This is a genomic window from Nostoc sp. (assembly GCF_036917615.1).
Classification (GTDB): domain Bacteria; phylum Cyanobacteriota; class Cyanobacteriia; order Cyanobacteriales; family Nostocaceae; genus Nostoc.
Genome location: NZ_JBALCZ010000092.1, coordinates 1 through 57,671 on the forward strand (window position 1 = coordinate 1; position 57,671 = coordinate 57,671).

Consider the following 57,671-nt stretch of genomic DNA (forward strand, 5'->3'; position numbering starts at 1 on the left):
TCGACAATAACATAACTGCTCTCGGTTTAGCCTATAACCTGAGTAAAGCGAGACTTAATTCTCTTTAGATTTTCTTTACGAATCAGCTCTTAAAGAGTCAAACATAAATCTTGGATGAAACAAATCGATTTTCCGCATCTAATATGAAGTCATAGGTATTTAGAAAATTAGACTGCCACTTTTCAGGCTTTTGGCAAATTGCAAGCGGAAATCCTGCTAAATCAAACCATTGAATATCGTCCCCAATTTCTACTGGTACTACTCTCCAATTTTTACTTGGAGCCTTACTGAAATCTCTCAGCAGATTGACATTAATTTGATTAGGAGGTTTAGGAGTTGGTAAATGTCGTTCAACACTAGAAAATGATTGCTCTACCCAATTTTTGATATTGATTGCATTAAGATGTTCATTGGCTTCTGTTTGTCTTTCGCTAATATACTGATAGTAAGTTTGCGCTAATTCTTCAGCTTGTTTACGAGTTGTTATATCTTCTACTTTAGCAAGCAAATATGCAGCTACAGGATCTAAAGTTCCCCATACAATAAGTTCTTTCATCCAGAAAACAATCCAAGGTAGCCCAGTTTGTGACCAGTTTTCCAATGATGATTCAACTAACTCGCCACCAAAAGCTTCATCTATTGCTAGTGCAATAACACTTCCTAAGCCCCAGTTGAATCTATATCCAAAATTTTGACTAATATATGAATGCCAATTTGAAGTTTGAGTCGGTTTCGGTTTTTTAATTGCTTTAGTAGGGTCAAGCCACCAGCGTAATATTTCATTCCAAGTAACCTTTCCTGATGGATCTATCAGCTTGAACTTCGATAAACTGGTTAAAATACTAATTATATTTTGAATATAATTAAAGCGTTCTTCTACTGTCCAAATAGCATAATCTCCACCTACTGCTAATTGTTCTTTAAGTCTAGGATAAAGAGTTAAAAGCTGATTTCCATCACGTGGTGGTAAACTAGTGCGATACAAGCGCTGACGCTGTGATAAATCTTTATAAATTTCTGTTTTCAGTGCCACACCTCGGCTGATAAATAAATTTTCTAATCTTTCTTGTTCACGGCTGGCGTAATGAGCAAAGCTTCGTTGCCAAATTTTTTGCAATTGCTCTTCCAATTCATTAGGGCTTAAATCTTTAGCTGCTAGCTGTTCAATTTCAACAATTGCAGAGAGTAAAATACTATCCAGCGAATCTAAAGTTTCAATAGCTGATAATTGTGCATCAGAAAGATTATTGCCACAGTCAATAGGTGCAGTTTTTTCCAGCCATGTTAAAAAATTATCCTGTCTATTAGAACTAGAAATTAGCTGCCATTGTTCTTCCAAACGTAGCAGTAATTCTGCTAAAGGACTTAGAGGATTTGCACTTGGATTAATTGCCTGTGTTTGATTCTCTAATTCTTTTATCAAAGATAAGTATCTTTTCCGTGCTTCTTTGTCGCTCCAATCTGTTGATGAATTACTAAGTAATACTAAACTACGCCCTTCTGTGCCAAATCCAGGTCTTCCAGAACGGCCAACTAAATTACCAAATTCACGAATATTTAGTTCTCCCGTACCACGTCTTAAACTTGGAATTAATACTGTTTCAAAAGGAAGATTAACCCCTTCCGAAAGAGTTGATGTTGCTAAAACTAAATGTACAATTCTTTCATCTATGACATCGATAAGTAATCGAGCCATCAAACCTGGCATTTTTCCGTGATGTACTATAATTCCTTTCTTTAGCAGCTTATACTCACGGGATTCAGTACCGAAATAATCTTCACACGAACGTAAACACTTTTGCCAAATATTATGATTTTTTGATCTTAAAAATAAAATCCCAGCTAGACAATCTGTATCAAGCAGAATATTCCAAAACCTGATTGGTACATTATTAAACTGCACGACACTAGGGTCTTTAAAAAATGAAGGCTTTTCTACTTTTGACCATGTTGAATTCAATAATTTGAGGAAGTCTTCAGCATAACCACCAATCTGTTGTGTGACTGAAATAAGAACAGCACGTCTTTGTCCTTTTTCATCTGGTGCAGCTAAATGTATAGCTGCCCAAAAAAGATAGGGGCGTAGCCGTTTTTCTGGGCCTTCTTTTTCCCATTTTGATGCAGGGTGATATGCCTCAAAAGGACGTGGAATAAAAGGTGTATCAGCTTCACCACCTTCCTCAAATTCCAATCTTCTGCCATCAAGTAAGTCATAGCGTATTTCAAATCTTCTTCCTGGTAAGCATTCAAGCCGCCCTATTAATTGGCGTGTACTTCTGTAATACGTCTTTGCTGGGCTAGCGTTGGTTTGATTCTCTATCCAGTTTGCTAATGCTACTTCTGTTTCTGAAGCAACAGCGGATAGTGCGATGATTCGGCTGTGATTTTGTTCTATATAGGTAAAAAGTCTTGCACCTAAAGATTCCAAGCGTAACGATCTATTCTCAGCTTTTTGCAAAGAATTTTTATTACCATCAAATTGAACTGCATGGGCTTCATCAAGTACAATAAGCGATACTCTACGAATAAATAAAGATCCTAAAAATTTGATTAAAGCTTCTGCTTTTTCATAAGTGCAAATTAAAATTGTTGGCTGTTCTGATGTCAACCATACATCTGTTTGGTTGAGTCATCTCATTTTGCAGAACTTCCCCCTCTACTATGACATCAGAGTTTGCTTTTGCAACCTCTGAGTCATCTGGTTGTTGAACTGTCTGGGTAGAAATATTTACTGAAGGTGTTGTACTTGCTGGCTGACTATAGACAGTTGTAACAAGATTTTCAACTTCATGAAGATGAATTTCAACCGCTTCAAGTCTTCTTGCTGCTGTATATTGTTCGTGTGGTTTGTCGGGAGATATCCACGTCGGATTTATGACAGGATGTTTACCACAAATATAACTAATTAAATCACAGCGCTCATAATTTTTATCAACTGGTCCTAGCCACAAAACTCTTAGAGATTTAACCCATTCAGATGAAAAAGGATCATCGTAATCCTGCAAAATATCAATTATTTGTGGGGTATCAACAGGTCTTATATGCGATTCACTTGCCTTTTTATGCGCTTCAGCTATCATTTCTGTGTAATGATTAGTTGTGCATTTAGCTTCACAAACTAGAGAAGCAATAATTACTCCTTCGCTGTTACGTAGAAAAGCAAGACAATCATCACCTGTACGTCCAGGTCGCTTTTTTGCAATCTTTTCAGTTTGATTTAGAAATTCTAAATGCTGAAACTCAACTAGATGAAATCGAAAAAGAAAAGCAGGAACTTCCCAATCATCCTGCCCAAAAGGAGCAAAATTTTCAGCAATGATTCCTGAAAATATCTCTCCAAAATAACCTTGACGGGATATAATATTAAGACGCTCAGGATAGCCATTGCTTGGATCGTTGTCTGAAAAATCCCCAAATGGAGTGAGAGAATTTCCTGCTAATTTACGAAGGCGATATCGAGCATCTTCATGGGCTTTTTGAACGATTAATATTAATTTATCGATAATTATATCTCGTTGGCTTTTATCTTCTGTTAGTAGACGATGTGTGTACCGCTTATCTTCAGATTCACTAACTGAGTTAGATAACCACTTTGATATTCCGTCAAACCTAGTGATTTTTTGTCTTTCTTTCATTTAATATACTCTCTAATATTAATCAGATTTACAATATAAGCCTTTAACTAAGATAATTCCCAACTATATGTAAAATTTAATACTAAATATCAATAGTATAGCAAAATGATGCCATAAGCATTCAAGGAGAGCTTTAACGCTTTCTCTGTTTACTTTTGGGCGAGGACAGGTTCTGAAATTTAGACTAAATGTGCTAATTCAACAGAACAATAAAAGGGTGTGATTGAATACAGCGTGCTGCTATAGGACTCATATTTGATTTCTGAAAAAATTTAAGTATCTATAGCTCACCAAAATCCTTATGTGGTAGGCATTGCCAGTTATAAGTATATTTCAATATTCAAGTATGAATCCTATAGTAGAAGCTGAGAGAGAAAACCTCAACTCTCATCTGCCGTTATCGGACAGATAACAGTGAAACAAATTTCTACATGGATTGAAATAGCTCTCTAGTAAGCATGGTAATTATTAGCTGGTTAACCCAGCATGTCAACCAGGTGCTACGCTACAGTTAGCAAGATTGAGAGGCAAACTATGACTGCCCTAATTCTGAACCTCAGCCCCACCATTGAATTAACAGATGAGCAGTTCTTCCAGCTGTGTCAAAATAATCGAGATTTGCGACTTGAGCGCACGGTAGAGGGAGAATTAATTATCATGCCACCAACTGGATGGGAAAGCGGAAATCGCAATAGTAGACTGACACAGCGCTTAGGTAATTGGGCTGACGCTGATGGCACAGGTTTGGCTTTTGACTCCTCAACGGGTTTCAAACTCCCTAATGGTGCAAATCGCTCTCCTGATGCATCCTGGGTGAGTCGGAAGCGATTAGAAGCCCTGAATCCAGACCCTGCCAGATTCCTACCGATCGCTCCCGATTTTGCGGTAGAATTACGCTCTGCTTCAGACAGCTTAAAGACTGTGCAACAAAAAATGCAGGAGTACATTGACAACGGTGTGCGTTTAGGCTGGCTAATTGACCCCCAGAACCAACAGGTGGAAATTTACCGCCCAGGACAGGATGTCGAGGTTTTGCGATCGCCTACTAGCTTATCAGGAGAGGATGTATTAGCTGGATTTGTGCTGGATTTAGCACATATTTTGAGTTAAGCGATCGCTGTTTCAAAATTCCAATTTTCGCGTTATTAAAGATGGTTTTTTAGTGACTACGACCCAATTTGAACTTTTGGAGTGGTAGGATTTTTTGATGTTTGATAACATCTGCAAATTCCTCGCCGAAAACTTTTCCACCGACTTTGCCACTTGGCTGTTAGGAGAACCTATTTCCCTCACAGAGTTAAGTCCTTCTGAACTTTCGTTGGAACCCATTCGAGCCGATGCACTAATTTTATTGGAATCGGCAAAAATAGTGCTTCACCTAGAGTTTCAGACTCACGCCGATGCTAATATTCCATTTCGGATGATTGACTATCGCTTGCGAGTGTATCGCCGCTTTCCCCAAAAGCAGATGCGTCAAGTGGTGATCTATCTTAAAGAAACAAGCTCAGAACTCGTGCAACAAAATACTTTTAACATAGCTGGTACTCGCCACGAGTTCGAGGTAGTTCGACTATGGGAACAGCCGACAGAAGTATTTTTGCGTTATCCGGGTTTATTTCCATTGGCGGTGTTGGGTGGGACAGATGACCGTGCAAGTAGATTACAGCAAGTAGCACAGGAAATTATAGCGATTCCTGACCAACGGTTGCAGAGTAATGTCGCAGCTGCCACAGCAATTCTAGCTGGTCTAGTATTAGAGAAAGGGTTAATTCAAAGAGTATTACGGAGAGACTATATGCGCGAATCTGTTATTTATCAAGAGATTGAGGCTGAAGCTAAAGCCGAAGGTAGAGCAGAAGGTAAGGCAGAAGGTAAGGCAGAAGGCATTCGTCTGGTAGCTGTGAATCTGCTCAAAAGCCAAATGCCTTTGGCAGAAGTGATAAGAGTTACTGGATTATCATTGGAGGAGGCAAAGTTGTTACGAAAAGAGATAGAAGGTGAATCACATAATTCGTAATTCGTAATTCTTGCCTCGCACATGAATCCGCTTGCTCTGAATAAAAATGAGAGCGATGTCACTCGCTTCCGAATCTGGCTAACTTGCAACTATAATTTGATAAAAATTTACACGCAAAAACAAAAAATTAATATTGACTTAATATTAAAAACACTGTCTGCAATAACCCTATAACAAAACCCAAAACACCACCTAAAGTCACAATTGATTGCAATTCATTTTTTACAATTCCCTCAATTGCAGCTTCTAAATCAGCCGGTGAAGTTGATTTCACACGGTCAACTATCACTTCATCTATCGACAAAATCGGAATCGCCTGCGCCACAATTACTTCTAAATCTTTTTCCAAATACTTATCTAAAAGTAGAGCCAACTCTTGACTCATGACTTCTAAAGAAGTACTGACAACAGGTGAAGTACTAAGACGATTCAGCAGGACTCCAGCAATATTTTCCCAATCAACAGAATCAGTTAATCCTTGTAAAAAATCGCTACCACTATTTTGCAGATAATGGCGGACACTTTCGCGGGTGGTCTTTCGGAGTTGTCGCACCGTACCCATTGGCAAGTTTTGTAATGATAAATTTTGCAGTAATTTCCTAATGCGATCGCGCATTTGCAAATCTTGAGTCAATTCCTGCAAGCGAGTATTGGTAGCCTCTTTCTCATCCAAGCAAAAAGTCCGTAAGCGTGTAAGAGTATTACGTAAGCCAAACAAATTTGCTACTACCCAATAAGTACCACTAGTTTTTTCTCGAAAGCCTTCATCAATAATTTGAATTGTGCGATCGGTCAAAAAATCAATTATCGCTTGGCGCAGCATATCTGGCGGTAAAACTGCTTGCAGCAACCAATCAGCAAGCCGCGTAGCTTGTTCTTCACTCAGTTGAAATTCCAGCAATATCTGGTCAAAAATTTGATTTATCTGTACTTCCAAAAAATCTTCACGTCGTGCTAAAACCTTAAGCAATCGTGGCAAGGATTCCCCTAGTAAATCCCGCAAAATTCCCGCCACAATTTTGGCAGTTTTTTGGTTTTCATCTGTTTTGATTTGTTCAATCGCCAGCCGCAACAACCAGAGAATTGCTGCTTGCACACGTTCTATTTGCAACAAACGCCGCGCCAGATTTTGCAATTCTTGTGGCGTCAGCAGTGATCCCATGATTGTCTTGGAAATGTTTTGAGCCAGACGTTCCTGGTTGCGGGGAATCAATCCAGGGGTGAAGGGTACTCTTCGTCCAGCAATGTAAATTGCTCGGTAAGGACGGAACAACATTTTGATGGCTATATCATTTGTGAAATAGCCAATAATTCCACCCAGTACCGGGGGAGACACATAAAGCCAAAGATGAGACCAGTCCACAGGATTTTGGATTTTGGATTTTGGATTTTGGATTCTAGATTAGAAATTAGGGATTGGGGATTGGTAATTGGCGGTTATTAGTTATGAGTTATTTTTCCACTAACTACTAACGATTTTCCATTAGCCATTACCTATTCCGCAGTCCCCAATCCAAAATCCCAAATCTAAAATCTAAAATTTGCTGACTACCAGCACTCCCATCATACCGTTCACAATGGGGTAGTGGGTGGCAACAGCAAAACCAACTTGACACGCTAACTCTATTTGCTGTTTTCCAATGGGAAAACGGTCTAAGCTGGGACTGATGTAAGCATATTCTTCTTTTAAACCTAAATAATTGGCAACTGGTACCACGAAACCGTCCAAATACCACTGCTGAAAGGTACGTAGCTGAAGATTACTCGGTCGATGAAAGTCTAAAATTGCGGCTTTAGCACCCGGCTTCAAAACACGGTATAACTCTTGGAGACTGCTCTTAATATCTTTAACATTTCTTAAACCATAGCCCATTGTTGCGGCATCAAATTGGTTGTCATCAAAGGGTAAATTTAGCACATCGGCTTCTACCCAGGTAATAGCAGGTTGGGGGTACTGCCTTTGGGAACGTAATGAAGCAGTTTTTAGCAGGTTTTGGGAAAAATCTACTCCGTACACCTGTCCTGTTGCTCCTACACGCCGTGCCAAACGTAAGGCTAAATCACCACTACCGCAACACAAATCTAATGTAGTATCACCTAATTTAGCTGCACTCCATTTCACTGCCATTTCCTTCCAGATTCGATGCTGTCCAAGACTCAACCAGTCGTTCAACTGGTCATAAACTGGAGCAATACGGTTAAAAATGGACTGAATTTCGTTAGTCATTGGGCATTGGGTATGGGGCATGGGGCACTTGTACTGAGCGTAGTCGTAAAGCCTGCGGCATAGCTACGCTTAGGGCGCAGCCCAAGGTAGAGAAGTATTGGGCATTAGGCATTGGGCATTAGTCATTGGTTTTTGACAAAGGATAAATGACTAATGACTAATGACAACTACACAATGGTTTGATGGCAGCCACTACTAGTAAGAGCGATCGCCACCAGTTGCGCTAATAAATTAATTAGCATTAATTCATCTTCCCGCAAAGTGCATGGTTGTTTCCACTGTAGCGACAATACGCCCAAAAGTTGATTACGGTAGCTAATTGGGATAACTAAATGTGCTTGTACACCCGTATTTTGGTAGTGAATAGCATCAACTAACTTAGTGTCTTTAAGTACATTTAAGGAAAGTTGCATTTGCCCAGTGGCGATCGCTTCCCTTGTTAGTGGGTCTTGAGATAGCCAATTCTCTATTGTACCTGTATCGCTATAAGTTCCTTGAGTCGCAACCAGAGTATTTCCATCTGTAAGTTGTAGGATACAGCCTTCTGCCCCAAAAGTCTCACTCACAGCCCTAGCAATTGGAGCGAGAGTTTCCTCTAAGCTAGAAGCTGCTTGAGTTACCTGTACCAAAACACTCAGCAGCGCTATTTGAGCATGAGCACGGCGTAATTCTTCTGTACGTTGCTTGAGCAAGTCGTAGGTTTCTGCTGCTCTTTGCACCACTGCCTTGAGTTCCCCTGGGTCCCAAGGCTTGGTGATATATTTGTAGACTTGCCCCGCATTAATTGCCTCTACCAAGTCTTCAATATCAGTAAATCCGGTGAGAATTATTCTTACCGTATCGGGAAACTGAGGTACAGTCTTACTGAGAAACTCAGTTCCTTTCATTTCTGGCATTCGTTGATCGGAGATAATCACCGCTACCTCCCCTTCTGCTGCCAAAACTTGTAGGGCGTTCACCCCACTATCAGCTTTTAGAACATTAAAGTCGCGTCGAAATGTGCGATAAAGCAGATCGAGATTATCTGGCTCATCGTCAACTACCAGGATTTTTAGCTTTTTTGGTCGTTCGAGAGTCATCACTTGATAGTGGACTTGATCAATCTCGATACTGGGCTTATCCATAAGAAATTTCCTTTAAATATTCACTATCTTGTTATATTCCATACCAAGTTTAGTTGATAATAGCTCAAGTTTTTTAAGTGTTTTTACGGAGTTAATTTGCATTTCTAAATATGGTAACTGTGAGTGCTACAGAGGATATTTGCCTGCCCAAATATCTGAAGAGTGAAAAAATTGCACAAAAAGAATCAAGTGAATCAGCCTAAATATGCCGGTTTTGATGATGGATGAGGTACGTTAACAAACCTCCTTTGGATGCAGGGGCGCACAGCTAGCTGTGCGCCCCTAATATCTGTATTCCAGAAAATTAAAGTCGAGATAAGTTTCCATAGATGAACTCAAAGCAGTATGTCTGGGTAGTTCATAGATTAGAATAAGACTTGCTCATGAGGTGTTAATCAACCTCTCAAGTTGAAGCTCGCACTCCGATTATGACTGATTTACCACCCAACGCTCAGAATCCCGAAGAAAATGATACCAACGATGTAGCACAAGAGTTACTGCGAAGGCTGAGGCAAAAACAAGGCAACTGGGTGGAATGGGGAACGGCGATCGCCTCGTTGCTAAAAGCCGGTTACAATCCCCAAGACATTTTTGAGGCGACTGGATTTGAGCCGATTCAACAAAATCAGGTGACTGTTGGTTCTCAAGTTTACAATTCTTTGGAAAACTCTGGAGTATCGGAAGCAACGCGATCGCACTATGCCACACGTGGTAGTGATGTTTTATACGAACTGCGTTTGCTCACTCAAGAAGAACGCGCCGCCGCCGCCGAACTGATCTTTGTCCACAAAATCGACGCCGATGAGGTGAAGGAAGTAGCAAAAGCAATTAAAGAGTTCTCCTATTACCGCACTTTGCCAGAAGGGTTTTCTGCCCATCCTGGGGATGCTGTTGCTCACCAAGTTTGGAAACTGGCACGCCAGAATACAGATTTACAGCAGCGATCGCGCCTGATCGCCAAGGGTTTACGCTTTGCTCACACGCCAGCAGCAAGAAAACAAATCGAACAGCTACTGACTGATTTTACTAGCGTTCCCCAGCGTCCGGCTCCAATTTTACCCTTTTACCGCCTGGAATTTGAAGAACAATTACCTCGAATCTTGCCCGTGGTAGGCGAGTTGCCATTGTCACGGCAAGACTTGCAAGCTGTGCCTATACTCACAGAAATTGAACCATTTCGCTTGGTTAAATTTTCTGGAGAGCAAGCTTGGGTGCCGTTACCAGGTTGGCAAGTGCTGTTGGCGGCAGAAGATCCAGTAGTGATTTTAGCGAATAGCGATCGCTTCCCCATCCAAACCCAAACCCAAACAGGGCCAGTCGTAGTAGTGATAGATCGTGCCCAACGACAATGGGATGCCTCCAGCTACTTTGTCGTTGAAAATGGTGGTGAATTAGATTTTCAATGGTTTGAAACTGAGCCAGAAATTCCTCTACTAGGACAAATTATTATCATTGTGCGTCCTAAGAAAATTCTGGATGAAGAATTAACTAAGGATTCCTGGCAAATTGACGAATAAATTCAATTTTATATTTTGCGGAAAGTCCGAGTTAAGGCTTCTTTAACTCGGACTTATCTTTGCGTATTTTATGTCTTTGTGTCAGCTTTAAGAGTAAGGGTACGCAGACTCGCAGCAGCTGCGCTATCGCCGAAAATCTCCGCTCACAGTCAAGGGAAGCCTTAGCTCGGACTTCTCTGTGCGGTAGGCTGTGGCAAGCCCTCCGGGTGACGCTCGTACCGACGCTTGTTCCTCGACAAAGAGTTTTAGCCTTAACCCAAGCAGATTGTATTATAAGTATTCAACCGGACATGATATTACATCCCTTGAACGGTTATGAAGTAATTGAACGTAACAGAAAAAACCCAGATTTTTTTCAGTTTAAAGTGTATCAAATTATTGCAAAATTCAAATAAATTTGAATATTTTTTCCAGAAAACGCACTAAGTTAATAATTTCAATAAATGTATCATTTAAGCAAAATTATTAAGAAATTAAATGAATTTTTGGTAATTTTAGTTTTTCTGGTATCTTTATATTTTATCACCACAATTTATTTTTTAGATTTAGTTTCATAACAAAACAACCTGAATCGGTTTTCTGATAACAGCAATGACTCAAAACTTCTGTCATTTAACTATCAGTTTATAACATTCAGTTTTTTGTTTGTAGCTGAATAAGGAGTTTTCCAAAAATGTCTCTCATCAAACGTTGTTTTGCCGAATTTATCGGCACATTCTGGCTTGTTTTAGGTGGCTGTGGTAGTGCTGTTCTAGCCGCAGCCTACACAGCAGATGCTGCAAAAATCAGCGAGAATACTTCTTTTCCATTGGGGATTGGATTAGTCGGTGTATCTTTGGCATTCGGGCTTACCGTTCTCACAGGGGCTTATGCTCTTGGTCATATTTCTGGTGGTCATTTCAATCCAGCTGTTTCGTTTGGACTGTGGGCAGGTAAGCGCTTTCCGGGGTCTGACTTACTACCTTACATCGCCTCTCAAGTAATTGGTGCAGTTGTGAGTGCGGGCATTATCTACCTGATTGCTAGCGGCAAAACTGGATTTTCCCTGACTGGCTCCAATCCATTGGCTACTAACGGCTATGGGACTCACTCTCCAGGTGGTTACACGCTGTTTGCTTGCCTGATTACTGAAGTTGTAATGACTTTCATGTTTCTGCTGATTATTCTGGGTGTGACTGATAGCCGTGCTCCTAAAGGATTTGCACCATTGGCAATTGGTTTTGGACTCACGTTGATTCACCTGATAAGCATTCCTGTAACCAATACCTCGGTTAATCCTGCCCGTAGTACTGGAGTTGCTCTATTTGCAGGTGTAGAACTCTTTTCGCAAGTCTGGCTGTTCTGGATAGCTCCTATCTTGGGAGCCATTTTAGCAGGATGGTTGTACGTAGCCGTCTTTAGTGAATCAACTGTCGAAGAACGGCAAAATGTCAAAGAGCTAGTCTAAAAGTCATTTTCAATTATACGAGTTGGCCCGATATTACTGGTTTTTATAGCAGTTCATCAAAACGGGCAATAGTTGGATCTGCTTTGTGCCTATAATCAATCTTCAGGTGAAGCTGCGTAGGCGCAGCCTGCCGTAAGCATCGCTTGAAATTTCGTTTTTAGATTTCTTAACAATCCCCTGACTAAACAAATTAGCTAAACGTGATTTATTCAGTCAGGAGATTGACAGAAGATAGTAAGTATATATACACATATTTGATACAAGACTAAACTACTCAATTAGCTCTACTCAAAAAAGTTGCAGCTACCTGTATATAATTCAACCCATCTACTTATTACTCATGATCAATATTCATGGTAATTTGTTGGAGCTAAATGTTGAACAGCCCATTCATGCATAGCATAGAGAATTGGTTGCAAAGTTTCCCCTAAAGGCGTTAGAGAATATTCTACCTTTGGCGGAATTTGGGGATAAACTTGTCGATGAATAATGCCGTCTTCCTCCATTTCTCTAAGTTGTTGGGTTAGCATCTTTTGCGTAACTCCAGGTAAAGCCCGTTGCAACTGGCCAAACCGTTTGACGCCAATCATTAATTCTCTAATAATCAAAACTTTCCAGCGTCCGCCAATCACCTTTAGGGTAGTTTCTACTTCACAAGTCAGCCTGCTATTGTTTTCTGCTTCAGCTTTCATAGTTAGTTTTTAGGAAGTACCTTACTCAGGCTTGCTGGGTAGTACCGTTAGTTCAAAGTATAGGTACATCCATAACACTCCACAAGATTTAACTGCTCTATTTGATGGACTAAATTTTTTTGGCAGCTGTGCTGCGTACCAGATTCGCGTCATAAATCTATCAAGTATCTGCTCCACATCCTCAAAGTTTTCGATAAAGAATTCCACCTCATAGATAATTGCAGTCTCATCATAGGATGTGGTTTTGCTCTCTGGTTCGGGTTCGGCTAATATTCCTTGTGTAGCCAGAGCGCTACTTTGTAGTACCTGCTTGACGAGGTTAGGGGGGCTATCGTATGAGAAACCAATATTGATGCGTTGGTTATAAATGCGTTCTGGTTGGCTGTAATTATTGATTATTTGTTTTCCACTGAACTGATGGGAACGACAATCACCTGGCGCTGGAGAGTTAGCAGGCGAACAAATCGCCAATTAATATCAATTACCTGCCCTTCGATCACCTGGTCTTCGCTATTGCCAACGCGCAACCAATCACCGACCCTGAAGGGGCGTTGCAGAAGCAGCGCTTCTTCAAACAAAATCACATAATTAATTCTTTTTCCAGGAAGATTTTTTGAGCAAGTGTTGGGCACGATCAATCTCTCGTGCTGTTCCTTCAATGACTATCAAAAAGCTTCCTCTAGAAATTTGTCGACTATACTCTTTAGCTTGTTCTGAAGTGAGTCCTAAACCAATCAATCCCCCCGTTAATCCCCCAGCAGCCGTGCAAACCCCGCCACTCAAAAGTACAAATGCGATCGCACTAGATAGCATCAATTGGCCCACCCCAGGCAGAGCAATAAGTCCGGCTCCCAATACCAGCCCGGTTGCACCACCTACCAAGTTACCAAGAACCATTCCTTTCTTCAGTCCAGTTGCAGTGCCTGTAACGGTTCCAAATGAATCAGAGGGAAGTTCTGCTGAGGTAGAAGAATTCTGGCACAGATCGCTTGAATTTTCACCCAATAGAAACACCTGTGCAATTGGAAAACCTGAAACAACCAGTTGATCTAAGGCTTGTCCTGCTGCCTCACGGCTAGAAAACGTTCCAATTACTTGTCTGCGCCTGGTTAAGATGGTCTTGAACATTACCTGTACCTTAAAAGCTATATTCATTCTGTATCATATACTACTTTTCTAGCATATTCTGTAAAAATAAATCGAATAAGCTAATTGGTAAATTTTAATATAAAATTTGACAAAAAAATGATCGCCAACTGTATTTTGGCGATCGTAGTAAGATATGAGATTATACCTAGCAAATTACTTAGGCGAGTGCAACGAAGTTGGAACGTTCAAACGAAGCAATCTCCAAATCCTTACGATTGCTTGATTTGGTTGGCAATTCACTTGTGTTCAACTTGACATGATATCAAGTTTGATTTCTAGTGTCGAGGCGCGTACAAAATGACTAAAACGCCTAGAAGCGCTATCCATCCTCCCAACCAATCGTATTTATCAGGAGCAACCCGATCGATTATCCAACCCCATAGAATCGACAGTACAATGAAAACGCCACCATAGGCAGCATAGGCACGTCCAAAATTAAGAGGTTGTAGCGTTGGCAGGACACCATAAATCGCCAGAATAATCACCCCAAAAATGCCTAACCAAGGGCTTTTTCCTTCGCGCAGCCACAACCAGAATAAATAGCCTCCACCAATTTCACATAGTCCAGCCAGTACAAAAAGCAACAAAGATTGAATCATTACTCTTTAAGCGGATGACTTAGCGTTGCAGGTTCTTCAATGGTCAAAGCTGCTTCATTTTCTTCGCCTGTGCGAATTCTAACCGCTCTGCTAACTGGAATAACAAACAATTTGCCATCGCCGATAGTCCCAGTTTTAGCCGTTGCCACAATAGTATCGACAACCATATCCACCATATTATCGTTAACTACAAGTTCAATTCTAACTTTGGGTACAAAGTCGATCGTGAAAGGTTTGTTTTCCATATTTAACAGCCCCAGAAAGGCAAGCGGCTGCCCCTTTTGCCGTCCAAAGCCCTTCGCACCTGTAACGGTCATTCCCTGAATACCAAGTTTGACCAAAGCTTCCTTTACAGGATCTAATTTAGAGGGCTGAATCATGGCAAGAATTAAGTTCATAAGATTGCAATTGCCTAATGATTGAAGTTTGTTTGACAGCTAGGATTGACGCATGATTAACTTGGGAAAGCATTCTTATTAATTGTTTGAATGAATAAGAATGATCAAAAAGCGCTGTGGTTCAAGAACTTTACCGCCTGGAGTTGGCTTGATCGCGTAATGGATGACTGAAATTGGACGGCAAGAACAGCGGTTTGCCTTTGAGTAAGCTATCTCCAATCAGGTAAGCAAATCCAGCGACGAAGAAGGCGATCGCAATCCCGATTGCCGTTAGAGAATTCGTTTTTGCGTTACCAGTTCCGGTCAAACCATAATAGAAAATTCCGCAAACCATCAGCAGATTCATCACCAAGCCTAACAAGGGAATTACAATTGTCTTAATTCGATTGCGTTCGCCATCTAACAAGTGTTCTAAGGTTGCAATCAACGTGACTCCGCAAGTAAGTCCATAAAGCATAAACGTACCAATGTTAGAAACTAACGTGACGATCGTGACGTTATCTACATTCTGTACTGCGTAAGCACCAATCAAAGCCGATAGTCCAGTCAAAAAGTAAATCCCGATATAGGGTGTGTTGTAGCGACCGTGTAAGAAGCCAAAAACTATTGGCAACTCGCGATCTATTCCCATTGCATAACTGATTCGTACTCCCGTTGAAAGCGCTGAAAGCGCAGTTCCAAAGAGTGCCATCACTACCGTACTGGCGATAATAATCTGTAAAATAAATCCATTGCCAAACAGCAGCGTATTCCCCAAAATTTTTGTTATGTCTCCGATCGGCGCACCCGATGAGAATGCTGCTGTAAATCCTGTCACTGTTTTACCATCAACGGTTGCAGTATATTGAGAGCCAATAAAAAAGTTCGCCGCAAAATACTCAAAAAAGTAGCATAAACAAGCTTGGATAAATAACGATAAAATAACACCTTTAGGAATATCTCGTCGAGGATTAACCGCTTCTCCTGCCATTGCGGTTGCAGATTCAAATCCAACTACTAAAAGAATCGCGATAGTAGCTTGATAAATCAATCCAGACAAATCGTGAGGAACAACGACACTAAGCGCATTCGCATGTTCATAATTCACGTTGGAATGCCCTAATCGGTAAAGAATCATCAACAGCCCAAGAAACGTCAGAGAGCTAATCTGAACTATATTGATGATGATATTGATCATGGTAGAACCAGTAACGCCCATCAAAGCAATACCGCCAACAACCCCAGCAAAGATAATACAAATTAAGGCTTTACTGAACCAACCCGAAGCAAAATCAGGATTAAAGAGTTGCCCAATGTAAACGACGAGCGTTCCCATAAAGCTAATCATAATGCCAGGGTACACCCAGTAGTATAAGTGCGCTGCCCAGCCAGTCACAAACTTTGCCAAACGCGCTAAACGAAAGTGCTTATGCTCCTCTTTTGCTAAAATTGCCGCTTCTGCATAGTAGTAGGAACTGCCTGCACCTGCTTCAGGATAAGCCCTAGAGAGTACTGCATAACAACTTGCTGTCATCAGGGCAATACAAGTCGCAAGAGCGATCGCTGCCCACATATTCTTAGCAGAATCGGGAGGTGCTTGAAGTTGGTACGTTGTCCACAGAAAGGCACCCGGTGCAATCAGCGCCATTGCATTAATTGTAATTGCTACCAGTCCGAGGGTAGGTTTGAGTTCTTGATTTGAATTAGTCATGTTTTTCTATTAAATTTTTTAGCACAAGTATGAAGTACACTTGAGTCGTAAATGACCAAAATTATTCCGAATTCAGAATTCACCAATTCAAACTACAACAACAATTTATTGATGGATGACAATATACTATTTTTCCTGAGTTTTGAGTCTTCGCATCCATCCGTCGTGCGATATAGGGTAATTTATACTGCACTCTTCTACGTATGCATTTTTTCAAATTGATGTTACGCTTGTACCGCCTTTATTGGCTTACTCCTGGTTTATCCCGATCAGTGTACTATATATAACAATATAAACTCTTCAGAATAATCCGTAATTTCACTGAAATTTCAATAATTATTCAAAGTGTAAAGATTTAGATTGCGGAAAAAGGAATAAGGAAATGATACGCCATTAAAAACGATTTTGAACAGCGGTATCGGTGTGTTGACGATAGAGATGTCTACACTAAAAATGAGTTTCCAAAAATCAGAACCAGCAAGAGCTTCTGTAGATGATATTGCAAAAGTTTTCATATAGTTACCTAATTTGATACTTATACAGCGTTATCTTTCTTCTTAATAATTGGTAATTGTTTCGTCGTTATTCAAAAACGCAACACGCTGGTAGAGTTATTAGTTTTTATCACAATTGTTAATAGTTTTAAATTCGACTATGTTAACCCTCTCCATCACTTTCGCCAACTAAAAATCGAAGCTAACTTTTAAACCTCATATTAGGAAGAAAGTTGAAGCCTTGATTTTCTTACACAATGCTATTAATTATGATTTTTTGGTCAAAAGTCTTAATTTAATAAGACTTTTGACTTTATTTTTTGTTGGTAGGATAAAGAGGATAAAAGTACAATAAGGCTAAGTTACAATTTTTTAAATGGCTTTTGCACTGAATTTTTTACCAGTTTAGTAAAAGTTTCACGATTTTGAAAAATTAGGTAAACACTTACTAGTACAGGTTGGCGTAAATAAACAGATTATATTGGTGAAAAAATAAATCCTCAGGTTAAAAACTATTTGGGAATAGCGCGTCAAAGAAGTGGGGAATTAATTTAAAAAAGGCAAGAGGTAGACCTCCTGCCTTGAAAGCTAGATGTTAAATGTTCTCAATTTTTTAACATTAGATACTCAAGGATATCTATAATTACGTAGCTATCAATTCAGAATCGATTTCCGATGGCGCACTATCTTGGACTAGCGATCGCGTTTCACCATTGCGTTGGAGAATACCGCCAACCATTGCCAACACGGCATTTACCTTGCGGGTTCGCCACATATCTACGAGTTTTTGCACTTCAGTTGCAGACATCCGTCGCATCATCGCTTCGTAGAGATAAGCCGCGTGTCCAGTTTCATCTTCGGCAATATTTAGCATTCCTAACTTCAAGTTCCGAGCAGTTGGCTCGTTATCAGGTAATACTTTCGCCATTCGCGCAAAGTCTTTGCTAGCATCTAACTCCAGAATGTATGTGCTAGCCATAAACACATTCCAATCAATCACAGCAGGTTTGAGCTGTTCTTGAGGGTAGCCCTCAAAGAATGCTGCGAAAAAGGGACTACGCTGCTGTGATTTTTTTGTGGATGGAGTTTGGGGTTGACGCTTGAAATCTATAACTTGTTTATCCAACTGCTGTAAGGCGTGGGCAAAAATTTTACCATGCCTAGTTTCATCTGATGCATGTTTTGCTAGTTTTTCCGCTAGCCATGTATCGCCTTCAGCAGCTGCGCGATCGCTAAGTGCAGATAAAAACGGCACAGAGCCAGATTCGGCCAACTGAAACCCCGCAAGGATGTTGGGGCGGGTTTTCAAATCACGAATTTGAGCAGCAGAGTAATAGGCAAAAGCACCTGAACCAGCTAAATGCAGAATGTGAGTCAAGAAGTTCATCAGGAATTCCCGCTAACAATTGGAAGGTTACAATTCTTATACTAATCTGCATTTTCTATTCGGTTGCCGCCAAAGGGTCTTAGCTTTTGGGATTTTGAATTGCCTACAGTTAACAAATATATCTTTGCATTTTGCTAATATCATCCCACAGAGGTAATGCAGGTAAGTTTGAATGGATAAATTAACTAAACCAGTGGGATTTTGGCTTTGTGCAACTATCATGATTTTGGGTTTGATCGGCTGCGATCGCTTTGTCAGTACTTCTGGAGACGCGGTTGAGCGAGTGAGTGATGGCGATACTTTAGTAGTGAAAGATACCAATGGCAAAAATCTTACCGTGCGCTTTGCCTGTCTAGATGCGCCAGAAATAGCTCATACTAACAAAGAAAAGCAGAGTAAACGCACTAGCGATCGCAATCAATTTACTTGGGGTGTAAAAGCCCAACAACGAGTGCAACAACTGGTGCAACAAGGAGGCGATCGCGTGACATTGAATATCACTGATCGCGATCGTTATGGACGCCAAATTGCCGAAGTCCGGTTAAAAAATGGCACTTTTGTACAACAGGTATTGTTGCAAGAAGGGTTAGCAAAAGTGTATCGTCCCTATTTAAACAAGTGTCCTAGTAAAAACTTAGTTCAACAAGCCGAAGCTGAGGCGAAAGAACAACGGCTTGGCGTTTGGAGTGATACTAAATTTGTGAATCCTTGGGAATATCGCAGCTTATATAAGTATAAGAAGTAAAAACTTTAGCTATTTCTAATTGAATGCACTGCATTTTTTCGCATTGCAGAGAAAGCGAGATAATTTAGCAACTTCCAAAATCCCCCCTGCTTCCCCTACTCCCCCTACTCCTCTCCCCAAGTTTGCAGTTGCAAATACACTAGTACCAGCGTCACTGCTAGTAACACCGTCGCTGCTGCTGCTGCATAACCAAAATCAAACTGACCAAAAGCCTCTTGGTAAATATAGTAAACTAGCAAATTAGTCGAATTCAGTGGCCCCCCGCCCGTCATCACATAAACTTGCTCAAAACTCCGCAATGTAAAAATCGCGGTAGTGATGATTGCAAATATCACAGTCGGGCGCAATCCGGGCAGAGTAATATACCAAAATTGTTGCCAAGCATTTGCTCCATCCAAATCTGCTGCTTCATAACGACTGAGAGGAATTGCTTGCAACCCTGCTAAAAAAACTACCATATTGAAACCCAGTTGTTTCCAAATACTCATTGAAATAAGTACCGGCATTGCCCAAAATGTGTCTCCTAGCCAGGGTATGGCTGGAATGCCAAAAAAATTTAAAAGTCCGTTAACTGGCCCTGATGTTTGAAACAGCCAGCGAAATCCCAAACCTGCTGCCACAAGTGAGATAATTGAAGGTAGAAAATAGGCACTTCGCAGGATTCCCCGCAAGGGAATGGAGCGGTTTAATAGCACAGCCAACCCCAAAGAGATAACTAAACTGGGAATGATCGTGGCAACAGTAAAATAAAAGGTGTTACCCAGAACTTGCCAGAAGTCGGGGTTGAGTAGCAAGCGCCAATAGTTTTTTAAGCCTATCCAATAAGTACCTTTTAAAGTGAAACTACCAGCGGTGAAACTGAGATAAAACAAATAGGCGATCGGCCAAATGATAAAAACGCCCAGCAAAATTAGTGCTGGTGTGAGAAAAATCCAGGCAGCTACTGTATCATTATCCAACCACGACTTAGTATATATTTTTGGCATCTATAATTTTTCCTCTTAGCTTAATAATTATGTAAACCGCAGTATCAGTACTGCCGGATGATACAGCAGAAATACTCCACGCCAGAATTCAAATTCAAGAACATCGGATTTTACCATAGGCGATCGCTTGGGTAAGTTCTTAGGCTAGAAACGGTTCCTGCTACCGCTCCAATCGCCTGAGTCGCAGTTTCCCCGGAACTTTTCAATCCCATCTATGGCGATCCTGCCGCTGCGCCGGTCAATATTGACACGCGGTTTATTTAGCCCGTTCATCCGGTATTTTCCCGTAATTCGATCGGGTTCGACCTGAAGGTCGTCGAGTTTCCACCATCCATTGTCACCGCGCGAATTGATCGGGGCGATAAGCTTTCCGGTCAGATGGATTTTTCCTTCTGTGCCACGGATTTCAACTTGAACATCGGAATCGAAGTCGTCAGTCGTTGACTCTATGCGATTACGTGATTCGTAGCGATGGCGGCGTTCGTTCCATTCATATTCATAGCCGTTTGTGAGACCCGGTTTGCGACCTTCACCATAGCAGATCAACGTCAGACTTTGGCGCGACGATCTGCCATTGTGATTGTCAGATGTGTCTTGTTCCCGCAGGTAGCTATCGATCGCTGTCTGGGCTTTACGGACTTCTGTTGAATTACAGGATCGGCCCCGTTGAAGGATCTCTCCCTGAGGCTTAAAAAGGACAGTGCAGCCACTTCCTGATTTCATGCCAGTCACAGTCAGATTACCGTTGTCTAAAGTATCAATCACTGCTTGAGCATTAACAGAATGAGTCACTGTAAGAGTCAATAAACCCAAAATAGTAGGGGCTACTATTCGCAAGGTTTTTATTGGTTGCATTAAGTTTATATGGTGTCGGTTAACAGATTGATGTTATCGAAAGAGAAAACCTTACATCATATGGTTTTCAGTTGTTGAAGCGATCGCTAATCCGTGCCTTGTGAAGGATGCTCAAAAAATTATAACTCCTTGATCTGAGTTGATTTGAGATTTTAGCAGTTTCTGATCGGACGCCATTAATCTGTTAAGACGACAAACAATCTGTTAACCGATACCTGGCTTAAGAAGTAGGTAATATCTACTCCTTAAGTCACTGCCCTCTAAATTGGATTGTTTGTCCAGATAGCAACTACTTCTGACAATCCCTTGCCCCACCCGTGTAAACGATCGATTGGTAGCGTCCTTGCTCTGTTAGGATGGACACACAGTAGTTGGTTCTGCCTTCTAGCCAGAAGCTGTAGACAGAATTTTCCGAAGGAGAACTCTTGACGAATCGATAGCCCCGTTGTTTCACTGTGTTTTCTGCCTGTCCTGCCCTTGCCCCCACTAAATCACCCAACCGAGAGACGGTAGTACCCGCATCAGGCTGACGCCTAGCAGCAGCCCTACGATTTCTGTTACCTGAGTTTTGTCTAGAGGTAGCTGTATCCCAATAGACAAAAATTGACTCAGTGGCGAGGCGATAAATCTGTCCCTTGTCACCCAGTCCAGCTTCTCGATAGGCAGCATCACCATTTTGATCGCGATAATTGCCGGGTTGATTACCCGAAGGGCGCAGGTCATAGCTACTACCATTTTCCAGTTGAATGCTAACCCCACCCTGCCGTTGGGAAAAGGTACACCGACCAGAGGATGTGGCGCGGTCTTCTCCTTTTGGGAACACATCGCAACGGGCATTCACGGTATCGGCTTTGACGGATACGCTAAAACTCAAGGAAGCGATCGCCAGTGCTACCGCTAAAAACGAATTTGAAGATTTCATCACCACAAAGCTCCTAAGTTATGACAACGAAGATGACATTTTGTATCATCCCCTACATGTACGTTTGCTAGTTGATATTTGTTATTGGACTTTGGACAAAAAAGAATGAGTTCGCGGATGATTTACGCAAACAAAATACAGGTATAAAAAAAAGATAAATTTATTCATCTAGCAGTAATATCAACGACTAAGTGTCTGTGGGTAAATACTGATGGCTATGCCTCAATTAAATCCAATTAATTAATAGCGCTTTTTCCTTGATTTTAGACAAAAACTTTACAAATGTTTTGAATCATGTAGCGATGCCTGTATGGATTTGTTGGATGCAATAGCTGGGAATACGAGAGCCGATTCCATTGCAGAGTTATCTTTAAGCCCTTTGTTTGCTAGAAGCTATAACTCCATTATAAAGCAATCAAAGAATCATTTAATATAGGTATTCGGGAGACAAACGAAGAACAAAAAGCAGAAAAACCAAACAACTTAATTAGGGTTGTGTCTGAGTTAATTGACCAACCACAACAACGCACTTTTCACTTATTCGCGCTTGATACAACACCATATCCACGCCCGTCTTAGTCGCAGATAGCGCCTATAGTAAGCGTTTATTTTTATGTGAGAAAAATCTAGGCAGCTACTGTATCATTATCCAACCACGACTTAGTATATATTTTTGACATCTATAATTTTCCCTCTTAGCTGTTTATGACCTTCCGCCCTGATTCTACCCTTAGCTTGGTTTCTCCCAACATTAGCGATGATTGCCAACAAGTCGCCCCTTTAAAACTGGGAATTATGGCTTCTGGGAATGGCAGCAATTTTGATGTAGTTGCCCAAGCTATCCAAGATGGACAGCTAAATGCCCAAATTCAAGTTTTAATTTACAATAACCCCTCAGCGAAAGCAGCCGTTAGAGCAGCCAATAGAGGTGTAGAAGCTGTTTTATTGAATCACCGCAACTATCAAAGCCGAGAAGAATTTGATGAGAAAATTGTGCAGACATTGCGGCACTACGATGTGGAATGGGTGATTTTGGCAGGTTGGATGCGATTGGTAACATCAGTTTTCATTGATGCCTTTCCTGAGAGGATTATTAATATCCATCCTAGTTTGTTACCTAGTTTCAAGGGAATCCATGCCGTAGAACAAGCCTTGGCATCTGGGGTAAAAATCACTGGTTGTACAGTGCATATAGCTTGTTTAGAAATGGATAGTGGCCCAATATTAATGCAAGCCGCAGTACCAGTATTGCCGGATGATACAGCAGAAACACTCCACGCCCGGATTCAAATTCAGGAACATCGGATTTTGCCATTAGCGATCGCTCTGGCAGCCTCTTTGTCAAAAGGTACACTAAGCCTAACGTAAATTTTCAATTGACAAGGAACAACAGTTATGATTTAAACTTCTGTTCTATTTGCAGATATTGAGGAACGCCGACGAGTTCTTGAAAATCTTGAAAGCTAACCAAATCAGGTAATTCAGTGGTGGTTCCTTGTTCTTTTAAATGAAGAAAACAAGCAGTCATTACCTTTGTGACAGCTAGTAGGGCAGTCAGAGGGAAAAACACAATTTTGAAGCCCAACTGTTGTAACTTTGCCACAGAAACTTCCGGAGTTTTACCACCTTCAACGATATTAGCTACTAGTGGCACATCCGGGAAAGCTGCGGCGATCGCTTTTAATTCTTCAATAGACTGGGGAGCCTCTACAAATAGTATATCTGCACCAGCGGCAATGTAAGCCCGACCACGAGCGATCGCTGACTCTAAACCTAGTGACGCACGGACATCAGTGCGAGCAATGATTACTAAACCGCTATCACCCCGCGCCTCCACAGCTGCCCTGATTTTACCAACGTGTTCCGCCTGGGAAATAACTCGTTTGCCCTCAAAGTGTCCACATTTTTTCGGCCATTCTTGGTCTTCTAGTAGTACACCAGCCACCCCCAACTGGACAGCATCCTTAATCGTGCGGACAACATTTAAAGCGTTGCCATAACCAGTATCTAAATCTGCAATTAGGGGAATATTCACCGACTGAGCAATTCGTCCCACACTATAGAGCATTTCGGTAGCGGTGACAAAACCGTAGTCTGGTAAACCCAGTGTGGAAGCGGCAATCCCAAAGCCACTTGTAACCACTACTTCAAAACCTGTCTGTTCAACTAGCTTGGCTCCCAGACAATCGTAAACACCTGGGATGACGATAATTTCAGGACGTGCAAGTAACTGTCGCAGTTTTTGAGAAGAAGACATAAAAAATTCAAAATTCAAAATTCAAAGTATATGTGGGAACTCTAATTTGAAGAAAGTTACTGGAGAATAATTTCCATCTCTTCAACTAAAATTAGCGCAACACTGGCACAAAAAGATAGAGATGCACTGTTGCAAGCGATCGCAACCTTGTTCGTTGAGCATCGCTAATAACGGCGGTACTTTTGCTACTCCTGACAAAGCTATTAACCATTAGCTTCAGCAGCTTCATACGCTTGTAGGAGCCTAGCATGATCGAGAGTAAATCCTACTTGCATCGCTATCTGGGCAAATAAATCAATCTCAGGCTGTTGCCAATCACGGGGTTCAGAACACTGATGTGCAATTAACAAGCCAAATAACTGCTCATCTTTGATAATGGGTGCTACTAAATTTGCTTTCACAGCAAAAGATTCGAGCAGGCTAATGTGACAATCAGCCAAATCGGACTCATAAATGTTGTTGATTGCGACAACGCGACCAGACTGGTACTTTTCTACATAGCCTTGAGTGAAACAAGGGTCGTAAATTTTAGACCGCAAAACTTTGGGATAACCTGGAACCACTGATTCGGCAATTATAATTCCCAACCAATTAGCGTAAAAGCTATAAACCAGCACTCGGTCAACACTCAGTGCTTTGCGAACCTCTTCTACGGTGGTTTTGATCACATCCTCTTGGTTGAGCGATTGGCGAATGCTGCGGGTAATATCCACCAGTAACTGACTTCGCATACTTTCAGCTTCGATTCGTTGCAGCAGCCTGGCATGGTCGAGAGCAAATCCCACTTGTATAGCTATCTGGGCAAATAAATCAATCTCAGGTTGTTGCCAATCACGGGGTCTGGAGCATTGATGTGCAATTAATAAGCCAAATAGCTGTTCATCTTTAAGAATGGGGGCTACTAAATTTGCTTTCACAGCAAAGGATTCAAGTAAGCTAATATGACAATCAGCCAAACCAACTTCATAAATGTTGTTTATTGCCAGAACGCGACCAGATCGATACTGTTCTACATAACCTTCAGCAAAACATGGATCTTCGATTTCAGCTCGCAAAACTTTTGGATAGGTGAGAACAACTGATTCGGCAATCACAGTTCCAGACCAATTAGCATCAAAGCTATAAACCAGTACTCGGTCAGTACCCAGTACTTTGCGAACCTCTTCTACAGTAGTTTTGATCACATTCTCTTCGTTGAGCGATTGGCGAATGCTGCCGATAGTATCCGCCAACAACTGACTTTGCACACCTTCAGCATTGACTCGTTGCAGGAGTCTGGCATGGTCGAGAGCAAATCCTACTTGCATGGCTATCTGGGTAAATAAATCAATCTCAGGCTTTTGCCAATTACGGGGTCTGGAGCATTGATGTGCAATTAATAAGCCAAATAGCTGTTCATCTTTGAGAATAGGGGCTACTAAATTTGCTTTCACAGCAAAGGATTCGAGCAGGTTAATATGACAATCATTCAAATCGGCTTCATAAATGTTGTTTGTGGCTTGAACACGACCAGACTGATACTTTTCTACATAGCCTTGAGTGAAACATGGGTCTTGGATTTCAGCTCGCAAAACTTTGGGATAACCTGGAACCACTGATTCAGCAATCACAGTTCCAGACCAATTCGCGTCAAAACTATAAACTAGTATTCGGTCAGTACTCAGTACTTTGCGAACCTCCTCCACAGTGGTTTTGATCACATCCTCTTCGTTGAGCGATTGGCGAATGCTGCGGGTAATTTCGATAAATACCTCAGCTTTATCTGCCTTCGTATCTACCTGTTCTAGAAGCTTGGCGTAATCAAGAGCAAATCCCACTTGCATGGCTATCTGAGCGAACAAATCAATCTCAGACTGCTGCCAATAGCGAAGTCTAGAACACTGATGTGCAATCAATAAACCGAATAGCTGCTTGCCTTTGAGAATAGGTGCTACTAAATTAGATTTGACACCAAATTGTTCCAGCAACTCGATATCACCATCATTGAGATCGGCTTGATAGATATCATCAATAGCACGGATGCGACCATTATGGTATTTTTCAATATACCCTGCCTCAAACCAAGGGTTAGAGATTGTAACCCCTAACATTTTCGGTAAACCAACTGCTACTGATTCAGCAATAAAGCTTCCATTAGTATTGGAGTTGAAGCAAAAGATGGTTACACGATCAATGTTTAAAGCTTTACGAATTTCCTCTGATGTAGTTTTGAGAACATCCTCTTCATTGAATGATTCTCGAACCCAGCGGGTAATTTTCATCAAGAGTTGGGAGTAATCAGCTTCGGCTTCTTTCTGCTGTCCCAAAACTGAAAGCAGCTCTGTGAATAAGTTGATGTTTCTCTCTAACATCGCTAATTCATCTTCGCTAGCGATGAAAGTTTTAGTAAAGTCACTGTCTGGACGTAGCTTATTTTTGATAATATTAGAAGTTACGGCAGCCTTGCTGACTCGACTAATAGCTCGATTAGCCATAAAAGTTGCGATCGCACCTGCCAAAATTGCTGTTCCCCCCATACCAGCTAACAAGAGTGACAGTTGTCCCTGTAGAGCAAGTTCAGTTTCTGTTGAACTTTTCGCACTCTCTTGTCTGACTTGCGGAATTTGTTTGGTAATTAAATTAATGCCGTAGTAGTAAGTAGCTGTTCCAATTGCAACCACAGGAAGGACACTGATGCCTAGTGCCCAAACTATTGCTTTAGTCTTTAAACTCCATTTTTGTTGCCACAGCTTTTGTTGGCGATTTCGTCTTGCTTGGGTTTGAGAAAAAGACTGACTCATAAATGAAACCTGGATTGCTGCAATTCAGAATCAAGTAAATAAGCTCACCACCAAATTCTACATAAAACTTACTGAATAATTAACCTCTGCTGTAATAAAAGGGAGAGCAACGCAAAAACAAGTATTTTAAGTTTTTAAAACACAAAGACTTACTTTTCCTCTTCCCTCGTAAGGAGGAGATTAGGTGTTATATATATTCATGGACTGTAGTCTACTTAACTAAAAATCTCTGTAACTGCGTAAGCGTAGCCCTCACTTCGACCCTTCTCTACGAGAGGCTGCGCCTTAAGCGTTCGCGCAGCGTGTCGCAGACAAGCTATGCCGCAGACTTTACCACAAGCTCAGGGCATCGCAAGCTCAGTGACCCCCGCAGGCATTGCACAAACATGCTTTATAAAAGATTCATCATATATAAATAAAATTGAAATTATATTAAATACAATTTAAGTAATCTTTATTAATGTTGAAGCTGTAGTTACAAACGCTCATGATGTTATAAGTAGACTTGAAGCTGTAGTTAATACAACTTAAGTTGTGGTTATAGATGCTGAAGCTGTGGTTAATACAACTTGTTCTGTATTTATCAATACTGAAGCTGTGGTTAATACAACTTGTTCTGCATTTATTAATGCTGAAGCTATAGTTAACACAACTTCTTCTGTGGTTATAAATGCTCAAGCTGTAAGATATAGCCTTTCTCAGTTGAGTTCAATACAGACTTAATCTCTAGCCCCAACGCTATAAGGGTTGGAGATTAAGCCTCAAAGCCTCTGACACCACGTGCAACAAGAGTGGCTCGCCGCCCAACGCAGTGGCTCCTCCTTTTAGGCTACGGTATACACACAAGTCTTTGGTGAGGCCATTTAATATTTATCGCGCAGCCCCTGAGATACCTCAAGAAAGATTTTGCTATGCAAAAGCTGTTCCTTTCCGAACTCACAAAGAGGGATGTCCGATAGGACAGGGTGAGGTTTTTCTTTTCCAGGACTTACGCAAAATGATGATAAAACGAACCGCAAAGGACGCAAAGGACACAAAGGACACAAAGGAATAAGAGTTTCAGAGAGTTCTGCGTAAGTCCTGTTTTTTTTTGTTTTGAGTAATTGGATGACTTGTGTTTACACGGTTACCTATTTATTTTTTAATTGCCGCAATTGCCACATTTTCCAGAAATAGCTAGAAATCCAATTGGTAATAATGTGAGCGACAATCGGCACTAATAAGTTGCCCGTGAGCAGCGCACTATATGCCAATATCATCCCGACAATTGTTGCCCAAATCACATAAGGCCATTGTTGGGAACCGCTAAGATGCAAGATGCCAAAGCAAAGACTGGATAAAATTACAGCCATAATATTAGAGCCTAAAGCTGGCAGCATCACACCTCTAAATACTAATTCTTCACTCAACCCCGGTAGTAACCCTAGCCAAATTAAGTCTGGTAAAGCTAAAGGTTTCAGTACTACTTCTAGGTAATAATCTGCACTTTTACGATAGGCAGTCCAAAGGCGATAAGTTAAGCTACTTAACGCGGTGATGACGAACCCCAACCCTACACCTAACAGCAATTCTCTTTGGTTCAAGTTCAAATAAAATAGGGAAAAGTTGCCAAAGTGCAACGAAACTTTGGCGACTATCAATAAAATGATTGCAGTCGCTCCCATCGCCCCAAGTATTTGGATGCGCGTCAGGTATGGAATTTCTGGCTCTTGTTTGTGTTGTTCAACCACGGGTTTTTAAGGGGAGTGGGGAGTGGGGGGAGCAGGGGCAGAGGAGGCAGGGCAGGCAGGGCAGGTAGGGGAGCAGGGGGAGAAATAACTTATAACTCCAAACTCCTAACTCCAAACTCCTAACTCTTAACTCCTAAATTACTGACTGCAAAGGTAATAAATTGGGACGGAGAGCAAAGGGATTGATGCCTGCTTTGTGTGCTGCTAATACACCCACTGCTTCTAAATATGAGTTTACCTGTATAGTTTTGATCCCCAAGGGTTGGGGAGGAACTTTGATCAGAGTTTTATTTTCTTCTACTGTAATTATTTGGCATCGTCTTTGACTTAAACTCAGTAAAGCACTGCTACCACAAGCAGTTGCAGGTACGATCGCAGCATCCACTTGATCTGCCCAAATATCTTCTTGCTCCAATGCAATCAGTCTTTTCTCTATTATAAATTGTGGGGCATGACTTAATCCTACAAGGACGCACGGCAAAAAGGTATAGCCCAATTCTTCAGCGGCGGAACGGGGAGATAAATCAGGTTGTGGAGGTTCGCTCAAAAGGGCAGGAGAATGGGCGCAAGGAATTTGAAAGGTTCGCACTAGCAAATGGCTAATTACGGCTTCTGCACCCGCTAAAGGATCGACGCCTTCACCGTGGCGATATTTCTGTACTGCTTCTGAGTCCATATCATCGGGGAAACGGGCAACAACTGCGATCGCTTCTGCCCCCGCTTTTTTAATTAATATCTCAGCTGCCCGTAACAAGCTATCTGGGTTGCCAATTGTTCCCCAACTAGCTCCCGATGCTGTAGCCCGTAATTCTACTTTTAATGGTGCATCAGTAATTACATAATCTGTTAAAGTCAATCCCAGAGTTGCTCTGGCTGCATCTGCGGCTTGTATATGTCGTAGTCGCAACTCTGGCTCAATAGCTTGGTCTAAAAGCAAACCTACTTTGTTGCTGCGGACTGGACGTAAACCCCAGCATCCAGAGGCGAATTTGTCAAGTCCATAACCTTCAACATAAAAAGCGTTTGGGAGATTCCAATACAAACTTGCGCCATTAAGGACATTGGGGTGAGTAATTAGGCGATCGCAAACCTGCGCTATAACTTTGGCAACAGGTAAAGCATCTCCTGCATAACCCCCAATAGCAGCCCCAACGCCAGTTGGTACAATTAAGATAGCGGTGTATGGACGTTGCATATTGAGTCCTAAGTTATGAGTTATGAATTAGACGTTTTACAAAGAAGTTTTGTGATCCAATATTTTGATTGACCTAATATCCATGTTTACCTTTTGTCTCCAAAGTCCAATAAACTGATAAACTAAAAATCATTATTGATGATAATTGATATTTTGCTTATATGCCTGACTCATCTAAAACAATTCAAAAAGCAGATGATGATTTATTCTTTAATAGTTTCAAGCTACTAACTATCGTTTTGATAGTCATAGGGATATTGTTGAGATTCATTAATCTTGATGGAAAAATATCTTGGGCAGATGAAACATTTACTTATTTAAGAATTTATGGTAGTACAAAATCAGATTTAATGCAGGAAGTAGTTAATAGTCAAATATTAACTGCTGGAACATTATTAGAAAAATATCAAAGTCCTGTTGTTGGAAAAACTATCATTGATATTGTTAAAGGTTTAGCGCTAGAAGATCCGAAACATCCACCCCTATATTTTGTGATGACAAACTTGTGGGTGCAATGCTTTGGAACTACAGTCGCAGCCACAAGAAGTTTTTCTGCCTTTATAAGTTTATTAGTTTTTCCTGCTCTCTATTGGCTATGTCAGGAATTGTTTAAATCAAAAATCGTCGGTTTAGTAGCAATTGCAATTATAACTGTATCACCATTTCATTTTGTGTATGCCCAGGAAGCAAGAATGTATAGTTTGTATACACTAAATATTTTACTATCTAGTGCTGCATTGCTCAGAGCAATGAGGTTGAATACAAAAGCAAGTTGGAGTATTTATTCTGTCAGTTTATTATTGGGATTATACACACATTTATTGTTTAGTTTGGTAGCGATTGGGCAAGGTATTTATGTAGCTGTCAATCAAGGAGTCAGAGCCAGGAAAATATTGACTGCTTATCTGAGCGCATTATTAGCTGGAATCTTAGCTTTTCTTCCTTGGTTATTTTTAATTAATACTCAATCAAACAAAGTTCAAGAAACAATAGAATGGTCGAAGCGGATTGTGCCGCTAAATGATTTAGTAGATGCATGGCAGGTTAATCGGGCGCGGATTTTTTTTGATATAACACCGGAGTATAGTTACCCAGAGCAGTTAAAAAATAATCTCTGGTTTTTAATCATTAGACTCTTAGTAATTTTATTTATTTATGCAGTTTATTTTCTATGTCGTAGAACGCCCAAGTCAACTTGGTCTTTTATTTTAATATTAATTTCATTGACAGCATTAGCTCAAGCCATACCCGATGTAATTTTTGGTGGGGTTCGTTCCGTCATTGGGAGATACTCGATTCCTGTTTATTTAGGATGCCATTTAGCTATGGCTTATTTATTAGCTCAAAAAACTATCTTATCTCCAGATATGACAATGCGTAAGCATTTATGGAGACTATTACTCCTTGGCTTAATTTCTCTACAAATAATATCATGTGTGATTATTTTTCCGAAAAGTACTTGGTGGAATAAAGGTTATAGTGCCGATAATATCCCTATGGTAAATATTATTAAGCAATCTCAAAATCCTTTAGTTATTTGTTTAAAATGTGGGAATGATTGGGGTTGGGGAAATGTATTATCTATAAGTTATCTTCTAGAACCACAAACAAAATTTCAATTATTTCATGAAACAGATATTAAACAAATTACTAATACTTTTACTGATGTATTTTTCCTGAATGCTTCTGAAAAATTACAAGATACCTTGAAAAAAGAACACGACTGGAACATAGCTTTAGTTTTCAAGCACAAGCAATCTCTATGGAAGTTAAAAAAATAAATTCTCTAAGAGGATGTTTGAAAAGTTCTCTTCTCGGTATCAAAAGTTTTAGATGTTTCTAAATCCACGCCACGTGCTAAAGAGGGGGAACGCTAAGAGCGAAAAAGTCGGCAGAGCGCAAGGGCGCAGTGGCTCCCCTTTAAAAGGGGGACTTTGATCCGGTTCCCCCCTTAAAAAGTGGGCTAAGAATGGCTCTATTTCCCCCTTCTTAAGGGGGATAATGGAGGATCTTTAAGGACTGTGGAGCTTAACCGAACCGTATTGCTATATAAATTCAGAAGCCATCAACTCCCAACTCCTAACTCTTAGGTGTAGTTACCACAGCTTCAACTGTAGCTTTTTGTTGGTCAATGTCCACAGAAGTAATTGCCCAACGAAGGGGTTCCCCCTGTTTGTTCAACTCTGTTTCAATTGCTTTTAGTAATTCTGCGGGAGTTTCTTGTAAATTAATTTCTGCGGTAATAAAATGAGTCGTCATCTTGGTAAATCCTGTTGATTTGTAGTTTCTAGAATAGCTGATATCGGTTGCTCTGAAATACTTGTATTATTTATCAGTTTTGCTCATGATAAGTAAACAGCTATCAATAATCAACACGGATACTGATAACTGTTTACTGATTATTGCTCTTTACCAAATTGCAATTGATAAACTACATCTTCTTTTTCCGTCTGAACTTGCAAATCAGAAAGGGGTTTGGCAACACAAAGCAATACGTAACCTTGTTTTTGTAAATCAGGACTAACGCCCATGCCATCAGTTTGATCGACAGTTCCCTGGCTTATTTGACCGGCGCAAGTTGTGCAAACGCCTGCATGACAGGAACTCGGCAAATCTAAACCAGCAGCATCGGCAACTGATAAAATGGTTTTATCTTCAGGAACTTGCAAGGTATGAATTTCGCCTTGATGATGAATTTCTACTGTGTAATTTTTGGGCATATTCAATCATGAGCGGGACGCAATGAGAACTCTGGAAATTTAGGCTTACTGAACTTCTGAAGTTCAGTGGACAAATAAATTATTTTATCTGATCAATAGACACAGTACCAAGTTAACAAAAATGAAAAGAGAATTATTTTCAAAGAGCTTTATCTGGAAAAATAGCTATACAGTAAGAATTATAAATCCTTGCGAGACAAAAAACTTAAAGTAAGGAGATTCACTTGCTGTTAATTCCACCTGTAAAGACTTGTGAGGTTGAATGCTCCTGAAACTAGGGAAGTGATGATCAACACTTAAAACTTTGTTTGGCTAAATATTTGGAGTAGAGTTAAGAATGCTGGAATCATATCGTAAAGACGTTGCCGAAAGAGGGGCACTGGGAATTCCCTCCTTACCATTAGATGCAAACCAAACATCCCAATTGTGCGAATTACTGAAAAATCCGCCAAAGGGTCAAGAGGAGATATTATTGCATCTATTGAGCGATCGCGTTTCTCCTGGTGTAGATCCAGCAGCTTATGTCAAAGCTGGATTTCTCACCGCGATTGCCAAAAAGGAAATCACTAGTCCCTTGATTTCGCGCATAGAAGCGGTAGAATTGCTAGGGACGATGGTAGGTGGCTACAATGTGCAATCTTTAATCGATTTGCTGCAATTCCCTACCGTATCCCTCTCAGACTCATCTGAAACACCTCTGGTGATGGGCGGACAAGGAAAAGAACCCATCGCCGCTTATGCCGCCAACGCCTTAAGCAAAATCCTCTTGGTGTATGACGCCTTCCACGATGTTTTGGAGTTGTCTAAAACCAATCCTTTCGCCAAGCGGGTAATTGACTCTTGGGCGGAAGCTGAGTGGTTTACCATTCGTCCCACAGTCCCAGAAGCGATTACTGTCACCGTTTTTAAAGTCCCTGGCGAAACCAATACCGACGACTTATCCCCCGCCCAAAGTGCCACAACTCGCCCAGATATTCCCTTGCACGCCTTAGTGATGTTAGAGTCACGGCAACCGGGAAGTTTGAAAACCATTGCCGAGTTGAAGAAAAAAGGGCATCCTGTAGCTTACGTTGGGGATGTAGTTGGTACAGGTTCCTCGCGTAAATCTGCCATCAACTCAGTATTGTGGCACATGGGAAATGATATACCTTTTGTACCAAACAAACGCGCTGGGGGTTATGTTTTAGGTGGTGCGATCGCGCCTATTTTCTTTAACACAGCTGAAGATGCCGGTGCTTTGCCTATTCAGTGCGATGTCACCAAACTAGAAACTGGCATGGTAATTACCATCCATCCCTACAAAGGCGAAATCACCAATGAAGCAGGCGAAATCATTTCTACCTTCGCCCTGAAACCTGACACCATCCTCGATGAAGTCCGTGCTGGTGGACGCATCCCCCTACTTATCGGACGTACCCTCACCGACAAAACTCGTCTTGCACTTGGTTTAGAACCCAGCACTGTTTTCACCCGTCCCCAGCAAGCCTTTGATACAGGTAAAGGCTACAGCCTAGCACAGAAAATGGTAGGTAAAGCTTGCGGATTACCTGGTGTGCGCCCCGGCACATCTTGCGAACCGATCATCACTACCGTTGGTTCCCAGGATACCACAGGCCCCATGACCCGCGACGAATTGAAAGAACTCGCCTGTCTTGGTTTCAGTGCAGACTTAGTGATTCAAAGTTTCTGCCACACTGCTGCTTATCCCAAACCAGTAGACATCAAAACCCATCACGAACTCCCCGACTTCTTTGCCTCCCGTGGCGGTGTCGCGCTACGCCCTGGTGATGGTATCATCCACTCTTGGTTAAACCGGATGCTGCTACCCGACACCGTGGGAACTGGCGGCGACTCTCACACCCGCTTCCCCTTGGGTATTTCCTTCCCCGCCGGTTCGGGATTAGTGGCATTTGCAGCAGCTTTGGGTGTCATGCCTTTAGATATGCCAGAGTCAGTTTTGGTAAGATTTAAAGGTGAATTGCAACCAGGTATCACCCTGCGGGATGTGGTGAATGCCATTCCCTACGTGGCAATTCAAAAAGGTTTGCTGACAGCAGAGAAGCAAAATAAGAAAAACGTTTTCTCTGGGCGAATTCTGGAAATAGAAGGTTTGCCAGATTTAAAAGTTGAACAAGCCTTTGAACTCACCGATGCTAGTGCCGAGCGTTCTTGTGCCGGATCTACAATTAAGCTGAGTGTAGAGACAATTTCGGAATATCTGCGTTCTAACGTAGCGCTGCTGAAAAATATGATAGCACGAGGCTATGATGATCCGCGTACCATGCTGCGCCGTGTGGCAAAGATGGAAGAATGGTTAGCAAATCCGGTGTTATTGGAAGGTGATGCCGATGCGGAGTATGCCGAAATAATTGAAATTGATTTGAACGAAATCAAAGAACCAATTGTTGCTGCTCCCAATGACCCCGATAATGTAAAATTATTATCGGAAGTTGCTAATGATCCAGTGCAAGAAGTATTTGTCGGTTCATGTATGACAAATATTGGTCATTATCGGGCAACAGCGAAAGTTTTAGAAGGCGTCGGGGAAGTGAAAACTCGCCTGTGGATTTCACCACCAACCCGCATGGATGAACACCAACTTAAAGAAGAAGGTGTATACAGCATTTTTGGGGCTGCGGGTGCGCGGACAGAAATACCAGGATGCAGTTTGTGCATGGGAAATCAGGCGCGAGTTGCTGATGGTACAACAGTGTTTTCTACCTCTACCCGCAACTTCAATAATCGCATGGGTAAAGATGCGCGAGTGTATCTTGGTTCAGCAGAATTAGCCGCAGTTTGTGCGCTGCTGGGACGGCTTCCGACAGTGCAAGAATATTTGGATATTGTGGCGAGTAGAATTGAGCCTTTTGCGGATGATTTGTATCAGTATTTGAACTTTGATCAAATCCTCGGTTTTGAGGATGAAGGGCGCGTGATTTCTAAGGAGCAGAAGGCTTTGTTGGTATAGTTTAATTAGGTGGGTGTTATGCCCACCTAATATTTAGCATTTCCCAGAGGAATATTAATGACCAGTCCATCTTTTATAAATGAACAAAATCTCTATGAACAAGACTTTTACTTGTGGACACAAACCATTGCCCAACAGTTAAAAGAAAATAATTTTAATGAAATAGATATACCTAATCTAATTGAAGAAATTGAAAGCATGGGGAGAAGTGAAAAACGCGAGTTAACAAATCGATTAATTGTGCTATTAATGCACTTGCTGAAATGGCAATATCAACCAGAAAAACGTAGTGAAAGTTGGCGCAGCACCATTTCTGAACAACGTATCTGCATTGAAACATTATTAGAAGATAGTCCGAGTTTGCAACCTCTACTTGCAGAAGTATTTGAAGATTGTTATCACAAAGCTTGTCTCAAAGCATCTGATGAAACAGGAATTAAATTAAATTTCTTTCCTAAAGAATCTCCTTTTACATTAGAAGAAACATTAAAAAATAACTATTAATTTGGAGGAAAGAATGAATTTTTACACCGTTGTACTCCGAAAAGATTCTGGCTATTGGGTTGCTTTATGTTTAGAAAATGGTATTGTCGGGCAGGGAAATACTCAAGAAGATGCAATTAAAAAACTGAAAGAAGCAATTGAATCCTTTGAAGTGGTTTATGAGTCTGAAAGTAATATTTATAAATCTTCCATTTCAATAGATGAATTACATGAATTTTTATCTTTTGAAGAAAAAGAACAAGATTTAGAGATATATGAATTAAGGAAGGTCTATGCCTAAAAATATACCTTCCCTGAAACCAAAGGAGTTAATTAAGCTTTTAGAACAAGCAGGTTGCACATTTCATAGAGAAGGAAAAGGCGACCATTGTTTATATACTCGTGAAGTTGATGGTAAAAGGAGAGTAGTTCCTATAGATATGGGTGCAAGAGAAATGTCTCCTGGTTATGTTTTGCGTATTTTTAGGCAATTTGGTTTTACTGATGAGGAAATTAAAAGTCTTTTAAGTTAAATTTCAATTCTGTGACAAACTTTTCAAGGTCGTCTTTTAAGTCTTTGACAATCTGCTTTTGCCTTATCAGCTTTTCTTCCAAATCGGGAATTTTATTTTCTTCTTCTTGGATAGTTTTCTTTTTTTGTTCTTTAATATTTTTTAAATTTTCTAAAGTTATCTGGAGTTCAGAGGATTGTTTTACAACCACCTCTTTGCTTAGATTATTAGATACTGGCAAAACCTGATTAATAGCTAGGGGTGTTTGTGAGGAAGATACTTGTTTCTCTATAAGTCTGTTCATTAATTCCCGCTTTTCATCTGGATCTCTAAGCTGTCTAAATTGATCTTTTAGAGAAATTAGTTCTTGCTTAGGCAGTGATGGAATGCCGTAATATTCTCTCTTCAAGAACATACCTTTTAATATGTAGCCGCTATTAAAAGCGTTATTTAGTGCCACAAAGTACTTAGATCCCTTAGATTCCCAACTATCTGGAAACTCGTCTTAGGGTATAAACCCTGATTTCTGATCAAAGTATTCAACGATATCGAGCATAGATACGTGCCCAGAGCCACGTTCTCTCGGAGTATCCCCCAGATGTATCCCCACGTCTTTGAGAGAAGCAGTTTCCATTGTTCCCATAAAAATACAATTAGAGTGTTGTTTAGGTGGGCTAGCTCACATAGTACTTGCAGATAACTGTTAAATCCGTGAGGTCAGCCTTCTTCCACTATAATATTTTTATTATAAATATGTAAAATTTTACAACAATCTTTATATTACTTATTTTAGAAAATACAGTGGTCATTAAATATATTCTATATATTAGAGTATAGATTATATAGTAAAGTATATAATATAGGCTGGAAAGATTAATACTAGGGTTTGAGAGTTATAATAGCTGTAGGATTTAGGCAAAAATTCTCTGAAACTCTTATTTATGAGTTGATTAAGAGTGTAGTCGCTCCTTTAATTGTCGTAAAAGCGCGATCGCACCCTCGCACTTTGCACACAGACCTAATCCCCCAACCCCCCAACCCCCCAACCCCCTTCCCTACGAGGGAAGGGGGAGAAATCCGGCTCCCCTCTCCGCTTCGGAGAGGGGTTGGGGGAGAGGTCAATGCATGTATGCGATCGCTGTAAACTGTTAAAGTCTAATTAGTCTGAGATTACCATCTTGTTCGATGAAATTTTGCAACAAATGCGGGATAAAGTTTCTTCTCGTCAGTATTTAATGACGCTACACGCTGAAGAAGAAATGAGCGATGATAATCTAACAATCTATGACATTGAACAAGGTATCCTCACAGGCGAAATACTCGAACGTCAAAAAGATAAAGTTACAGCAGAATCTAAATATCGCATCAGAGGTTTAACTCTTGATGCAGGGGAAGTCGAAATAATTGCCAAGCTAAGTCCAACTGGAAAACTTGTTATCATTACTGTATACATACCCTAATATCAGGAAAGTGGGAAATGCTGTGTGATCTTTGTGGAAGTGAAGGTGTCAAAATCCGTCAAATTACTAGAACTTACGGTAAGGGTAAAGACCTGCTAGTAATAGAAAACATTCCAGTGATAACCTGTACTCTTTGCGGCGAAAGTTATTTAACTGCTGAAACTCTTCACAAAATTGAACAAATCAAAACTAACCGGAAAAAATTAGCTGTTGAACGTCCTGTGGAAGTGGCTAGTTTTGGATCATGAATAGTTGCCAAAATTAAATATTGCTTCAGCTATTCTCTCACTAATAAACATTTATGGACTTTTACACAAAAGTTTTGCGAAAGAGTGCAGGTTACTGGGTTGCTTTATGCTTAGAAAATGGACTCGTAGGACAAGGGATAAATCAAGAAGCAGCAATCAACCAACTTAATGAAGCGATCGCCTCTTTTTTGTCAGTCTATAAAATAGAACCTGATATTTACTATCCTTCACTCACTATAGAAGAATTACATGAGTTTTTGGCAGTAAAAGACACTGAATCTTTATGATAAATCTTTAAGTTCAAGAAACTTAACGTCAAAGTGCGTAGGTGTAGGCCATCGTAGACATTGCTTTGCAGATTTTGAACAAATAATATTCTCAATTAGGAAAATCAAACTGAGATAATAGAATGAGTTGCGATGTTTATTTAAGACTCACAAGCCAAAACCCAGATGAAAGCTGATAAATATCCATTTGCTCAAGAACTAATCACTGGTACTGAAGGTAACATCAGGAAAGTAGTTATAGATTTCCATGATTATCAACGTCTGCTAGAAGCTATTGAGGATGAACGACTAATTCTGGCGATGAAGGAAGTGCAAGATGAAAAACCACTGAACCTTAAAGAAGCATTAGCAGAACTTGAGAAAGAGTGAATACCCAATATTTACCCAGCTTTCTGAAAGATATCAAAGCACTAAAAAGTATACCACACTTTGAATCTATTAAGGTACTCGCCTTTGAATAAATACCAAATATATAGAATAGGTTTTGCACAAATTAGCGAGTGGAGTCCACTTTTACGTGCTTCTGAACCAGGCAAAGTGATGAAAATTTTAACCCAAAGCGTTCCAACAGACTGATAATTATATCTGCAATTGTGTTGCGATCGCATTTGGGTATGCCTACGGCAGCAAGGTAGATCATTAAAGTAAGTAGGGTATTATACTCTACTTACTATTGATATTTATCTCAACAATTGATTTTCCAGGCTGAGTTTACTTGGGCGGGAAAGTTTTTTGTTTTACAAGCCTTGGCGTTCGCACTACCTCTAACATCTGCTTAAAAGTCTCCTGGCGTACAACACACATTGCTGTAAACTCTTCTGGTTTTAAGCTCTTCACTTGGAAAGTAGGTCATCAATTCTACCCAACTCTTACCTAACTTGTCCCACGCACTTGGGACTTTTGCAAGAGGTCTAATGAAATAGCCCTGCATTTTCCCTGAGGGATATGTAAGGAAATCAGAATCAGACTTCTGTCTGATCTCTTCTGCTTTAAACTTCCCTTATATAGAGTTATATAGTCTATATCTAAATAGTTGCTTAAAAGTATGGCTGTTTTCTGCATTTCTCCCTCTGCCCCGATTTGAGATTATCTTCTTTCAAGGTTGTGCTAATTGGATAGGCACTCAGAAGGGTGCAAAACCAACCAATATTTTCTAGACTTATCGTCTAAAAAATAAATGTTTATTGATGTCTTAACCTATACACTTAATGATTATGAGACAGCCCTCTATGCAGAATCCATCCAACGATCTTGACCCTTCAGAGCAAAAGTTACGGGAGGCACTCAAACAGGTAGAAGTGACCGATTACATATTGCCCCAGCCTGAATGGACTGGGACTCACTCAGTCAAAATTCCATCGGTCAGACCTTCTCAAATTGCAATAAATACCGACATCAACGCAGAACCATTGTCAGCAAAAATCTCTGAAGATATGACTATCTTGCAAGTGGCAAGTCCTCTTCCAGAAGCAGGAAATGACAAGACCGTTTGGCAAATACCACCGAACCCAAGCCCCCAATATTCTCCTCCTTCGGTAGTATTGGTCAATCATGTATCTCTCTCGCCGCAAAAATCTGGAATGGTAGAAGGGATCGGGTCTTCATCCCAACCTAACCAAACCGTTGAGGCAGTAAGGCTTAAGCCAAATTCCATTGCTCAATTTTCCTTAGAGAATGATTCTAAAAATCTTAATGCTGCTGGGGTTGCTCTAGTTCAAAATCATGACAACACCAGTGTTCAATATTCAGATTCGGTCATTCAAAACCTAACAGATCGGACTATTGTCCAATACTCGGACTCAGCCATTCATAATCCAGCAGATCGAACGGTTTATCAAGCAATGCCGCCATTGTCTACCGAGCTGGATCAAACGGTTTTCCAATCGAGGATGCCACAATCTTCAGTGTTAATGCCTGCGGAGATTGTACCAAAAAATCGGGCGCATGTTCAACTATTCCATCCAAGTACTTTTTGGGATATGTTTCAGACATCAGGCTCGTTTACCTCGCGCTTTATAAGTAGCACAGGGCAATTTTTTCATTCAATCTGGAGGAAGATTGACCTAAAGCAACTACAATCTCGTTTTCATCTGGGCAGGCAGCTAGCTGTGGTGAAGACTTTAGAACAGCCATCTTCAAGCCCCATCAATCGTTCTACTGATAACGTGATGGTTTTAGAAGAGGAGCCTAGCTCGGAGCAGTATCAGAAAAAACTGCGGGAGTTGGATCATTGTCGACTTTCTTTTGCCAAAGAGTTGGCTAGAAATGGTAAATTTCGCAATGCGATCGCTATGGCTGAACAAATTTCCCAGACAAGCCACTTTTTTAAGGATGCCCAGATGCTGATTCAAAGTTGGAAGTAATTTTAAGTAACTGCCTTTTGGGATTTGAAATGCGACGTTTGTCTGTTTTCATGCTTCATTACCCACCCTAATATGGGCTTACCCACCGACTTACGCACATTTTAGCGTAGCGGTCGTCTGAGCCTGTCCTTGGGAAGTTAACGCCCATCAATGATTCGGTGATGTCCATGTCCCAAAACTCTCGTCATACAAACTTAACCTACACAGATTTTGAGTATAACCGTCTGGCACAGTCAGCTCAACAATATCTCAACAATCCGGTGCTAATGCATCAATTATGCGATCGCGTTTACGAACGACTCAACGCAGATATCAAAATTCAAAAAGAAAGAATCGGTAACTCTAGTACAGGAAGACAATAAAATGGCTACACAACAATCCAATTCTCACTTTGAGAACTACGTTACAACCAACCGATTCTATATAGAAATCGGAAAAAATATAGTTGCCTCATTTTCAGAATGTTCAGGCATCAGTATTGAAGTGGAAAAGGAAGTATATCAAGAGGGTGGCGTAAACGATCAGCAAAGAATTAGTTTAGGACACACTCGTTTTTCAGATATCACACTAAAGCGGGGGACAACTGACGACCATACCTTTTCGGAGTGGTTAAGCGAATTATTTGAGCAAAAAACGCGGCGACGCAACGTGACTATTTTGACATACAACCAAGCTGGAGAAATTATGAAGAGCTGGTGTCTGATTGGTGCCATTCCAGTGGGGTGGAAACTCCCAAGTTTAGAGGCTGATGGCAATATGGTTGCAGTTGAAGAATTAACTTTAGCCTTTGAGGGTTTGAAAATTGGCAAGCAGTCTGCTGGTGGCGATGCAGTCTCTAGGGATGCGAAGGGATATTTTGGTGAAAGCGCCTGGAAATGAACGTAAATTGGAAGTTTAATCATGAGTGAGTTTAACCGCCCTATTGAGTCCAAATCTTCAGAGCGCTCTAACGGCGCTTCTGAGGATAGTGTAGACAACCAAGCAGATAAGACAATTTATGACCTATTGCGGCAGCTCAATCGGAGTAATGCTGCGAAGACACCAACCGATCAATCGACACAACAGTCTAGTATTCGAGACTTACTGGCTTATGACAACGATCGCCATCACCAACGTGCTAAAGCCCTGTCGCTAACCCAAGACTTGACCCAGCAGGAGGGTGAGCTTCCACCAGGTACTTTTGCACCCCAAAACCCCATACTTGAGGAAGTCCTAACTCCAGCCGTCAATACTGTTCAGCAAGCAGCAGAAGATTTAGAATTGCTTGCACAGATCGTTTGCGATCGCATCAGTCCGCATCTAAACTCTGAAATGGAACGTAGAGGCTTCCATCAAAGCAACCGAATCTTTTCGCATCAAACGATTGCAACCCATCAGATAGACTCTGCACACGCTCTATCTTCCTCCAAATCTGAACAGGCAACAGATGTACTAGAACAACTGGCCCAGGAAATCGAGCAGCTTTTGCACCACCGTCTAGTCCACGAGCGCGAGCGATGGGGACGATTTGTAGGCTGTTTACCCTGGTAATTTTAATGCATTCAAAGGGTTGAGGAAAACGCAATGAAACTTGAAAAAGCAAAATTGATAGTTCATAGTGACCCCAGCGGACAAGCCAAAGATATTGAGTTCATGTTTAATCCGTCAGAACTTGATTTCACTCGGCGAATAATTTGGGATAGTGATGTAGGCAATCGGGGAACCACTTTATTGCCAAAGGTTAATTTTTCTGGGGTAGAACCCTATTCGTTTACATTACAGAATTTGTTATTTGATACTTATGAAAAAAAGACATCTGTTCTTAAGGAATATATTAACAACATTAAAAAGGGTGCAACGGCTCGTAGCAATACTCTTACTCGCCCGCCAGTCTATATCTTGACCTGGCACGATAGCTATTTTCACTGCGTTATGACGAGTTTGAACTATCGACTCACCCTATTTCTGGCTGATGGCACCCCGGTTAAAGCGATCGTTAATATTGCGCTCCAAGAAGTTGATCCTGAAAATATACCGGGAGGAAAGCTACCTACACCAGGAGCCATTGATGACAAACTTACTAAAGCCTAAAACCTGCTAAAGGTTATCTCAATCCAAGAACCTATCCCACCTGTCAAGGGAACAACCTCTAAATTTTTACCTAACAACACTGAGAATATTTTCCAATGCCTACCAAAAATAGTCAAACCCTTTATTTATCCAAGCCTATACTCAAACTGGGTGGAGCGAAGGCACCAGAAGAACTAATGAAGGACATTCTGGAAATTGTTGTGGATGAAAGCTTACATATGCCAAGTATGTTTATTATTAAAATCCATAATGTCTATGTCGCTGCGAGCGAGAACAGCGAGCCTTGGAAAAACGAAAAGTACTTTAATATTGGCGATCAAATTTCGATTGGTTTTGAGGCTAGTACGACAGAAGATCTTGACTTTCAGGTGGCTGAAAAAGAAGAGCGGTTAATTGAGGGCGAAATTACAGGTATTGAAGTCAAATTTTCTCATACATCTGAAGCCCATATTATCGTGCATGGCTATGATGTTTCCCATCGATTGCATCGGGGTCGCTACAACCGATCTTTCTTAAACTGTACGGATACCGATATTGTGCGACGTGTTGCTCAAGAAGCGAAGATTAAAATCGGTCAATTGGATGCCAGTGGTGCCTCCCATGAATATGTTTTCCAAGAAAATCAAACCAATATGGAGTTTCTGCGGGAGCGCGCTGCAAAAATAGGGTTTGAACTCTTTGTGCAGGACAATAATATTCACTTTTGCAAGCCCAAAAGTGATGGTTTTCTCAAGCTGAAATGGCTTGAAGATATTACGAGCTTTGATGTAAGAGTTACCAGTGCTGAACAAGTTAGTTCGGTTCAAGTTAATAGCTGGGATTATGGTAATAAAAAGTTAATCTCAGAAACCGCTTCAAAGGAACAGTTGGTCACAGACACAGGAAATGGCGACGGGAGCAGCACCAGTCAGAAGTTTAAAATGAAACAACCTCCTAAAATGATTGTGGTAGACCAACCTGTAGCAACTCCAAAAGAAGCAAAACAGATGGCTCAGGCTCTTTGTAATGAACTGGGTGGAGAATTTGTGACTGCTGATGCCAAAGCTGTGGGAAACCCTACAATTCGACCGGGCAAAGTTGTTACACTTGAAAATATGGGAACTCGCTATAGCGGCAAATACTACATAACAGGAACCTGTCACCGTTACATCCATAGGGATTATACAACTAATTTTACAGTTCGAGGGCTGAGAGAAGGGAGCTTACTTTCTACATTGCCGCCCAAAACCCATCTTCAGCCTGGTCAGACACATTTAGTCGGTTTGGTAACTAATAATAATGATCCAAAAGGTTGGGGGCGCGTTAAAGTAAAATTCCCTACCTTAACCATGAAGGATGAAAGCCATTGGGCTAGGGTGGTAGGGCTAGGAGCAGGCAATGAAAGAGGATTTTATTGCTTGCCTGAGATCGACGACGAAGTTCTGGTTGCCTTTGAGCATGGAGATATTCATCGACCCTATATTATTGGTGGAGTTTGGAATGGTAAGGATAAAACAGTTGAAACTGTGGATGACACAATTCAAAACGGTCAAGTGAGACTACGTACCATAAAAACCCGTGCTGGTCACATAGTAAAATTTGTTGATGATGATAAAGGTACTGAAAATCGAGGATATTATGTCCGAACTGCAACTGGTTCTGGCCATCGCCTCAGCTTTAATGATACACAAAAATTTATCGAAATACAGACTGCTCAGGGGCAAACCGTCACTTTGAATGACATTGATGGCAGCGTAAACGTCAAAGCTAATACAATGATTAATAATACTGCTCCTCTTTCTATAGGTTTGGAATCTACTACAATTGCTAATAAAGCAAGTGGAGCTATTACTAATACCGCAGGTGGAGCTATTAATATTAATGCAGGTGGTGCAATTGCTATTGATGCAGGTGGTATAATTACTATTAATGCAGGTGGTGTAATTGCTATTGATGCAGCTGGTGCAATTACTATGAATGCAGCTGGTGCAATTACTATGACTGCTACTGCTATTGCGCTGAATTCTGCCGTAGTCACTGTACAGGGCATACCTATTTAGGTATTGAAGAAAATCACAATCTAGACTGCTGAATCCTTTTTTACAAGCGCATAAGTTAATTTCCGTCACAGCTATTAAGAAATTAGAAATATATATTCTCAAGCTATCGTTACAAGGTGAATTCGTGTGACGATAACTTGACAATATAGCTTGACTGAAAATAGGGCAACATCTTCCGATGGAAAATTAACTAGTATGCTGGATACGACTGATTACCTACTAGAAAAACCTAATTATATTGGTGCAGGAATTGCTTTTCCCTTTCTACATCCCGTGAAAAGTCAGTTCCCAGAAGAGCTGCATCAGGTTTATTTTTATATACTTCTTCACTTGAAACTCTTAATCTTACTGGGTTTATTTATGCAATAGCGCCCCCTTCAGACTGTAAATCGATCATCTGTTTGCGTTTCCAGGCAAAATGTAGGATATTTATCCCTAACTCTTGAGCAGTTCTGATGTCAGTTCGCGATCGCTGCAATTCTTCATCTAAACCCCATAATCCGCCCAGATTGCCGATCGCCAGAATAATTCCCCCGCCAGACAAGAGTTGAATTCTGGTTCCATCCATCACTGGCAACGCAGAAAATAGAAACGGCTTTATCCGCAAGGGATGGTCGCGACGGACTTCTTGTAAAGACTTTAGTGGTGTCTGCAAATGTTGAGCTAGTGCCTGGACTGATTGAATCAGTTCTGTACTCTCAACGGGGGCATCGACCAGCAAAGTGCCCCCCGACTTCAGGTAGCTTGAAAGCATTGAGAACTGATGGTTGTTTAGCGATAAACCCTGATGCCCAGTCAGATATAGCAGCTCGTAGGGATGGATATCTCCATCCCAAGTGACTCGATCGACGGTTTCTGCACCTTTTAAAGATGGATAGATATCTTCAACAGCGCGCAGTAAGTAGGTGAGATTGAAAAAATTTCGGCTACAGTCTTCATCATCAGAGTTAATTTCAGCAATTTGAACCAAGCCTTGGGGTCTTGCCTCTGCTTGACGGCGATAGCGTAGATCTAAATCGCCGTATCCCGGAAAAAAGACATCAGCAGGTGTGCGGAGCAATTCCTGTTGTGATCGTCGCAGCAGGACACGACAAAGCTCCACATCTGAACGCTCAGGGGGACGGCTTCTCTCGTCAATTCTGAAGGTTTCCTGTACGACTTCTCGATCGGGGCTTCCCCCCAACTGATCGGGATCTCGATACTGAGCAACTAAATAAACAGTGACAGGTTCTGAATCCTTTAACTCGGTTGCGATCCGAAAATTGATTTGATGAGGCACGACAATCGGATTCCCTTCTAGATCGATGGCAATTCCCGGCTGAATTTGTACCCAGCGATTGTCTCGATATTGAGCGGCAACTTCTTCTGGAGCTGGGATTACCCGTACTCCTAACCCGCAAACAATTCCTGGCTGATTGATTGATTGATAGTGAAGATTTTGGCGTTTGCGCTGATAGTCATGGGCGCGTTGCCAACGCTCGGCAGTTAGGAGCAAGCCATCTCTAACTTGTTGGCGCTGCATAGGGGCGATCGCTGGATTTGGAAAAGGATGGGTCATGAAGAAATCTCCAATGCGATAGACTAATTCGGTTGAATAAGTTTTGGGTGAAGGCTCAACAATGGTCTGTTTTTATCTATTCTGTTTCTATCCGCAGGCTGTAGGAGCAGAATGCAGGTTTTTCTTGATCGATTATTCGCCGGACAAGCTGCTCGTCGATTGGGCTGTTCGGCTGGGCGCGCAAGCGCACATCAAAGTAATAAGGCTTGCCACCGCCGATAATCGCATTTTCGCCTACATAGGCCAATCCAAATAAACATCCTTGACCAAAGGGTTCAGTGATGCTGATTGATTTATCTTCTTCCCGGTCAATTTGTTCGTCGAGCGGTAAACCCGTATATAAATGTAGATAAAATCGAAGTCCCTTACGGGTTCCGCGACAGCGATAAATTTCTACGGCGCGTCGAATTAGCCGCCTTTGATGGGTTAAATCTAGCTGTGCATCAATTGGCCAGTCTACCCAGTGAGCTAGAAACGGCAGGAGCGCCTCAGGTGCAGTCAGCGGGTCTAGATGGGCCCACATTGAACTGAAGCTATTCACTACCGGATCGAACGCTTGCTCAAAAATTTTGATGAAGCGATGAATATAGTCAACTTCTTGATAAACTATCGGCAAAAAAGCAGTATAGCTGCTTCGTGGTCGAACATTTAGCTCAAAGTTGGATTCTTGAATCGGATCTAGACTTGACCCTTGACTCAGGCTTTGGCTAGCATAAATCGACAGACAACCTCGAAAGTTGAGTTGCTTTTCCTTGCTCCCCTGAAGAGCATCTTGACCCTCAAAAAAATCGTTAGGAATCAGAAACCATAAGTCAGCATGTCTGCTTTTCTTGGCAGCCACTTCTAGCGTTACAAGGTTGATCGCAGTCTCCATTGCAGTGCCTGACGTTTGCGCCACTGAGTTCTGTTCTTGGGCTGTCCCGAATTGAGGTGCGCTCTCAACATCCGTCTGTACCTGACACCATTCCAAAGGAAACGTCCCATCTAGCTTTAAGGTGAGGTTTTGAGGTTGAGACTCCCAGTTTTTAATCTCAAGGACAACCCGGCAGAGTTCTCCCGGATAAACCACAATTTCAGATTGCGGTTGCGAGCCTTTTGTGGCTTCAACTCCCAGCATCCGACTGCCTCCTTGGGAGGTGGTCGCAGAAATCTGCATAGGAGAGATATGAAGACTGGCTGATTTGGAGGTAAGTACTGGCACCATACCCTAAATCCTCACCGCAGATTGGTCTGTCAAAACATTTACACTATGTCCTGTGCGCGCCTGCGGATCTGCCCAGGAGCAGAGTAAACCGAAGGAGCCGGGATCTATGTAGTTTACAGGTGTTGTTTGCCGCTGCCAAGATTCCCCATTTTTTTGAATAGGAAACAGCAAGATAGCGCCCAAATATTGAATTCCTGCTATTTGCTGAAGGAGAGCCATTATGTCTGACGGATAAAGAGGGCGACCAAAGGGCCAGCCCGTCATCTCTGGACCACCAGTTAAAGGATTGAGGTAGCGATAGAGCGCAACTTTTAGTTTCTGGATAATCTCGGCTTGAGCGCTTGGGTTTTTATAGGCAGGCTCTAAGGTGACTTCGGCTTGAACCGATATGCCAACATAGTTGGGCTGCTGTAGTTGCACCTGAATGCCTAGCAAACGTCTTTCGTCTAGATAGTGCAAGACCCGATCGCGCAGAGCCGAATTTAAATTGAAGTTGTCTGGAGCAATTCCCTGTCCTAAGTCAATCAGGTCGGTATTAGCTTGAGGCACGACGCAGACGCTGACGCTTCCGGCAGTTTGGCTGGCGGACATCGGTAAGCACAATGCGCGGGCGATCGCACCGCCGCTGCCTTTGAGAGTTAAGGCTTCAAAATCTGAAGCAGTGACGGCTCGATCGTGCGATCGCAGCATTTGAGGCGCTCTCAAGACGGCTCGTTCCAGAGACTCGGCATCGGCACCGTTAACGGCAGCATGATGATTGGTTACGCGGTCTATATAAGGAATTGCCGTCTTCATAAAACTCAGCGTCTTCGCCCGCACGTTTCCCTGTTTACCGCCCCCGGTACGATAGGTAAACATAATTTCAGCACCATGGGGAGGAATTGCCCCATACTGTTGCTCAATCATTTGATCGTGAAGGTTTCGACCGGGCGATCGCTCTACTGGCAGCACTTGCTGTAAATAGGAACGGGTTTGCGTTTGCTTTTTCAGCGTTTGAGGTTCGCGAATCAATGGTCCAAACTGAATAGTGCCTGCCAATACATCAATCACATAATGCCGATCTTGGGGGTTTGAGTCAGCAAAGTCTTCAACCTCCTGCCAGATTTCGGGGGGCTTTCCCAGAGGAAGAACAAGCAGTTGCTCCTCTCCCCGGCGCTCCAGAATGGGCGCGGTCTCAACTTCAAAGCTCTGCCCTGGCTTGCCGTTGCTGAGACCTAATATTTCCTCCTGTATCAGAACGCACTGGCTAGCCTGTACCGATCCGCCAATGGCATACATCGCAATTGTTTTAATCCGAGGAGAATTTGCATATCCTGGCTGGTCTGCGCCAGATTCAGTGAGGGTGCAGCGAATCCAACGACCTTGATAGGCATCAAAACTGGATGCAGGCCAGCGTTCGGGCAGATGTAGAATCACATTACCATTCTGCTTAGAGCGATCGCCATTTCTCGCATTCTCGTTAAAGCTAAAGCCATTGGTGGTGTCGTCTGCTTCCTGTAAGAGCACCTTTATCCATGATTCGCCGTCCCAAGCTTCCCAACTGCGGGGAGGATGCTTTGGATCGATGCCTGTAGGCGTACCTTGCGCTCCTGTGAAGGCGATCTGCAACACATTTCCTTGCAAAGGGGTATCAGGCTCAATCACAAGATAAAAGCTATTGCCAGACTGCGGCTTTTGCGGAAATAGTTTGAATTCGTGAGTCACTGCAAGACCGTCATGTTGATGATGCCATTCCCCGGTGTGGTTATGGAGCGATTCAGGAGTATTACCCGCCTCTGGTGCAGTCAAAATATGTTTTAAGGTCGGTTGAGCGATTAACAGGTCTCGATCAGTAGTAAAAATAATAGCTTCTTGAGTTTCAGTGCGCTCTGTTGCAACTTCTGTTCCGCGTGGAATGGTATAGTTTTCTAGTAAATGAGTGCTGAGGTAGAAAGTCAGCCTAACATGAGCTGGCGTCGGTGGCTGTAGACGGATTCCTAAGAGTTCTAGAAAGGCTATATAGTTTTTACGGGGAACCTGATTGAATCGCATCAGCATCTGGTCGGTGAGCCAAGCAAATAGCTCGACTAGGGTAATGCCAGGATCGCTGAGATTGTGATCCGTCCACTCTGGACAATAGCGGGGAATACGCAGTAGGCATTCTTCTACTAAATCGTCAAAGTTGCGATCGTCCAGCCGAGAACTGGGAAGCCGAGGTAAAAAGTCAAAGTTCACTATTCTCCACCTCTGAAACTAAATAAAACGGGTAGACAAAACTGTAGGGGTCGGGATGAGATTTGAGGCGATAGTCAATGAGAATATTGACGCGCCCAGTAATTGTGTCGGGATCTGCGCGAACTTCATCAATGTCAATTCGAGGCTCCCATTTTTGTAATGCTTCCAGTACGTAGATCCGAATTCTTAGTAAAGTATCGTTATTTAAGGGGGCAAAAGCTAGTTCTGATAAGCGACAGCCAAAATCAGGACGGTATAAACGTTCGCCTAAATCGGTACGCAAAATTAACCAGATTGCCTCTTTGACTTTCTGAGCTTCAGAACTTAGCTTCAGTCCTCCCTGCATATTGCTTTGCAATGGGAAAGATAAGCCTGTACCTAAATACTTCTGCGGCTGCTCGTTTATTAGGTTTGCCATCCTCATTGTGCCTAAACTTCGGGTATACAGTTTAGGATATCTGGCGATCAAAGAAATTTTATCAGCCGAAGGTCTATATGCTTAAAAAAGGGCTGACAGTACACTATAAATATACTCTAAAACTAAAATCAAAATGATCAAGCTAAACAAGAATATGAATTAGAAGGAACTATATTCATATCTTTGTCTAAAAGAATTTAATAATGAAAATTAATAAGATAATGCAGATAGACAAAGAAGAATATGTCAAATAATTCAGTATAAAGATGAAATTAATCTAGCCCAAAAAGGCATCTGCACATATAAACAAAAAGTTCAGTCACTAATACATTGAGGATATTATGACAGATTTTCTGTGTTGTTCGCGCAGGAGAAAAAAAAACAGAGAAGGAGCAAATTTCGGAGGAGATCCAAATCCCCTGCTCACTGGAAATACTCAGGGAGGTAGAGGTATTCTGAGTAGTAACAACCGCAACCTCCTTTCCTCAACAAGTCTATATTCACAAACACAACAACAAAGACATGCAGAGGTAGTAGGAGCAGATTTTAATGGGAGTGGTGTAGAAGATACACAACTTGCAGCAGCAAAAAGTAATACAGGAAAACCACAAGAAAAAATAGAACAACAAACCCAAACGACTCAACAAAAGGATAAAGGTAAGGCACGACAGCAAGAAGGTAGTCAGGGGAGTAGTAACGACCTTGGCGAATCTGCTCAAAGACAATCAGATGAACAAAATAGAAAGAAGTTTCTTGAGGATTATCCACTAGCTGCCAAAATGTTGAAGAACATTGATATAGGCGAAAACGAGAAAAAAAATCTAGAGACTCTGAAGAAAGAATTTATGAACTCTGGATTTGTATACACCATGAATGCAACACATGAAGATAGATTTTTAAATAATACGAAAAAAGAGGGGGATTGCAGTACTCTTGCTAGAGCCTACGTTAAAATTGCCAAAGAATATTTGGGCATCGATAACGTGAAAATTGGTTGTAAAAGCGGAGATTTCTTTGTTCCTAATGGAGGGAAAGTGTTGGATATGAATAATACAACGGGGAATGTGGACAATGGGAAACATTGGGTCTTCACCAAACACTACTGGGTCGAGTCTCCAATCGGCAATATCGATCTTCTTTTCCTCGGACAAGAGGCGAATAAAAGTCAGTGGATTGACAAGACCGGAAAAGACAAGGAGCATGAAATTGATTACGACATTTTCGGAGATTACAGGGTGTATGAGGCCAACGTCATGGGTAAAATAGCAGAGAGATACGCAACTGACTTAAATGAAGCGAAAAAGGGCAAAAAGGCGGAGGCAGCGGCGATGATGGCGGTGCTGAAACAAAAGTGATCCCCTACTTGCTAACGTGTTGCCAAGTGATGTAATTTCGAGCTTAGTGTGTAACTGTTTTTTTATGCTGCTTTGTGCCTATAAAAACCAGCAAATAGTTAGTTCAGCAGATAGTTACTATACAGATTATTAATGGCTTTAATTTAAATGGAATAACCCTGCTTATAGACATAAGTATAGTGACATTTTATCGTCAAAAAAACTAGCATGAAATTAAAGCTACTTTCTAATATTATTTAAACTACAAGGTGAAAATCATGGAATCAATTGGATACTTTTTTGCTAGAGTTTTCGGCGGAATTATTGATAAGCTATCCGATCAAATGAGATACAAGATAAGCGATATTGCTGAATCGAAAATCAGAGAAACAGCTGAAAGACCATTTAACCAAAGTACAACAAACAACCAGCAAACAACAACTGATCGCCAAGATAAAAATACAAAATCTTAATTGAGAGTATGTCACTTACTTAAGACAAAGCTAGAGCAATGAAAACTGTCTATTAGTCTTAAATAGGTAAGGATAGATAACCCTAAATCCGTAGCAAATCATTATAATAATAGGTAAAATACCAGATAGCTCCGATATGGTTTTCTAACTTTTTGGAGAATGACAAGGTTTATCTAAGCAAACGGGAAAATCTGTAACATAAAGTACAGTTAAATGTCTCAATGCCGTTAGTTTTACCACTGGTTTTGCTAACGGCTTTTTGGATTACGAAATTGTAGCAAAGAACAAAGCGATCGCTCTGCTTTTTGCTGTTTAATAATATTTTAAGCACCCTGGTGTCTGTTTTATCTAAAAAGAAAGTTACAAAACTAATGTTCTAACTCTAGATTCACTTAATAACCAAAAAAAGATGAATCTCATGTATTGCAATTTAACTTGAAGTATGGTTCAATTCGACTTGCAAGCAAATCAACCGCTCTTGACCTAGTTGTAATTTATCTCCATGACTTAAGGGATGGGGTGCTCCACGAGGTAATAATTTATCATTGAGGTAGCTACCGTTTAGGCTATCATCAACAATCATGTAAGCTTCTCGAGCAACATCCCAGTAGAGATGAGCATGGGTGCGAGAGACGATACCTGCATGGGGCAGTCCCGTTAAATCGATTTCAGGCCGCATCCCGTTAGAAAGATTTTGACGACCGATTACGCCAGACTCCCTAAGTAATAGAAAACTTTGTTGGCTGGGATGAAGCAACTTCAACTGAGGACGCTCCTGACTATTGATTTTTGATGAGAACTGGGACGAAGGAGCCGAGGTTTGAGCATAGCGGGCTGCCGAAGCTACCATAGCAGGGGGTGGTTGTACTGCCTGTGCTAAGGAAGTACCGCACATTGGGCAGATATTAGCGTTGTGCGGCAGTACCTGATTAAAGAAAGAGCAGCTTGGCTCTGGACAACGATGAGTTTGGATTGCCATAGTAATTGCGCTCCCTAACGATTCAGAATAGCTGACGATAATGTGTAGTTTTTAGGTGGAGTTTGCAGCGGCACAAGACCCGCTTGCTGAAGGAGATACTGACCATCTTGAGTTTTGAGAAAATTAGCGAAGAGTGGTCCTGATACATTCCCAGGCAAATTATTATCTCTTGGATAGGCAATAATCAACGGTGCGCTGAGTGGATAGGTTGCTGTATGAAAAGCTGATATATTAAGTAAGGGCTTTTTCTCTAAACAGAGATTGTCTGATGGAGAAATAGGTTGCATTGTGCCGTTGGTGGTTTCTCTGAGCAGGGGCTGTACTGGGTCTACATTTTCCTGGGCAATAGCTAGGGGGTAAATCTTGCATTGATCCCAGGTTTGGGTCAATAGTCCGAAACTAATTGAGCCAGCTTCAGTTTTTTGAGCCTGCTTTTCTCCAACTGCGATCGAGCGCAAGGTATCAAAGGTTGAACGTTGCTCAATCTTGCTAAATTGGGCAATCAGACTCGGATCGTTGCCTAAAACTTTTTGTTGGAATAGGCGTAATGCTTCAGGTTCCATCGGTCGATAGGGTTTGATCGGCAAGTTAGGAAAATCTGAACCTAGCTGTTTCCAGTTGGTAAGTTGCCCTGTAAAAATTTGCTGCAATTGGGCAAGACTGATTTTGCCTCGCAATGCACTTGGTAGATTTTGACTTTTATAAGCAGGTACATAGACTAAAAGACCATCGTAGGCGATCGTTTCCGGAATTAACCCTTCGGGTAGTTGGGTTGATAAACTGGCGATCGCAAAATTTGCCTTGGCGTTCGCTTCGAGAACTTCGTTGAGGGGAGACCGTTGAGGGGCATAAGTTCGGTAGTTAAAAATAGCTGCTATATCCAACTTGGGCTGAGTCAGCAACGCTCTAATTTTGCGATCGCTCACGGGCTTCTTGTCCAAGACAGTTGTCCAAGTTCCCAGCCCTTCTCCCGTATAGGGATACTGTCCTGGCTGAATACCATTAACATCTGCAAACGATGGCAAAAGATGCTTAAAGCTATTCGTCTCTGCGTAAGAATTTGACATGAATCGCGGCAATAGCAACCACAAAAGCCCTCCCAATAGAGGCAAAGCAAGTAAACTCAAAAGCCAATACTTTCGAGATTTCGGTTTCGCTGGAGACTCTGGGCTAAGATTTCTATAAAAACCAGCAGCCGTTTCAGGTTGAGGCAGTTTAATTAAAGCCTGACGCGCCTCTGCCGCAGAGTTGAACGGAGTTTCTAACCCTAGTAAACGAAGCAGGAAATCTTTCAGGGGCGGATCATCCTGGGGCCAATGTTGAGCCTCGCGCGGATTTAGCGGTGCGTCAGAACCAGAGTGAATCGCTTCAGCCGTCCAGAGAGCAAACGCGATCGCTCCAAGATCGATTAAGTCTTGTTCCGGTAACAGCACTTGGCGCGGGGCAGGGACAAAAAGCTGTTCCCAGGATGCCAGATCGCAGACATAGACGTAGCCGCTATCACTTATGACTAAGCTGTCAAGCCTCAAGTTGCCGTGGGCAGTTCCTGAACCTATTGCAACAGATGCAAAACTCGATGGCTGACTATGGAGGAAATGTAGCGACTGCAATATTTGATTTAGAACTTGTCGCACTTGCGATGCAGAAAAGGCTCCTGTCTCTCTCAAAGCCTGCTTCAGCGTAGGAAGTGTCGCGATTTCGCCTGAAAAAATCAGATAGACACGATCGCTGGATGGATCAGCAATGGTCTCTGATGGACTGACCAACCGAAACTCCCGACCCTTCGGGGTGGTCAAATTGCCCTTAGCCACTTGACCCAAGGCTGTTCTGCGCTGTTGTGCTTCCACAGCATTAAAATATTGCTTAGGCAGCAAATACTCTTTCACCACAACGGATTGACCATTGTTGGTCTGAGTTCCTCTGTAAAGCCGTCCCATTCCCTGAGATCTAAGCATTTCTGAAATGCGATAAGTGCCTAAGCTGCCCCGGAGTTCAGTCTGAACTGGCAATGTAGTGGGGAATCCGCATTCCATACAAAACTTGGCACCCGGTATCTTCTCAGTAGTTTCTATCGGCTTTCGACAGCCCAAAGGCGCATTTTGGGTACATCGGTAGAATTTAGCTAGCACATTAGAATCAACAATAGGCATAAAATCTTCTCGGTAGTTAGGGCTAAACCAAAATGATTGAACCCAATTACGACTGAACCAGATTCATCTTGATGGCTGCCACAATAGCTTGTGTCCGACTTGTTACCTGTAGCTTCAGAAAAATATTAGTGAGATGCGTCTTAACAGTAGCCACTGAAATGTAGAGTTGCTTCCCAATTTCATCGTTTGAGGCTCCTTGAACGAGCCAATATAGAACATCGCTTTCTCTCTCGGACAGGTTGCAGGGCTGACCGATCTGTGAGGGTAATGAGGCTTGGGTTTTTTGGAATTTTCTAAAGAAGCCAGTGGCAACTTCAGGTGGTAAATAGATTTGGTTTTGCATAATAGTGGCGATCGCATCTAGCAACTGCTGTGAAACCTGACCCTTAAATACATAGCCATCCGCCCCTGACTGCATAGCCTGATAGATCCAGTAGTCTTCTTGATGACCCGATAGAACAAGGGTTCTACTCGATGCATTGCTATCTCGGAGCTGCTGTAATAGGGAGAGACCATCTCCTTCAATTAATTCCATGTCAATCAGAATTAGGTCAGGAGTATGCTGCTTGGTAAGGGATAAAGCTAGAGCTGGACAATTCGCTTCCCCAATCACGTTAATGGCTCGATCCTGAATCTGGGAAAAGCTTAGGAGGGTTCTGATTCCAGCCCGAAATTGATGATCGTCATCGACTAAAAGCATCGATAGGGTTTTGCTGTGTTCTGCTTGGGTTAACATGCGGCGTTGTCCTCTAATAAGTCAATGGATGGAATCAATTGAGGTAGGCTGATCGAAAATTCTGCACCTTTTTTGGGTGCATTTCTTGCCCATAGTTTCCCTCCATGATCGAGCACAACTTTTTGGGCAATAGCTAATCCTAAACCTGTTCCCTCGGAACGGCGGGTATAGAAAGGCTTAAACAGCTTCTGTAAATCCTCTGAGGATAGACCGGGGCCTTCATCTCTCAAGGTCAGCAAAACATCACCCTGCTGCTCTTGCCAATCAATGAAAATTTTTGCCCCTTGGGGACTAAAATGAATGGCGTTACTCAATAAATTGCTGATAGCTTGTTTGATTTGAAGTGGATCGAGTTTCAAAATAAGTGTGCGATCGGCGCAACAAACCTGAAGATCTTTCTCCGAAATCCAGCCTTGAAATTCTTCCAGCGTTTTATAAACGAGACTACGGAGATCTTGCGGTACAATCTGCAACTTTTTACTACTTGCACACTGCACAATCTCAGTGAGAGTTTGATTTAAGCTGTGAGCAGTCTTGCAAATGACTGAAGCTTGTTCTTGCTCCTTACTGTTAGGCAGAAGACGACTAAGGTTATGAGCATAGAGACTAATTAAACCTAAAGGATGACGTAACTGATGCCCGACTCGTTGAACAAGATGTTCTAAAATTTGAATCTTCTGGCGGTGTTGCCAATTTTGTTGATGTTCGTCTAAATATTCATTGATACTGGCAGCCGTTCGCTTGATGAATTGCCGATGAGTATGAGACAAAGGCCCCTTGGCAAATAATAGTAAGTATTGATTAGGCTGACTTGATTCACCAAAAGGACAATAATAGAAGCCTTTTTCTATTGTCCCTGAATCAATCGGCTTTAGCGCAAGAGCTGATGAAACATTAGCTAACCAACCTTCGGTCTGTAAGTAAGCTAGGGTCTCTTTCGCAAAAGAAAAAGGCATTTGAGAGGCTTCAAGTACTTGTTGGCCGGACATCTGCGGATCTTGATAAACCACTCTCGTCCATTGAATCTGCGATTGAGCTGCCAGTTGCTCGATCTGTAGCTGCAAGAAATGCTTTAGTTTCCGGGTGTAATACTGGGGAGTCCCTTTTTCTGACTGAGGACTCAGATTTTTTAAAAGTTTGAGACCTATGCTTGGGTTATCTGTGAGACTATCCATACTTTCCTCCAAATTATATGTTCTACTTCTGGTTCTGTTGGAAAAAAAGTTGTATCGCAAAAAGTGAATGAGATGGTAAGCTAGAAAAACCTTGTCGTTGATGATCAGCTTCCCATGAGGAGCAATGCGATTTTGTCAGGTGCTAAAAATTGGGGGTATAAATCACTTATTTAATAGTGTGTAGGCATAGCCCGCCGGAGGCATCGCAGCTATATAGCTGTTTTTATTGAGAATTAAAACCCGATTTAACAAAATTGCATTGTTCCCTTAATCATTTAGCCGTTTTCAAGATTTCTTACTTGGAGTTGGTAAAGCAAGAAATTCAGTGAATGCAGTCAGTTTATATTTGGACTGATAATTATGATTTCAAGCGATGTCATCTCAATTCCGTAATTCTGTTGAAAATTTTTCATCCACTAAAAGAAGCTACGGTA

Annotated in this window: 56 protein-coding genes and 2 pseudogenes; 26 read left to right on the forward strand and 32 right to left on the reverse strand. The window is 41.7% G+C overall.

All coding sequences use genetic code 11. The annotated features are described in order from the left end of the window. Nucleotides 1-97 precede the first annotated feature (97 nt). Both V7K85_RS34265 and V7K85_RS34270 read right to left on the reverse strand, forming a co-directional pair. On the reverse strand, nt 98-2,608 hold the full coding sequence (locus V7K85_RS34265) for a hypothetical protein (protein ID WP_334820856.1): 2,511 nt from the start codon (nt 2,606-2,608) through the stop codon (nt 98-100). Further along, nucleotides 2,568-3,635 carry a hypothetical protein gene (locus tag V7K85_RS34270; RefSeq protein ID WP_334820858.1) on the reverse strand — a complete coding sequence of 356 codons (1,068 nt, stop codon included), beginning with the start codon at nt 3,633-3,635 and terminating at the stop codon, nt 2,568-2,570. Before V7K85_RS34270 ends, V7K85_RS34265 begins: the two co-directional genes overlap by 41 nt. Nucleotides 3,636-4,169: 534 nt before the next feature. Between V7K85_RS34270 and V7K85_RS34275 the strand changes: the two genes are divergently transcribed. Continuing rightward, a complete protein-coding gene (locus V7K85_RS34275; RefSeq protein ID WP_334820860.1) occupies nt 4,170-4,745 on the forward strand; it encodes a Uma2 family endonuclease in 576 nt (191 codons plus the stop codon). Between the two features lie 97 nt (nt 4,746-4,842). Next, entirely contained in the window at nt 4,843-5,652 is an 810-nt protein-coding gene (locus tag V7K85_RS34280) for an Rpn family recombination-promoting nuclease/putative transposase (RefSeq protein ID WP_334820862.1), read from the forward strand. A gap of 127 nt (nt 5,653-5,779) precedes the next feature. On the opposite strand, the gene V7K85_RS34285 is transcribed toward V7K85_RS34280, so the two are convergent. From V7K85_RS34285 to V7K85_RS34295, 3 genes are all read right to left on the reverse strand, one after another. Then, on the reverse strand, nt 5,780-7,015 hold the full coding sequence (locus V7K85_RS34285) for a DUF445 domain-containing protein (RefSeq protein ID WP_334820863.1): 1,236 nt from the start codon (nt 7,013-7,015) through the stop codon (nt 5,780-5,782). Between the two features lie 171 nt (nt 7,016-7,186). After that, nucleotides 7,187-7,879 carry a bifunctional demethylmenaquinone methyltransferase/2-methoxy-6-polyprenyl-1,4-benzoquinol methylase UbiE gene (ubiE, locus tag V7K85_RS34290; RefSeq protein ID WP_334820864.1) on the reverse strand — a complete coding sequence of 231 codons (693 nt, stop codon included), beginning with the start codon at nt 7,877-7,879 and terminating at the stop codon, nt 7,187-7,189. Nucleotides 7,880-8,046: 167 nt separating this feature from the next. Continuing rightward, nucleotides 8,047-9,003 carry a response regulator gene (locus V7K85_RS34295; protein ID WP_334820865.1) on the reverse strand — a complete coding sequence of 319 codons (957 nt, stop codon included), beginning with the start codon at nt 9,001-9,003 and terminating at the stop codon, nt 8,047-8,049. A 428-nt stretch (nt 9,004-9,431) separates the two neighbouring features. On the opposite strand from V7K85_RS34295, the gene V7K85_RS34300 reads away from it, so the two are divergent. The 3 genes from V7K85_RS34300 to aqpZ all read left to right on the forward strand — a co-directional run bounded on the left by V7K85_RS34300 (nt 9,432) and on the right by aqpZ (nt 11,967). Next, entirely contained in the window at nt 9,432-10,520 is a 1,089-nt protein-coding gene (locus V7K85_RS34300) for a RuBisCO accumulation factor 1 (RefSeq protein WP_334820866.1), read from the forward strand. Between the two features lie 59 nt (nt 10,521-10,579). Beyond that, entirely contained in the window at nt 10,580-10,915 is a 336-nt protein-coding gene (locus tag V7K85_RS34305; RefSeq protein WP_334820867.1) for a hypothetical protein, read from the forward strand. Between the two features lie 278 nt (nt 10,916-11,193). Beyond that, nucleotides 11,194-11,967, forward strand: coding sequence for an aquaporin Z (gene aqpZ / locus V7K85_RS34310; protein ID WP_334820868.1), 774 nt, complete (start codon nt 11,194-11,196; stop codon nt 11,965-11,967). A 344-nt stretch (nt 11,968-12,311) separates the two neighbouring features. Here the strand turns inward: aqpZ and V7K85_RS34315 are convergent, their stop codons facing one another. The 8 genes from V7K85_RS34315 to V7K85_RS34350 all read right to left on the reverse strand — a co-directional run bounded on the left by V7K85_RS34315 (nt 12,312) and on the right by V7K85_RS34350 (nt 18,376). Further along, complete coding sequence (locus V7K85_RS34315; protein ID WP_334820869.1) at nt 12,312-12,659, reverse strand: winged helix-turn-helix transcriptional regulator; 348 nt, start codon at nt 12,657-12,659, stop codon at nt 12,312-12,314. A 21-nt stretch (nt 12,660-12,680) separates the two neighbouring features. Next, nucleotides 12,681-13,130, reverse strand: a complete 450-nt coding sequence (locus V7K85_RS34320; protein WP_334820870.1) for a hypothetical protein — start codon at nt 13,128-13,130, stop codon at nt 12,681-12,683. Continuing rightward, nucleotides 13,055-13,291: a mechanosensitive ion channel domain-containing protein gene (locus V7K85_RS34325; protein ID WP_334820871.1), complete on the reverse strand. Its 237-nt coding sequence runs from the start codon at nt 13,289-13,291 to the stop codon at nt 13,055-13,057. Before V7K85_RS34325 ends, V7K85_RS34320 begins: the two co-directional genes overlap by 76 nt. Next, entirely contained in the window at nt 13,248-13,814 is a 567-nt protein-coding gene (locus V7K85_RS34330) for a hypothetical protein (RefSeq protein WP_334820872.1), read from the reverse strand. The genes V7K85_RS34325 and V7K85_RS34330 overlap by 44 nt, the downstream gene beginning before the upstream one ends. A 269-nt stretch (nt 13,815-14,083) precedes the next feature. Further along, nucleotides 14,084-14,407, reverse strand: a complete 324-nt coding sequence (locus tag V7K85_RS34335; protein WP_334820873.1) for a YnfA family protein — start codon at nt 14,405-14,407, stop codon at nt 14,084-14,086. Continuing rightward, nucleotides 14,407-14,805, reverse strand: coding sequence for a P-II family nitrogen regulator (locus tag V7K85_RS34340; protein ID WP_334820874.1), 399 nt, complete (start codon nt 14,803-14,805; stop codon nt 14,407-14,409). The genes V7K85_RS34335 and V7K85_RS34340 overlap by 1 nt, the downstream gene beginning before the upstream one ends. A 130-nt stretch (nt 14,806-14,935) precedes the next feature. Then, on the reverse strand, nt 14,936-16,495 hold the full coding sequence (locus V7K85_RS34345; RefSeq protein WP_334820875.1) for an APC family permease: 1,560 nt from the start codon (nt 16,493-16,495) through the stop codon (nt 14,936-14,938). Nucleotides 16,496-17,632: 1,137 nt separating this feature from the next. After that, nucleotides 17,633-18,376: a ferritin-like domain-containing protein gene (locus tag V7K85_RS34350; protein ID WP_334820876.1), complete on the reverse strand. Its 744-nt coding sequence runs from the start codon at nt 18,374-18,376 to the stop codon at nt 17,633-17,635. 172 nt (nt 18,377-18,548) lie between these two features. Between V7K85_RS34350 and V7K85_RS34355 the strand changes: the two genes are divergently transcribed. After that, on the forward strand, nt 18,549-19,121 hold the full coding sequence (locus tag V7K85_RS34355) for a thermonuclease family protein (RefSeq protein WP_334820877.1): 573 nt from the start codon (nt 18,549-18,551) through the stop codon (nt 19,119-19,121). 104 nt (nt 19,122-19,225) lie between these two features. On the opposite strand, the gene V7K85_RS34360 is transcribed toward V7K85_RS34355, so the two are convergent. Next, entirely contained in the window at nt 19,226-20,107 is an 882-nt protein-coding gene (locus tag V7K85_RS34360; RefSeq protein ID WP_334820878.1) for a carbohydrate ABC transporter permease, read from the reverse strand. A gap of 38 nt (nt 20,108-20,145) precedes the next feature. Between V7K85_RS34360 and V7K85_RS34365 the strand changes: the two are divergent. Continuing rightward, nucleotides 20,146-20,226 (forward strand): annotated as a pseudogene (locus V7K85_RS34365) (phosphoribosylglycinamide formyltransferase); the annotation flags it as partial. Nucleotides 20,227-20,251: 25 nt separating this feature from the next. On the opposite strand, the gene V7K85_RS34370 reads toward V7K85_RS34365, so the two are convergent. After that, a complete protein-coding gene (locus V7K85_RS34370; RefSeq protein ID WP_334820879.1) occupies nt 20,252-20,962 on the reverse strand; it encodes a hypothetical protein in 711 nt (236 codons plus the stop codon). A gap of 289 nt (nt 20,963-21,251) precedes the next feature. Next, a complete protein-coding gene (locus tag V7K85_RS34375) occupies nt 21,252-21,884 on the reverse strand; it encodes a hypothetical protein (protein WP_334820880.1) in 633 nt (210 codons plus the stop codon). 705 nt (nt 21,885-22,589) lie between these two features. Between V7K85_RS34375 and purN the strand changes: the two genes are divergently transcribed. Next, entirely contained in the window at nt 22,590-23,252 is a 663-nt protein-coding gene (gene purN, locus V7K85_RS34380; RefSeq protein WP_334820881.1) for a phosphoribosylglycinamide formyltransferase, read from the forward strand. Between the two features lie 25 nt (nt 23,253-23,277). Here purN and V7K85_RS34385 read toward each other — a convergent pair whose 3' ends face one another. Both V7K85_RS34385 and V7K85_RS34390 read right to left on the reverse strand, forming a co-directional pair. Continuing rightward, nucleotides 23,278-24,141, reverse strand: coding sequence for an isocitrate lyase/PEP mutase family protein (locus tag V7K85_RS34385; RefSeq protein WP_334820882.1), 864 nt, complete (start codon nt 24,139-24,141; stop codon nt 23,278-23,280). A 203-nt stretch (nt 24,142-24,344) separates the two neighbouring features. Further along, entirely contained in the window at nt 24,345-26,921 is a 2,577-nt protein-coding gene (locus V7K85_RS34390; protein WP_334820883.1) for a GAF domain-containing protein, read from the reverse strand. A 534-nt stretch (nt 26,922-27,455) separates the two neighbouring features. Here V7K85_RS34390 and V7K85_RS34395 point away from each other — a divergent pair. Further along, nucleotides 27,456-27,644 carry a hypothetical protein gene (locus V7K85_RS34395; protein WP_334820884.1) on the forward strand — a complete coding sequence of 63 codons (189 nt, stop codon included), beginning with the start codon at nt 27,456-27,458 and terminating at the stop codon, nt 27,642-27,644. Nucleotides 27,645-28,051: 407 nt separating this feature from the next. On the opposite strand, the gene V7K85_RS34400 is transcribed toward V7K85_RS34395, so the two are convergent. Beyond that, on the reverse strand, nt 28,052-28,651 hold the full coding sequence (locus V7K85_RS34400; RefSeq protein ID WP_334820885.1) for a CPBP family intramembrane glutamic endopeptidase: 600 nt from the start codon (nt 28,649-28,651) through the stop codon (nt 28,052-28,054). A 133-nt stretch (nt 28,652-28,784) separates the two neighbouring features. Beyond that, entirely contained in the window at nt 28,785-29,846 is a 1,062-nt protein-coding gene (locus V7K85_RS34405) for a DUF3326 domain-containing protein (protein WP_334820886.1), read from the reverse strand. Nucleotides 29,847-30,007: 161 nt separating this feature from the next. On the opposite strand from V7K85_RS34405, the gene V7K85_RS34410 reads away from it, so the two are divergent. Further along, a complete protein-coding gene (locus V7K85_RS34410; RefSeq protein ID WP_334820887.1) occupies nt 30,008-31,627 on the forward strand; it encodes a glycosyltransferase family 39 protein in 1,620 nt (539 codons plus the stop codon). A 298-nt stretch (nt 31,628-31,925) separates the two neighbouring features. Here V7K85_RS34410 and V7K85_RS34415 read toward each other — a convergent pair whose 3' ends face one another. Together V7K85_RS34415 and V7K85_RS34420 are read right to left on the reverse strand one after the other, a co-directional pair. Then, nucleotides 31,926-32,105, reverse strand: a complete 180-nt coding sequence (locus V7K85_RS34415; protein ID WP_334820888.1) for a hypothetical protein — start codon at nt 32,103-32,105, stop codon at nt 31,926-31,928. Between the two features lie 140 nt (nt 32,106-32,245). Next, on the reverse strand, nt 32,246-32,566 hold the full coding sequence (locus V7K85_RS34420; protein ID WP_334820889.1) for a 2Fe-2S iron-sulfur cluster-binding protein: 321 nt from the start codon (nt 32,564-32,566) through the stop codon (nt 32,246-32,248). A gap of 337 nt (nt 32,567-32,903) precedes the next feature. Here V7K85_RS34420 and acnB point away from each other — a divergent pair, with 337 nt between their 5' ends. From acnB to V7K85_RS34440, 4 genes are read left to right on the forward strand one after another with little or no spacing between them, the layout of a single operon-like run. Then, nucleotides 32,904-35,534: a bifunctional aconitate hydratase 2/2-methylisocitrate dehydratase gene (acnB, locus tag V7K85_RS34425; RefSeq protein WP_334820890.1), complete on the forward strand. Its 2,631-nt coding sequence runs from the start codon at nt 32,904-32,906 to the stop codon at nt 35,532-35,534. A 57-nt stretch (nt 35,535-35,591) separates the two neighbouring features. Then, nucleotides 35,592-36,038, forward strand: coding sequence for a DUF29 domain-containing protein (locus tag V7K85_RS34430; RefSeq protein ID WP_334820891.1), 447 nt, complete (start codon nt 35,592-35,594; stop codon nt 36,036-36,038). 13 nt (nt 36,039-36,051) lie between these two features. Next, nucleotides 36,052-36,318 carry a type II toxin-antitoxin system HicB family antitoxin gene (locus tag V7K85_RS34435; RefSeq protein ID WP_334820892.1) on the forward strand — a complete coding sequence of 89 codons (267 nt, stop codon included), beginning with the start codon at nt 36,052-36,054 and terminating at the stop codon, nt 36,316-36,318. Continuing rightward, on the forward strand, nt 36,311-36,550 hold the full coding sequence (locus tag V7K85_RS34440) for a type II toxin-antitoxin system HicA family toxin (RefSeq protein WP_334820893.1): 240 nt from the start codon (nt 36,311-36,313) through the stop codon (nt 36,548-36,550). Before V7K85_RS34435 ends, V7K85_RS34440 begins: the two co-directional genes overlap by 8 nt. Here the strand turns inward: V7K85_RS34440 and V7K85_RS34445 are convergent. Further along, nucleotides 36,531-36,989 (reverse strand): hypothetical protein, encoded by a 459-nt coding sequence (locus V7K85_RS34445; protein ID WP_334820894.1) that lies wholly within the window; start codon nt 36,987-36,989, stop codon nt 36,531-36,533. The genes V7K85_RS34440 and V7K85_RS34445 overlap by 20 nt on opposite strands. 718 nt (nt 36,990-37,707) lie before the next feature. On the opposite strand from V7K85_RS34445, the gene V7K85_RS34450 reads away from it, so the two are divergent. The 10 genes from V7K85_RS34450 (at nt 37,708) to V7K85_RS34495 (ending at nt 44,996) form a co-directional block, all read left to right on the forward strand. Next, complete coding sequence (locus V7K85_RS34450; protein ID WP_334820895.1) at nt 37,708-37,989, forward strand: DUF4258 domain-containing protein; 282 nt, start codon at nt 37,708-37,710, stop codon at nt 37,987-37,989. Between the two features lie 17 nt (nt 37,990-38,006). Further along, nucleotides 38,007-38,237 (forward strand): type II toxin-antitoxin system MqsA family antitoxin, encoded by a 231-nt coding sequence (locus V7K85_RS34455; protein WP_334820896.1) that lies wholly within the window; start codon nt 38,007-38,009, stop codon nt 38,235-38,237. 53 nt (nt 38,238-38,290) lie between these two features. After that, a complete protein-coding gene (locus V7K85_RS34460) occupies nt 38,291-38,524 on the forward strand; it encodes a type II toxin-antitoxin system HicB family antitoxin (RefSeq protein ID WP_334820897.1) in 234 nt (77 codons plus the stop codon). Nucleotides 38,525-38,689: 165 nt separating this feature from the next. Further along, nucleotides 38,690-38,893, forward strand: a complete 204-nt coding sequence (locus V7K85_RS34465; RefSeq protein WP_334820898.1) for a hypothetical protein — start codon at nt 38,690-38,692, stop codon at nt 38,891-38,893. Nucleotides 38,894-39,738: 845 nt separating this feature from the next. Further along, entirely contained in the window at nt 39,739-40,887 is a 1,149-nt protein-coding gene (locus V7K85_RS34470; protein ID WP_334820899.1) for a hypothetical protein, read from the forward strand. Nucleotides 40,888-41,054: 167 nt separating this feature from the next. Then, a complete protein-coding gene (locus V7K85_RS34475; RefSeq protein WP_334820901.1) occupies nt 41,055-41,249 on the forward strand; it encodes a hypothetical protein in 195 nt (64 codons plus the stop codon). A gap of 1 nt (nt 41,250) precedes the next feature. Further along, a complete protein-coding gene (locus tag V7K85_RS34480; RefSeq protein ID WP_334820903.1) occupies nt 41,251-41,766 on the forward strand; it encodes a phage tail protein in 516 nt (171 codons plus the stop codon). 21 nt (nt 41,767-41,787) lie between these two features. Continuing rightward, nucleotides 41,788-42,417, forward strand: coding sequence for a hypothetical protein (locus V7K85_RS34485; RefSeq protein WP_334820905.1), 630 nt, complete (start codon nt 41,788-41,790; stop codon nt 42,415-42,417). A gap of 33 nt (nt 42,418-42,450) precedes the next feature. After that, nucleotides 42,451-42,957 (forward strand): CIS tube protein, encoded by a 507-nt coding sequence (locus V7K85_RS34490; RefSeq protein ID WP_334820907.1) that lies wholly within the window; start codon nt 42,451-42,453, stop codon nt 42,955-42,957. Between the two features lie 95 nt (nt 42,958-43,052). After that, nucleotides 43,053-44,996: a VgrG-related protein gene (locus tag V7K85_RS34495; RefSeq protein WP_334820909.1), complete on the forward strand. Its 1,944-nt coding sequence runs from the start codon at nt 43,053-43,055 to the stop codon at nt 44,994-44,996. 358 nt (nt 44,997-45,354) lie between these two features. On the opposite strand, the gene V7K85_RS34500 is transcribed toward V7K85_RS34495, so the two are convergent. The 4 genes from V7K85_RS34500 to V7K85_RS34515 form a co-directional block, all read right to left on the reverse strand. Further along, nucleotides 45,355-46,554 (reverse strand): DUF4159 domain-containing protein, encoded by a 1,200-nt coding sequence (locus V7K85_RS34500; RefSeq protein ID WP_334820911.1) that lies wholly within the window; start codon nt 46,552-46,554, stop codon nt 45,355-45,357. A gap of 76 nt (nt 46,555-46,630) precedes the next feature. Continuing rightward, nucleotides 46,631-47,710 carry a phage tail protein gene (locus V7K85_RS34505; RefSeq protein WP_334820913.1) on the reverse strand — a complete coding sequence of 360 codons (1,080 nt, stop codon included), beginning with the start codon at nt 47,708-47,710 and terminating at the stop codon, nt 46,631-46,633. Between the two features lie 51 nt (nt 47,711-47,761). After that, complete coding sequence (locus V7K85_RS34510; protein WP_334820915.1) at nt 47,762-49,972, reverse strand: putative baseplate assembly protein; 2,211 nt, start codon at nt 49,970-49,972, stop codon at nt 47,762-47,764. Further along, on the reverse strand, nt 49,962-50,390 hold the full coding sequence (locus V7K85_RS34515; RefSeq protein WP_334820917.1) for a GPW/gp25 family protein: 429 nt from the start codon (nt 50,388-50,390) through the stop codon (nt 49,962-49,964). The genes V7K85_RS34510 and V7K85_RS34515 overlap by 11 nt, the downstream gene beginning before the upstream one ends. Before the next feature lie 341 nt (nt 50,391-50,731). On the opposite strand from V7K85_RS34515, the gene V7K85_RS34520 reads away from it, so the two are divergent. Together V7K85_RS34520 and V7K85_RS34525 are read left to right on the forward strand one after the other, a co-directional pair. Continuing rightward, nucleotides 50,732-51,745 (forward strand): hypothetical protein, encoded by a 1,014-nt coding sequence (locus tag V7K85_RS34520; protein WP_334820919.1) that lies wholly within the window; start codon nt 50,732-50,734, stop codon nt 51,743-51,745. A gap of 257 nt (nt 51,746-52,002) precedes the next feature. After that, nucleotides 52,003-52,197 carry a hypothetical protein gene (locus tag V7K85_RS34525; RefSeq protein WP_334820921.1) on the forward strand — a complete coding sequence of 65 codons (195 nt, stop codon included), beginning with the start codon at nt 52,003-52,005 and terminating at the stop codon, nt 52,195-52,197. 82 nt (nt 52,198-52,279) lie between these two features. Here the strand turns inward: V7K85_RS34525 and V7K85_RS34530 are convergent. The 5 genes and pseudogenes from V7K85_RS34530 to V7K85_RS34550 all read right to left on the reverse strand — a co-directional run. Beyond that, nucleotides 52,280-52,456, reverse strand: a pseudogene (locus V7K85_RS34530) (IS1 family transposase); the annotation flags it as partial. Nucleotides 52,457-52,627: 171 nt separating this feature from the next. After that, on the reverse strand, nt 52,628-53,176 hold the full coding sequence (locus V7K85_RS34535) for an FHA domain-containing protein (protein WP_334820923.1): 549 nt from the start codon (nt 53,174-53,176) through the stop codon (nt 52,628-52,630). A 14-nt stretch (nt 53,177-53,190) separates the two neighbouring features. Next, entirely contained in the window at nt 53,191-55,326 is a 2,136-nt protein-coding gene (locus tag V7K85_RS34540) for a substrate-binding domain-containing protein (RefSeq protein ID WP_334820925.1), read from the reverse strand. A 46-nt stretch (nt 55,327-55,372) separates the two neighbouring features. After that, on the reverse strand, nt 55,373-56,062 hold the full coding sequence (locus V7K85_RS34545; RefSeq protein ID WP_334820927.1) for a response regulator transcription factor: 690 nt from the start codon (nt 56,060-56,062) through the stop codon (nt 55,373-55,375). After that, complete coding sequence (locus V7K85_RS34550) at nt 56,056-57,237, reverse strand: sensor histidine kinase (protein WP_334820929.1); 1,182 nt, start codon at nt 57,235-57,237, stop codon at nt 56,056-56,058. Before V7K85_RS34550 ends, V7K85_RS34545 begins: the two co-directional genes overlap by 7 nt. Between the last annotated feature and the right edge of the window lie 434 nt (nt 57,238-57,671).

Excerpts from the sequence above, each read along its gene's own strand:
- V7K85_RS34270 (WP_334820858.1), bottom strand. The coding sequence starts at position 3,635 with ATGAAAGAAAGACAAAAAATCACTAGGTTTGACGGAATATCAAAGTGG.
- V7K85_RS34275 (WP_334820860.1), top strand. The coding sequence starts at position 4,170 with ATGACTGCCCTAATTCTGAACCTCAGCCCCACCATTGAATTAACAGAT.
- V7K85_RS34280 (WP_334820862.1), top strand. The coding sequence starts at position 4,843 with ATGTTTGATAACATCTGCAAATTCCTCGCCGAAAACTTTTCCACCGAC.
- ubiE (WP_334820864.1), bottom strand. The coding sequence starts at position 7,879 with ATGACTAACGAAATTCAGTCCATTTTTAACCGTATTGCTCCAGTTTAT.
- V7K85_RS34295 (WP_334820865.1), bottom strand. The coding sequence starts at position 9,003 with ATGGATAAGCCCAGTATCGAGATTGATCAAGTCCACTATCAAGTGATG.
- V7K85_RS34300 (WP_334820866.1), top strand. The coding sequence starts at position 9,432 with ATGACTGATTTACCACCCAACGCTCAGAATCCCGAAGAAAATGATACC.
- aqpZ (WP_334820868.1), top strand. The coding sequence starts at position 11,194 with ATGTCTCTCATCAAACGTTGTTTTGCCGAATTTATCGGCACATTCTGG.
- V7K85_RS34315 (WP_334820869.1), bottom strand. The coding sequence starts at position 12,659 with ATGAAAGCTGAAGCAGAAAACAATAGCAGGCTGACTTGTGAAGTAGAA.
- V7K85_RS34330 (WP_334820872.1), bottom strand. The coding sequence starts at position 13,814 with ATGAATATAGCTTTTAAGGTACAGGTAATGTTCAAGACCATCTTAACC.
- V7K85_RS34335 (WP_334820873.1), bottom strand. The coding sequence starts at position 14,407 with ATGATTCAATCTTTGTTGCTTTTTGTACTGGCTGGACTATGTGAAATT.
- V7K85_RS34340 (WP_334820874.1), bottom strand. The coding sequence starts at position 14,805 with ATGAACTTAATTCTTGCCATGATTCAGCCCTCTAAATTAGATCCTGTA.
- V7K85_RS34345 (WP_334820875.1), bottom strand. The coding sequence starts at position 16,495 with ATGACTAATTCAAATCAAGAACTCAAACCTACCCTCGGACTGGTAGCA.
- V7K85_RS34350 (WP_334820876.1), bottom strand. The coding sequence starts at position 18,376 with ATGAACTTCTTGACTCACATTCTGCATTTAGCTGGTTCAGGTGCTTTT.
- V7K85_RS34355 (WP_334820877.1), top strand. The coding sequence starts at position 18,549 with ATGGATAAATTAACTAAACCAGTGGGATTTTGGCTTTGTGCAACTATC.
- V7K85_RS34360 (WP_334820878.1), bottom strand. The coding sequence starts at position 20,107 with ATGCCAAAAATATATACTAAGTCGTGGTTGGATAATGATACAGTAGCT.
- V7K85_RS34370 (WP_334820879.1), bottom strand. The coding sequence starts at position 20,962 with ATGCAACCAATAAAAACCTTGCGAATAGTAGCCCCTACTATTTTGGGT.
- V7K85_RS34375 (WP_334820880.1), bottom strand. The coding sequence starts at position 21,884 with ATGAAATCTTCAAATTCGTTTTTAGCGGTAGCACTGGCGATCGCTTCC.
- purN (WP_334820881.1), top strand. The coding sequence starts at position 22,590 with ATGACCTTCCGCCCTGATTCTACCCTTAGCTTGGTTTCTCCCAACATT.
- V7K85_RS34385 (WP_334820882.1), bottom strand. The coding sequence starts at position 24,141 with ATGTCTTCTTCTCAAAAACTGCGACAGTTACTTGCACGTCCTGAAATT.
- V7K85_RS34390 (WP_334820883.1), bottom strand. The coding sequence starts at position 26,921 with ATGAGTCAGTCTTTTTCTCAAACCCAAGCAAGACGAAATCGCCAACAA.
- V7K85_RS34405 (WP_334820886.1), bottom strand. The coding sequence starts at position 29,846 with ATGCAACGTCCATACACCGCTATCTTAATTGTACCAACTGGCGTTGGG.
- V7K85_RS34410 (WP_334820887.1), top strand. The coding sequence starts at position 30,008 with ATGCCTGACTCATCTAAAACAATTCAAAAAGCAGATGATGATTTATTC.
- V7K85_RS34415 (WP_334820888.1), bottom strand. The coding sequence starts at position 32,105 with ATGACGACTCATTTTATTACCGCAGAAATTAATTTACAAGAAACTCCC.
- V7K85_RS34420 (WP_334820889.1), bottom strand. The coding sequence starts at position 32,566 with ATGCCCAAAAATTACACAGTAGAAATTCATCATCAAGGCGAAATTCAT.
- acnB (WP_334820890.1), top strand. The coding sequence starts at position 32,904 with ATGCTGGAATCATATCGTAAAGACGTTGCCGAAAGAGGGGCACTGGGA.
- V7K85_RS34430 (WP_334820891.1), top strand. The coding sequence starts at position 35,592 with ATGACCAGTCCATCTTTTATAAATGAACAAAATCTCTATGAACAAGAC.
- V7K85_RS34435 (WP_334820892.1), top strand. The coding sequence starts at position 36,052 with ATGAATTTTTACACCGTTGTACTCCGAAAAGATTCTGGCTATTGGGTT.
- V7K85_RS34440 (WP_334820893.1), top strand. The coding sequence starts at position 36,311 with ATGCCTAAAAATATACCTTCCCTGAAACCAAAGGAGTTAATTAAGCTT.
- V7K85_RS34455 (WP_334820896.1), top strand. The coding sequence starts at position 38,007 with ATGCTGTGTGATCTTTGTGGAAGTGAAGGTGTCAAAATCCGTCAAATT.
- V7K85_RS34460 (WP_334820897.1), top strand. The coding sequence starts at position 38,291 with ATGGACTTTTACACAAAAGTTTTGCGAAAGAGTGCAGGTTACTGGGTT.
- V7K85_RS34465 (WP_334820898.1), top strand. The coding sequence starts at position 38,690 with ATGAAAGCTGATAAATATCCATTTGCTCAAGAACTAATCACTGGTACT.
- V7K85_RS34470 (WP_334820899.1), top strand. The coding sequence starts at position 39,739 with ATGAGACAGCCCTCTATGCAGAATCCATCCAACGATCTTGACCCTTCA.
- V7K85_RS34475 (WP_334820901.1), top strand. The coding sequence starts at position 41,055 with ATGTCCCAAAACTCTCGTCATACAAACTTAACCTACACAGATTTTGAG.
- V7K85_RS34480 (WP_334820903.1), top strand. The coding sequence starts at position 41,251 with ATGGCTACACAACAATCCAATTCTCACTTTGAGAACTACGTTACAACC.
- V7K85_RS34485 (WP_334820905.1), top strand. The coding sequence starts at position 41,788 with ATGAGTGAGTTTAACCGCCCTATTGAGTCCAAATCTTCAGAGCGCTCT.
- V7K85_RS34490 (WP_334820907.1), top strand. The coding sequence starts at position 42,451 with ATGAAACTTGAAAAAGCAAAATTGATAGTTCATAGTGACCCCAGCGGA.
- V7K85_RS34495 (WP_334820909.1), top strand. The coding sequence starts at position 43,053 with ATGCCTACCAAAAATAGTCAAACCCTTTATTTATCCAAGCCTATACTC.
- V7K85_RS34500 (WP_334820911.1), bottom strand. The coding sequence starts at position 46,554 with ATGACCCATCCTTTTCCAAATCCAGCGATCGCCCCTATGCAGCGCCAA.
- V7K85_RS34505 (WP_334820913.1), bottom strand. The coding sequence starts at position 47,710 with ATGCAGATTTCTGCGACCACCTCCCAAGGAGGCAGTCGGATGCTGGGA.
- V7K85_RS34515 (WP_334820917.1), bottom strand. The coding sequence starts at position 50,390 with ATGGCAAACCTAATAAACGAGCAGCCGCAGAAGTATTTAGGTACAGGC.
- V7K85_RS34520 (WP_334820919.1), top strand. The coding sequence starts at position 50,732 with ATGACAGATTTTCTGTGTTGTTCGCGCAGGAGAAAAAAAAACAGAGAA.
- V7K85_RS34525 (WP_334820921.1), top strand. The coding sequence starts at position 52,003 with ATGGAATCAATTGGATACTTTTTTGCTAGAGTTTTCGGCGGAATTATT.
- V7K85_RS34535 (WP_334820923.1), bottom strand. The coding sequence starts at position 53,176 with ATGGCAATCCAAACTCATCGTTGTCCAGAGCCAAGCTGCTCTTTCTTT.
- V7K85_RS34540 (WP_334820925.1), bottom strand. The coding sequence starts at position 55,326 with ATGCCTATTGTTGATTCTAATGTGCTAGCTAAATTCTACCGATGTACC.
- V7K85_RS34545 (WP_334820927.1), bottom strand. The coding sequence starts at position 56,062 with ATGTTAACCCAAGCAGAACACAGCAAAACCCTATCGATGCTTTTAGTC.
- V7K85_RS34550 (WP_334820929.1), bottom strand. The coding sequence starts at position 57,237 with ATGGATAGTCTCACAGATAACCCAAGCATAGGTCTCAAACTTTTAAAA.